The organism is Streptomyces sp. NPDC057950 (genome assembly GCF_042887295.1).
GTDB classification, from domain to species: Bacteria; Actinomycetota; Actinomycetes; order Streptomycetales; family Streptomycetaceae; genus Streptomyces; species Streptomyces kaempferi.
Map to the genome: position 1 here is coordinate 1 of NZ_JBHVPP010000019.1, position 57,016 is coordinate 57,016.

A 57,016-nucleotide genomic window follows, 5' to 3' on the forward strand; every position below is an offset into this window, starting at 1 on the left:
GCGACTCGGGGGGCGGGGGTGGGGTGCGCCCCTGGTCTCTTCTTGGGCCGGGGTGGCCGGGTGGGGGGGCGGGTGGGGGCCCCGCTCCGGGCGCCCCCGCCCCCAACACCCGGGGGCTGCCCCTCGCGGGCTCAGGGCCGGGGGACGCGCACCGAGGTGTCGACGCCCGCCCACGAACACCGGACGCCGGCGCTCCGTACGGAACTCCCGCCGTCCGCGGCGCACACGCCGTCCACGGCCACCAGGGGCCTGTCCGACGCCCAGCGCCGCCCGGAACGCGTCAGCGCTTCGCGACGAACACGTGGGACGCGACGTCCGACTCCAGCTCCGCCGCCTCACCACCGCTGCCGACGAGCACGCCGCCCGCCGACTCCGTCACGCTCACCACGGAGCCGGGCTGCACACCGGCCCGGCGCAGGGTGTACATCAGCTGCGCGTCCGTCTGGATGGGCTCGCCGATCCGGCGTACGACGACGGTCTTGCCGTCCAGGCCCGGGTCGAGCTCGGCCAGCGAGACCATGCCCTCGTCCAGGAAAGGATCGGCGCCGTCCTTCTCGCCGAGCTCCTCCAGACCGGGGATCGGGTTCCCGTACGGAGACTCGGTCGGGTGGCGCAGCAGCTCCAGGACACGCCGCTCGACGGCCTCGCTCATCACGTGCTCCCAGCGGCAGGCCTCGGCGTGCACCTGCTCCCACTCCAGGCCGATCACGTCGACGAGCAGGCACTCGGCCAGACGGTGCTTGCGCATCACCCGGGTGGCCAGGCGGCGGCCCTCGTCGGTGAGCTCCAGGTGCCGGTCGCTGGCGACCGCGACCAGACCGTCGCGCTCCATGCGCGCCACCGTCTGGCTGACCGTCGGGCCGCTCTGGTCGAGCCGCTCGGCGATCCGGGCGCGCATGGGGACCACGCCTTCCTCCTCCAGCTCGAGGATGGTGCGGAGATACATCTCCGTGGTGTCGATCAGTCCGGACATACGTGCCCCTCGATTAGCTCTGCCGGAGGCTCGGTGGCTCACCGGCTTGTGCGCTGGCCCTGAACTCAATTCTGACGCATACCACTGACAACCGTGCCTCGCCGGGGAAACCGCACAATGACGACTGTCTCCCCTTCCTCCCCTTCCTCCGCTTCCTCCGCTTCCTCCCGCGGCGATGCGGGTTCCTCCGCGGCGATGCGGGCCGAGGCCCGGCCGGATCGGACACGACCGGCGTCCGGGCGGCCGTCCGGGGCCCGGCGCCGTCCCCAGGTGTGCGGCGCCGCCGCGGGCGGCCGGTGCCCGCGGCCGGGCGGCTCGGCCTTCGGGCCGCGCGTCGGCGGCCCTGTGCCCAGTGTCGCCCCCGCGGGCCGTATTGACACGGCAGTGGTCCAGACCGCAACGTGATCCGCGACACGACGGGAGCAAGGCTGTGCCGGGCCGCCGGTTCAACCGCTCGCCGGCCCTGTGCGGACGCGACTTCTAAGGGGCTTCGCCGATGAGCGACAGCAAGCTGGCCGGGCAGTTCTTCGACGCCGCGATCCGCCTGCTGCAGCGGGTGCGGGACGAGTGCGCCGAGGACGTCGAGGCGGCCGGCGCCCTCATCGCCGACACCGTCACGGAAGGCGGCCGCCTGTTCGCCTTCGGCGCCGGGCACTCCTCGCTCGCCGCGCAGGACGTCGTCTACCGCGCGGGCGGTCTCGCCCTGATGAACCTGCTCACGGTGCCGGGCGTGGTCGGCGTCGACGTCATGCCGGCGACGCTGGGCTCCGCCCTGGAACGGGTCGACGGCCTCGCGAGCGCGGTCCTCGACTGCAGCCCGCTCCGCGCCGGCGACCTGCTCGTGATCATCTCCCTGTCGGGCCGCAACGCGCTCCCCGTCGAGATGGCCATGAACGCCCGCGCGCTGGGCGTGAAGGTCATCGGGGTCACCTCGGTCGCCTACGCCTCGGAGACGACGTCCCGGCACGTCTCGGGGACGTATCTGAAGGACCACTGCGACGTCGTCCTCGACTCGAAGATCGCGGTCGGGGACGCGGAACTGACCCTGGACGCCATCGAGGCGCCCTTCGCCCCCGCCTCCACGGTCGTCACGTCGGCCCTGCTCCAGGCCGTCATGGCCACGGCCGCGGGCGCGCTGGCCGGCCGCGGTCTCGAGCCGCCGCTGCTGCGCTCGGGCAACGTGGACGGCGGCCACGAGTGGAACGGCCGTGTGATGACGGAGTACGGGGACCGGATCTTCTACCGGCGCTGAACCCGCCGGCCCGGCGCTGAACCCTCCGGCCCGGCACCGGTGCCGGGCCGACCCACCGGCCCGGGACTCACCGCCGTGACCATCGCGCCCCGAGCGGTCCCGGAGCCCCCCGCGGTCCCGGAGGTCCGGGAGGTCCGGGAGGTCCGGGAGGTCCGGGAGGTCCGGGAGGTCCGGGAGGTCCGGGAGCACACCCCCGAGGACGTCGCGCCGCGCCTACGGCCGCTCCACCAGACCCTGCAGGTCCAGCGCCATGGCGATCCGCACCGCCACGTCCTCCGCGTACGTGGCGTCCGTGCGCTCGAACTGGCTGCGCCCCGCCCCGCGCAGAAACGTCACGACGCCCAGCGTCCGCCCCCGGCTGCGCAGCACCGCGCACAGGGCGTGCACCGAGTCCGCCGGCCACTGGCGGGCCGCCGCCCACTCCCGCGTCCGTTCGGGCGTGCTCTCGCCGGAGCCGGCCCGCACCGAGCCGGACCGCTCCACGCACTGCAGCGCGGGGTGCCCCTCGGCGTAGCGCACGGGCAGCCCGGCCTGTCCGGTGAGCAGACTCGGACCCGGCGCCCCGGCCGGCGTGGCGGTGACCCGTACGAGCCGCACGGGCCCTTCGCCGTCGGCCACCGGGCCGCCCGCCACACGGTCGATCAGCGCGTGGTCGGCGAATCCGGCGAGCGAGAAGTCCAGGTGGACGGTGGCCGCCTCGCCCGGGTCCTCGCACTCGGCCGCGGCCCGCGCCGCCCGGTGCAGCTGATTGGCCCGGAACCGCAGCAGCGCCGCCTCCTGCTCGGTCTGCCTGGCCTCCGTCACGTCCTGGAAGAGCCACCCGACACCGAGCGGGACCGGTTCCTCCGTGAGCGGCGAGGCGAGCCGCACGAAGCCGCTGCGCCAGCACCGCCTCTTCTCGCCGTCCGTCGAGCGCACGCTCACCCACATCTCGGCGGGCGCGGGCGGCGCGCCCTCGGCGAGCACATGGGTGAGCGCGCTCTCCAGCTCCTCGACACCCTGCGACAGCAGCTCTCCCAGGGGCCGCCCGAGCACCGCCGTGCGACCCGTCCCGAGGGCTCGGGCCGCGTGGGCGTTGACCACGGCGGGCCGCAGGTCCGCGTCGACCAGCACCACGCCCCAGCTGGCGTCCTCGAACAGCGCCTCGCTCAGGGCGATGGACCGTTCGAGGTCGATCTGCGCGTGCACCTCGCTGAAGGCGCAGTACACCCCCGCGGGCTTGCCGTCGGGCCCGCGCACGGCGGCGGACTGGGTCCGGACGAGCACCCGGCCGCCGTCCTTGGTCAGCAGCGCGAACTCGTTCACCTGCCGGCCCGGGGCCTCCATGGCGGACATCAGCCGCCCCTCGACCGACTCGGCGTCCGCGGTCCGTACCGCCCACCCGGCGAATCCTCGCCGCCCCACGGCCTCGGCCGCGGTCCAGCCGAGGATCCGCTCCGCCTCCCGGTTCCAATGGGTGACGACCCCGTCGGCGTCGAACGCGCACAGGGCCGCGTCCATCCCGTCCAGCAGCGCGGCAAGCAGATCCGAACCATCCGGCTCGGGCTCGTCCGGCCCCAGCTCATCGGTGGTCCCACTACGCCGGGAAGCACTCACCTGGACCCCCTGCAGGCTGCGTCCGCACGTACGGCGAGACAGTTCACTCACTGGCATTCATTCAACTCGAACGTGACCCAGCCCACACCTGATTCCCCGAAGATTGGACGAAAACGTTGCGCGCCGGGAATTCCGCCCCACCTGCCCCAGGAACAGCGGGCCGGTCGAAAAAACAGTTGAGCGGTTCGGGATCCGTTCCTAAGGTGTGGTGCACACGAGAGAGGAGGTGGTTCGGCAGATGTATGCAAACCGGACGCGTGAGGTGGCTGCGGGCTAGCGGCCCGTCACCCCATTCAGTGCGGTGCCGGACCCGCGCGTGAGACAGCGCGCAGCCGGCCCGATCTCCAGCAGTCACCCGACCCGCGAGTTCGCCGGTACGTCCGGCCGGCTCCTCCGCCGCGAGGCGGAGGGACCCGAACTCGCGGGTCGCCTGCGTTGTGCGGGACATGTGAGGTGGGACACATACGTTTGTGGGGCTCCGCAGTACTCTTACGCCATGCTTCCGATGCTCGTTCGACGCCGGCACGTGGACTACGTGCGTGTCACGAGCATGGGCTGTCGGCCCAGCGCCTGACCTCGCCCTCACTTTCTCTCCCCCGGCACCCGTGGCCCCCGCCCCACCCCCGGCGGCCCTCACGGGCACCCCGTACACCCCGCGGACGCACCCCATGACGACGTACCCGTCCTCCTCGCCGTACCAGCAGCTCCCGATCATCGACCTCTCGGCGGCCGACCGCGGCCCCCAGGCCCGCGCCCTGCTGCACGCGCAGCTGCACAGCGCCGCCCACGACGTGGGCTTCTTCCAGCTCGTCGGACACGGGGTGAGCGCGTCCGAGACCAGCGCCCTGCTCGACGCCATGCACCGCTTCTTCGCTCTGCCCGAGGCCGACCGGGTCGCCCTCGACAACGTCGGCTCGCCGCACTTCCGCGGTTACACGCGCACCGGCGACGAGCGGACGGGCGGCAGCCAGGACTGGCGGGACCAGCTGGACATAGGCGCCGAGCGGCCCGCGCGGACACCCGGCGCGGGTGAGCCCGCCTACTGGTGGCTGCAGGGCCCGAACCAGTGGCCGGCCGCGCTGCCGGAGCTGCGCACCGCCGCCCTGACCTGGATCGACCGCCTCGGCTCGGTCGCCGCACGGCTGCTGCGCGAGCTGCTCACCGCCATCGGGGCGCCCGCCGACTTCTACGAGCCGGTCTTCGGGGAGCGGGCCCATCCGCATCTGAAGCTCGTGCGGTATCCGGGGAGCGCGGGGGACGGCGCCGGTCAGGGCGTGGGCGCGCACAAGGACTACGGATTCCTGACCCTGCTGCTCCAGGACGCCGTGGGCGGGCTCCAGGTGCAGCGGGCGGACGGGCTCTTCCACGACGTGCCGCCGATGCCGGGAGCGTTCGTGGTCAACCTGGGCGAGCTGCTTGAGGTCGCCACCAACGGCTACCTGCTCGCCACGAACCACCGGGTCGTCAGTCCGCCCGGGGCCACCGAGCGGTTCTCCGTGCCCTTCTTCTACAACCCGCGCCTCGACGCCCGTGTCGAGCCGCTGGTCTTCCCGCACGCCTCCGCCGCGCCCGGGATCACCGACGACCCGACGAACCCGCTCTTCGCCGAGTACGGGTTCAACGAGCTGAAGGGCAAGCTGCGGGCCCATCCGCTGGTCGCCGCCCGTCATCACGCGGACCTGCTCACGCCCGCGTGACGACCGGCGCGCCCCGAGTCGGGCCCCGGAAGCGGGCTCAGTGCGCGATGCGCTCGTAACCCTTGATCTCCTGGGGGCCGCGCGGGCCGGGGCCCACATAGTGCGCGGACGGCCGTACGAGCCGTCCCGTGCGCTTCTGCTCCAGGATGTGCGCCGACCAGCCGGCCGTGCGGGCGCAGGTGAACATCGAGGTGAACATGTGCGCCGGGACCTCGGCGAAGTCGAGGACGATGGCGGCCCAGAACTCGACGTTCGTCGCCAGGACCCGGTCCGGACGGCGGGCGTGCAGCTCCGCCAGGGCGGCCTTCTCCAGCGCCTCGGCCACCTCGAAACGAGGGGCGCCCAGGTCGCGGGCGGTGCGGCGCAGGACCCGCGCGCGGGGGTCCTCGGCGCGGTAGACGCGGTGTCCGAAGCCCATCAGGCGTTCGCCCTGGTCGAGCGCCTGCCGGACGTACGCCTCGGCGTCCCCGGTGCGCTCGATCTCCTCGATCATGCCGAGGACGCGGGAGGGGGCACCGCCGTGCAGCGGGCCCGACATCGCGCCCACGGCTCCGGAGAGCGCCGCCGCCACGTCCGCGCCCGTCGACGCGATGACGCGGGCGGTGAAGGTGGAGGCGTTCATGCCGTGTTCGGCGGCGGACGTCCAGTAGGCGTCCACGGCGGCCACGTGCTTGGGGTCCGGCTCGCCGCGCCAGCGGATCATGAAGCGTTCGGCGATCGAGTGCGCCTTGTCGATCTCGCTCTGCGGGACCATGGGGCGGCCCTGCCCGCGGGCGGACTGGGCGACGTACGAGAGGGCCATGACAGCGGCGCGGGCGAGGTCCTCGCGGGCCTGCGACTCGTCGATGTCGAGGAGGGGCTTGAGGCCCCAGACGGGCGCGAGCATGGCGAGCGCGGACTGGACGTCGACGCGGATGTCACCCGAGTGGACGGGGATCGGGAACGGCTCGGCCGGCGGCAGGCCGGGGTTGAACGCGCCGTCGACGAGGAGTCCCCAGACGTTTCCGAAGGAGACGTGACCGACCAGATCCTCGATGTCGACGCCCCGGTACCGGAGTGCGCCGCCCTCCTTGTCCGGTTCGGCGATCTCCGTCTCGAACGCGACGACTCCTTCGAGTCCGGGTACGAAGTCGGACATCAGGCGGCTCCTCATGATGTGTGCGACAGGGGGTCTGCGGGCGGGTGGTGCGATGGACCGTGCCGTGGGAAACCGTGCGCCGGTGACGGGTGGTCGACGTCCGGTTCCACGGTCGGCTCGTGGACTCGTGGTCCGGTACGTATCCCGGTGATGCCCCGTGCGGCCGGCGGTCACCCCACCGGAGCGGCAGCAGCACGATATCCCCGAGTGTCACCTTTGGGGAGAGCACGCGGCACTCAGTGCCACGCAGTGATGAACCCCACTCCCGCCGAGTGGGGGTCGAAGTACGGCAAGATGACCGCGTGAACGACCGTTACCCGGATGAATCCGCCGAGCCCCTCGTCCAGCGCGCGGCCGAGGCCGCCGCCGAAGAACAGGCCGGGGAAGGAGCCGCGCCGGAACTCGGCACCGACCCCGCCGCGATGCGCGCCCACTACCGCGCCGAGGGACTCGTGGAGTCCGATCTCGCCCCGCGCCCCATGGACCAGTTCGCCCACTGGTTCAGACAGGCCGCGCAGGCCGCCGTGCGGGGTGTCGTGTACGAGCCGAACGCGATGGTCGTGTGCACGGCCGACGCCGACGGGCGGCCCAGTTCCCGCACGGTGCTGCTCAAGCAGTACGACGAGCAGGGCTTCGTCTTCTACACCAACTACGACTCCCGCAAGGCCCGGGAACTGGCCGCCAACCCGTACGTGTCGCTGCTCTTCCCCTGGCATCCGATGGCCCGTCAGGTCATCGTCACCGGGACGGCCCGCCGCACCGGCCGCGACGAGACGGCCGCGTACTTCCGTACCCGCCCGCACGGCTCCCAGCTCGGCGCCTGGGCCAGCGCCCAGTCCTCGGTCGTCCCCTCCCGCACCGCACTCGACTCCGCCTACGCGGAGCTGAGCGCCCGCTACCCCGAGGGGGAGCAGGTCCCGGTCCCCCCGAACTGGGGCGGCTTCCGCGTCGCCCCGCGGACGGTCGAGTTCTGGCAGGGCCGCGAGAACCGCCTCCACGACCGGATGCGGTACACGGCGCAGCCGGACGGCGGCTGGCAGGTGGAGCGGCTCAGCCCCTGACGGCGGCCCCGCTCAGTCCAGCACCCCGTTCAGGATCTCGCCCCACTGGGTGACCACCCGCTCCCGGCGGGCCGCGTCGTCCGTGAGGAGGTTGGCGAGACCCAGGCCGCGGGACATGTCGAGGAAACCCTGGACGGTCTCCCGTACGCCCGTGCGGGACTCGTCCGCGGCCAGCAGGTCCACGGCGATCCGGTGGGTCTCGCGGCCGACGCGGGCCTCCAGTTCGGTGACCCTGAGGCGGAGCTGCTCCTCGTTGGAGGCGGCGACCCACAGGTGCAGCGCGGCGCGGAAGAGCGGGCCGGTGAAGAGGTCGACGAGGGCCGTGACGACGGCGCGCCGGTCGGCGGCACCCTCCGGGAAGAGGGCGCGCAGGGCCGTGGAGCGCTCCTCGGCGACGTACTCCACCGCCGCCGTGAACAGGTCCTCGCGGGTCGGGAAGTGGTGCTGGGCGGCGCCCCGGGAGACACCGGCGCGTTCCGCGACGACGGCGACCGTGGAGCCCGCCCAGCCGTGCTCGGCGAGGCAGGCCACGGCGGCCGCAAGCAGCCGTTGCCGGGTGGCCCGGCTGCGGTCCTGCTTCGGGACATGCGGAGGGCGGGAGCCGCGCGAGCCCTGGGCCGCGGCACGGCCGGTGCGGTTCGCGTCCCCCGCGTCCCCCGTACGTTCCGTGGGCTCCGGATCCGCCGGATCCGCCGCTTGCGTCGCGTCGTCGGAGGCTTCCGCCGTGTTCACACCACCCATGCGGGATCCCGTCGTTCGAGGAAGGCCGTCATCCCCTCGCGGGCCTGTACGGAGGAGAACAGCTCGGCCGAGAGCGCCGTCAGGGCGACGGCGTCCCGGTCGAAGGCCTCCAGCACCTTAGCCGTGAGCAGCCGTTTCGTCTCGGCGAGGCCCTGCGGGGAGGACCGGCGCAGGCCGTCCAGGACGGGGGCGAGGATCACCTCGACGTCTGCGCCCGTCGCGGTCAGCAGTCCCGTCCGTACGGCCTCGGCCGCGTCGAAGCGTTCGCCGGTGAGGTAGTAGCGGGCGAGGGCTCGGGGGTCCGTGCGGGACAGCAGGGGCAGGGAGATGACGGCGGGCGCGACGCCGATGCGGACCTCCGTGAAGGCGAACGTGGCCTCGGCGGAGGAGACGGCGATGTCGCAGGCGCCCAGCAGACCGAGACCGCCCGCCCGGACGTGCCCGGTCACCCGGGCCACCACCGGCTTGGGCAGCTCGACGATCTGCCGCAGCAGACCGACGAGCGCGTCCGGGTGCGGCGGGTCACGCAGGTCGGCGCCCGCGCAGAACGTGTTGCCGGTGTGGGTGAGGACGACCGCGCGGACGTCGTCGTCCTCACCGCAGCGCGTGAGCTCCTGGGCCAGTTCGCCCACGAGCGCGGACGACAGGGCGTTGCGGTTGGCGGGCGAGTCGAGGGTGAGGGTGGCGACGGCGCGGTCCTGGTCCGCGCGCACGACGGTCATGACCGGTCCCGCAGTTCCCGCCGCAGGATCTTCCCGGAGGCCGCCCGCGGCACCACGTCCACGAAGGTGACACCCCTGACCCGTTTGTACGGGGCGACGCGTTCGGCGACGTACATCATGACGTCGCCCTCGGACAGCTCGGTGGCGGACCGCTGACGCACCACGTGGGCGTGCGGGACCTCGTTGTTGTCCTCGTTGTAGACCCCGACGACGGCGGCGTCCGCGATGCCCGGGTGGGTGAGCAGGAGTGCCTCCAGTTCGGCCGGCGCGACCTGGAAGCCCTTGTACTTGATGAGTTCCTTGACCCGGTCGACGACGAACAGCCAGCCCTCCGCGTCCGCGTACCCGACGTCCCCGGTGTGCAGCCAGCCGTCCGGGTCGATCATCTCGGCGGTGGCGTCGGGACGCCCCAGATAGCCCTTCATCACCTGGGGGCCGCGGATGACGATCTCCCCGGCCTCGCCGACGCCCAGTTCCTCGTCGGGGTCGTCGAGGGAGACGATCCGCATCTCGGTGCCCGCGACGAGCCTGCCCACCGTTCCCGGGGGCGCGTCTGCGGCGTCCAGCGGGACCAGGTGGGTGCAGGGGGAGAGTTCCGTCATGCCGTAGCCCTGACCGATGGGCGGGAGGCCGAGCCGCTCGGCGCAGGCCGCGGCGAGCTGGGCGTCCAGGGGCGCGGCGGAGGAGATGACGTACTTCAGGGACGACAGGTCGTAGCCCGCGACGGCCGGGTGCTTGGCGAGCGCGAGCACGATCGGCGGGGCCACGAACAGGCCCGTGATGCGGTGCCGTTCGATGGCCGTGAGGAACGTGTCGAGGTCGAAGCGGGGCAGCACGACGACGGTGGCGCCCTGCCGCAGGGGCGCGTTCATCAGGGCCGTCAGCCCGTAGATGTGGAAGAAGGGCAGCACCGCGAGGATGCGCTCCCCCTCGTCCATCGGCACCGAGCGCGCCAGCTGCGCCAGGTTGGTGGCGATGGACCGGTGGGTGAGCATCACGCCCTTGGGTATGCCGGTGGTGCCGGAGGAGTACGGGAGGGCCGCGACGTCCGTCACGGGGTCGAAGTCGATCCGCGGCTCGGGGGCGGCCGAGCCGAGCAGGTCGATCAGCGACCGGTGCCCCGGCGCGCTGTCGCAGACGAATATCTCCCGTACCCCGCCCGCGAGTCGCGCGGCCTGCCGGGCCGTCTCCAGCAGGGGTGAGACGGTCACGATCCAGCTCGTGGCGCTGTCCCGCAGCTGCTTGGCGAACTCCTCGGCCGTGGCCAGCGGGTGCACGGTCGTGACCGAGGCCCCCGCGCGGGTGGCGCCGTAGAACACCGTCGGGAACGCGATGGTGTTCGGGCTGTGCAGGGCGAGCACGTCGCCCTTGCGGAGGCCCGCGTCGGCGAACGCGGCGGCCAGCCGGCGGTGGAACCGGTCGAGTTGGCCGTAGCTGAGCGTGGTGCCGTCGACGCCGTCGACCAGCGCGGGCGTGTCTCCGCGCTCGGCGGCCCGGCCGAGGACGGCCTCGTGGATGGGTTCCTCGACGGCCGGGACATCGGCGTACACACTGCGGAACACGGGTCCTCCTGGAGCGGCTCGCTGGTAGGACTGGCCGGTGGGTCCTTCGGTGGGAGGACCCACCGGAGCACTCGGGCGGTGCGGGCGGCCGGTGGGCCTCTCCGGTGGGAGGACCGGCCGGTGGTCTTCTTCGGTGCGGTCCCTCGGCGCGCCCCTCAGTACGACTTGGGCAGTCCCAGGGTCTGGTGGGAGACGTAGTTGAGGATCATCTCCCTGCTCACCGGGGCGATACGGGCCACCCGTGAGGCCGTGATCAGCGAGGCGAGGCCGAACTCGCGGGTGAGTCCGTTGCCGCCGAGGGTGTGCACGGCCTGGTCGACCGCCTTCACACAGGCCTCGCCGGCGGCGTACTTGGCCATGTTGGCGGCCTCCCCGGCGGCGACGTCGTCCCCGGAGTCGTACAGGTGGGCCGCCTTCTGCATCATCAGACGGGCGAGTTCGAGCTCTATGTGGGCCTGGGCGAGCGGGTGGGCGACGGCCTGGTGGGCGCCGATGGGGGCCTTCCAGACGGTGCGCTCGCGGGCGTACTCGACGGCCCGGGAGAGCGCGAAGCGGCCCATGCCGATCGCGAACGCGGCCGTCATCACCCGCTCCGGGTTGAGCCCGGCGAAGAGCTGGAGCAGACCCGCGTCCTCGTCGCCGACGAGCGCCTCGGCGGGCAGCCGCACGTCGTCGAGGGTCAGCTCGAACTGCTTCTCCGCGCTCTGGAGTTCCATGTCGATCTGCCGTCGGCCGAAGCCCTCCGCGTCACGCGGGACGATGAACAGACAGGGCTTGAGGCTGCCGGTGCGGGCGTCCTCCGTACGGCCGACGATCAGGGTGGCGTCGGCGATGTCGACGCCGGAGATGAACACCTTGCGGCCGCTCAGCAGCCAGTCCGCGCCGTCCCGGCGGGCCGTGGTGGTGATCCGGTGCGAGTTGGAGCCGGCGTCGGGTTCGGTGATGCCGAAGGCCATGGTGCGGGTGCCGTCGGCGAGGCCGGGCAGCCAGGCGCGCTTCTGCTCCTCGGTGCCGAAGCGGGCGATGACGGTCCCGCAGATCGCGGGGGACACGACCATCATCAGCAGCGGACAGCCGGCGGCGCCCAGTTCCTCCAGGACGAGGGAGAGTTCGGCTATGCCGCCGCCTCCGCCGCCGTACGCCTCCGGCAGGTTCACGCCCAGGTAGCCGAGCTTGCCCGCCTCGGCCCACAGTTCGGTGGGGTGGCGGTCCTCGCGAATGGCGCCGGTCAGGTAGTCGCGGCCGTAACGCCTGCCGAGGGCGGCGACGGCGGCACGGAGGGCTTGGTGCTCTTCGGTCTCTGCTACGGGGCTCATCGGGCCTCCTGAGTACGGAAGGTGCGGGTCTTTCGTGGCGGAGCGCGCGGTCACCCGCGGCCCTTATCCGGGCACGTCGTCGTCCACGACCGCCAGCAGCGCCCCCATCTCCACCTGCTGGCCGGGGATCACGCGCAGGGCGGTGAGGGTGCCGTCGGCCGGGGCGGAGATCCTGTGCTCCATCTTCATCGCCTCCAGCCACAGCAGGGGCTGGCCGGCTTCCACCCGGACTCCTACGGCGAGGCCCTCGGCCACCCGGACCACCGTGCCGGGCATCGGCGCGAGCAGCGAGCCGGGGGCGTGGTCGGCGGTGGGTTCGGGGAAGCGGGGCAGCGCGGTGAGGGCCGTGGAGTTCACGTACACCTGGTCGCCGTGGCGTGCGACCCGGAACCGCTTCCGCACACCGTCCGCCTCGAGGACGACGAGACCGGCGGCGGCGCTCACGACGCGCACCCCCTCGGCGGTCAGCCCCTCCCGGGTGTGCCGGTAGCGGACCTCGTGTTCCTGTCCCGCCATGAGGTAACGCCTGATCTGCGGCTGGGAGGGCAGATTGCGCCAGCCGCCGAACCGGGAACGGCCGGGCGCGTCGGCGAGGGCGGCGGCCAGCGGCGCGTACGGGTCGGCGGCGGGCGGCGTGAGAGCGGCGAGGTGACGGTCGTAGAACCCGGTGTCCATGCGGCCCTCGGCGAACTCCGGGTGCCGCAAGGACCGTACGAGCAGATCCCTGTTGGTGACCGGGCCGTGGACGTCCGCCCGCTCCAGAGCACCCGACAGGGTGCGCAGGGCCTGCGCGCGCGTCGGGGCGTGGGCGACGGCCTTGGCGAGCATCGGGTCGTAGTGCACACCGATCCGGTCGCCGTCGCCGTAGCCGGTGTCCAGGCGTACCCCGTCCGGGACGGCGAGGCGGTACAGGGTGCCGGTCTGCGGGGCCCAGGCGGCCGCCGGGTCCTCCGCGTACAGACGGGCCTCGACCGCGTGCCCGCGCGCGGGGGGCGGGGCGTCGTCGAGCGCGGCGCCCTCGGCGACCTGGATCTGCAGCGCGACCAGGTCGATCCCGAACACCGCCTCGGTGACGGGGTGTTCGACCTGGAGGCGGGTGTTCATCTCCAGGAAGTGGGCGGTGCCGTCCGCGATCAGGAACTCGACGGTCCCGGCGCCCACGTAGTCGACGGCGCGGGCGGCGCGTACGGACAGGTCGTACAGCGTGTCGGTGAGCGGCTGTCCGAGCCCGGGGGCCGGGGCCTCCTCGATCACCTTCTGATGGCGCCGCTGGAGCGAGCAGTCGCGCGTGCCGAGCGCCCAGACCGTGCCGTGCGTGTCGGCGAGGATCTGGACCTCGACGTGCCGGCCGCCCTCCACGTACGGCTCGACGAAGACCTCGCCGTCGCCGAAGGCGCTGAGTGCCTCGGCCCGCGCCGCCTCCAGTTCCGTTTCCAGGGCGGCCAGTTCGCGCACGATCCGCATACCGCGCCCGCCGCCGCCCGCGGCCGCCTTGACCAGCACCGGAAGGTCGTCCGCGGTGACCTCCACCAGTGGGGCGAGACCCATCAGCTTCTTGGCGCGGGTCTTGGACGCCATCGCCTCGATCGCCTCGGGCGGCGGCCCGATCCAGACCAGGCCGGCGTCGAGGACGGCCCGCGCGAAGTCCGCGTTCTCGGAGAGGAAGCCGTATCCGGGGTGCACGGCGTCCGCTCCGGCGTCGAGGGCCGCTTTCACGACCAGGTCGCCGCGGAGGTACGTCTGCGCGGGTGTCGCGCCCGGCAGCCGCACCGCCGCGTCGGCCTCCCGTACGTGCAGGGCGTTCTCGTCGGCGTCCGAGTGCACGGCGACGGTCCGGATCCCGGCCTCCCGGCAGGTGCGGAAGACTCGGCAGGCGATCTCGCCCCGGTTGGCCACAAGGATGGAACTGATCATGGGGAGGGACCTCACATCCGGAAGACGCCGAAGCCGCCGCGCGCGCCCTCGTAGGGCGCGGTGTGGATCGCGGACAGGCACAGGCCGAGGACGGTGCGGGTGTCACGGGGGTCGATCACCCCGTCGTCGTACAGCCGCCCGGACAGGAACATCGGGAGGGACTCCGACTCGATCTGCTGCTCCACCATGGCGCGCAGGGCGGCGTCGGCCTCGTCGTCGTACGGACGGCCCTTGGCCGCCGCCGACTGCCGAGCGACGATGGACAGGACGCCGGCGAGCTGCTGGGGGCCCATGACGGCGGACTTGGCACTGGGCCAGGAGAACAGGAAGCGCGGGTCGTAGGCGCGTCCGCACATGCCGTAGTGGCCGGCTCCGTAGGAGGCGCCCATCAGGACGGACAGGTGCGGGACACGACTGTTGCTCACCGCGTTGATCATCATCGCGCCGTGCTTGATGATGCCGCCCTGCTCGTACTCCCTGCCGACCATGTAGCCGGTGGTGTTGTGCAGGAAGAGGAGCGGGATGTCGCGCTGGTTGGCGAGCTGGATGAACTGGGCGGCCTTCTGCGACTCGGCGCTGAACAGCACGCCCTGGGCGTTGGCCAGCACCCCGACCGGATAGCCGTGCAGCGACGCCCAGCCCGTCGTGAGGCTGGTCCCGTAGAGGGGCTTGAACTCGTCGAAGTCCGAGCCGTCGACGATCCGGGCGATGACCTCGCGCGGGTCGAAGGGGTGCCTGAGGTCGCCGGGAACGATCCCCAGCAGCTCCTCCTCGTCGTACTTGGGCGGGGCCGCGGGTCCCGGGTCCGGGTACGCCTTGCGGTGGTTGAGCCGGGCGACGACGCGCCGGGCCTGCCTGAGGGCGTCCCGCTCGTCGACGGCGAAGTAGTCCGCGAGACCCGACACCCGCGCGTGCATCTCGGCGCCGCCCAGGGACTCGTCGTCGCTCTCCTCGCCGGTGGCCATCTTCACCAGCGGCGGACCGCCCAGGAAGACCTTCGCCCGCTCCTTCACCATGATCACGTGGTCGGACATGCCGGGGACGTACGCGCCGCCGGCGGTGGAGTTCCCGAAGACGACGGCCACGGTCGGGATGCCCGCCGCCGACAGCCGGGTCAGGTCGCGGAAGATCGCGCCCCCGGGGATGAAGATCTCCTTCTGGGACGGCAGGTCGGCGCCGCCCGACTCGACGAGGCTGATGCAGGGCAGCCGGTTGGCGAGGGCGATGTCGTTGGCCCGCAGCGCCTTCTTCAGGCTCCACGGGTTGCTGGCACCGCCGCGCACCGTCGGGTCGTTGGCGGTGATCAGGCACTCCACGCCCTCGACGACCCCGATGCCGGTGACGAGCGAGGCTCCCACCGTGTACGCGGGGGCGTCGCTCCCCCAGGCCGCCAGCGGCGACAGCTCCAGGAAGGGTGTGTCGGGGTCGAGCAGCAGCTCGATGCGCTCGCGGGCGAGCAGTTTGCCGCGCTCCCGGTGCCGGGCGACGTACTTCTCACCGCCGCCCGCGAGCGCCTTGGCGTGCTCGGCGTCCAGCGCGGCGAGCTTGGCGAGCATGACGTCGCGGTGGGCGGTGTGTTCGGGGCTGTGGGCGTCCAGGGCGGACGCGAGGACGGTCACAGGAGTGCCTCCGGTATGTCCAGGTGGCGGGAGCGGAGCCATTCGCCCAGGCCCTTGGCCTGGGGGTCGAAGCGGTGCTGGGCGGCGACCCCCTCGCCGAGGATTCCTCCGACGACGAAGTTGAGGGCGCGGAGGTTGGGCAGCACATGGCGGACGACGTCGAGACGGCCGCTCTCGGGGATCAGGCTCCGGAACCGGTCGACGGTCAGCTCGTGGGCGAGCCAGCGCCACGCGGCGTCCGAGCGGACCCAGACACCGACGTTGGCGTCGCCGCCCTTGTCGCCGCTGCGGGCACCGGCCACCAGACCGAGGGGGGCGCGGCGCGTCGGTCCGGCGGGCGGCGGCTCGGGCAGTGCGGGCCGCGGCGCCGGTTCCAGGGCCAGGGTGTCGCGGGCCGGGTCCACCGGCATCCGGCGCCCGTCCGGGAGGACCGCGACCTGCTCCACGGCGTCCTGGGGGACGCGGGAGTCCTCGAACACCCCGTACGGCGAGCCCTTTCCGGGCGGCGCCAGGACGTGGAAGCCCGGGTAGCTCGCCAGGGCCAGTTCGACGGCCGCCCCGCCCAGCGTGCGGCCGACCGCGTCCTGGTCGGGGTCCCGTACGACGAGACGGAGCAGGGCGCTCGCGGTCTCCTCGGTGGGAGCGTCGGGCCGGTCCGTGCGGGCCAGCTCCCAACGGATCTCCCCCGGGCGGGACTTGGCGGCGTCGAACGCGGTCTCCATCTGGTCCCGTACGAGCGCGGCCTTCGCCTCGATGTCCAGCCCGGTCAGGACGAAGACGACCTCGTTGCGGAAGCCGCCGAGACGGTTGAGGCCGACCTTGAGGGTGGGCGGCGGCGCCTCGCCCCGCACGCCCGAGATCCGGACCCGGTCGGGACCCTCCTGGGTGAGCGTCACCGAGTCGAGGCGGGCGGTGACGTCGGGGCCCGCGTAGCGGGCGCCGGACGTCTCGTACAGGAGCTGCGCGGTGACCGTGCCGACGTCCACGACGCCGCCCGTGCCGTCGTGCTTGGTGATGACGCTCGTGCCGTCCTCGTGGAGTTCGGCGAGCGGGAAGCCGGGACGGCGCAGCCGCTCCGCCGGATGGTCGCCGAAGAAGGCGTAGTTGCCGCCGGTCGCCTGTGTGCCGCACTCCAGGACGTGCCCGGCGACGACGGCGCCCGCGAGGCGGTCGTACGCGTCCGGGGCCCAGCCGAAGTGGGCGACGGCAGGACCGGTGACCAGTGCGGCGTCCGTGACCCGGCCGGTCACGACGATGTCCGCGCCCTCGCGCAGACAGGCGGCGATCCCGGCACCCCCGAGGTAGGCGTGCGCGGCGATCGTGCCGGGGTGGGCGCGGGTGAGGTCGTCCCCCTCGACATGGGCGACGCGTACGGGGATGCCCAGCCGTCCGGCCAGCTCCCGCACGGCGCCGGCGAGTCCGGCGGGGTTGAGGCCGCCCGCGTTCGCCACGACACGGACACCCCGCTCGTGCGCGAGGCCGAGGCACTCCTCCAACTGCCGCAGGAAGGTGCGCGCATAGCCGCCCGCCGGGTTCTTCAGACGGTCGCGGCCGAGGATGAGCATCGTCAGTTCGGCGAGGTAGTCGCCGGTGAGGACGTCCAGGGGACCGCCGGTGAGCATCTCGCGCATCGCGTCGAAACGGTCGCCGTAGAAGCCGGAGGCGTTGCCTATGCGCAGGGGACGCGGGGAGGGGAGGGAGCCGCTCACCGGCCCGGCTCCGCGGTCCGCGCCTCCTTCGGCCGCCGCCCGTCCCCCGGCGGCCCCGCGAAGGCCTGGGCGATGTCCAGCCAGCGGTCGGCGTCGGGGCCCTGTGCCCGTACGGCGAGGTCGGCGCGGTGGGCGCGCTGGGTGACCAGGAGACAGAAGTCGAGGGCGGGACCGGTGACCCGCTGGGGAGCGTCCTCGGGTCCGTACGTCCACAGCTCGCCGGTGGCGCTCACGAGTTCGACGCGGAACTCCCCGTCCGGCGGGGTGAGCCCGCGTACCCCGAAGGCGAAGTCCCGTGCCCGGACACCGATCCGCACCACGTGCCGGAGCCGGTCCGTGGGGGTGCGCGTCACCCCCAGCGCGTCCGCCACGTCCTGGCCGTGGGCCCAGGTCTCCATCAGCCGGCCGGTGGCCACGGAGGCGACCGACATGGGCGGGCCGTACCAGGGGAAGCGGGTTCCGGCGGGGGCCGCGCGCAGGGAGTCCTCCAGCGCCCCGCGTCCCGAACGCCAGCCGGCGAGCAGCGCGGCGGGCGGCCGGGCCGCGCCCTCCTCGGCGCCCTCGTCCACGAATCCGCCGGGTGAGGCGATCGCCTTCTCGACCTCCTTCGCGAAGGCATCGGCGTCGGTCACGGCGAGCAGCGCGGAGCGGTCCGTCCAGGCCAGGTGAGCGATCTGATGGGCGACGGTCCAGCCCGGGGCCGGGGTGGCGAGCCGCCAGCCCTCCTCACCCAACCCGCCTACCAGCAGGTCGAGTTCCTCGCTCTCCCGATGCAGATCGTCGAGCACGGACGACAGGTCGGACACGATGGCGCTCCCTCGGGGCACGACGGTGTGCGGGGTCTTGCGCGGTGCGTCCTGGAGCATGGCAGCGGGCGGAGAAACAAGCAAGCGTGCTTGCATTGATTCGAGGGCGGGACGTCCAGGGCGGGTGCGGACGCGCTCCTGCCTCCAGTCCCCTCGCCAGGGGCGCCGCGCCCCCTGGACCCCCGCATCGCCCGAAGGCCTCGCCCTCGAACGCCGGACGGGCTGGATATGCGGGCCCGCGCTGGATGGTTCCGGACGGGGGCATGTCTTTCAGCCCGTCCGGCGCTTGAGGACGAGGCACTCAAGGCCGGAGCGGGGGTCCGGGGGCGGCAGCCCCCGGAGAGGGGGCGCGCCGGAGTGCGAGCGGCCAACAGCCACGCCCAGCTCCGTTCCTGGTCACCCCGCGGACGCGGCTACGCGGAGCTCGCCCGTCCCCGCCCCACCTGGGTCCGTACCGCGCCCATGCTCGCCGCGATGACGAGGGCGATCGCGAGGGCCTCGGTGGCGGAGAGCGCCTGATGCAGGACGAGGAAGCCGGCGGTCGCGGCGACGGCCGGTTCCAGGCTCATCAGGATGGCGAAGGTGGAGGCGGGAAGGCGGCGCAGAGCGAGGAGTTCGAGGGTGTAGGGGAGGACGGAGGACAGGACGGCGACCGCGGCCCCGAGCGCCACGGTCGTCGGGTCGAGCAGCCGCGTCCCGGACTCGGCGATCCCCAGCGGCAGGAACGCCACCGCCGCGACCACCATGGCGAGCGCCAGCCCGTCGGCTTGCGGGAAGCGCCGGCCCGTACGGGCGCTGAAGACGATGTACGCCGCCCACATCGCGCCGGCCGACAGCGCGAAGGCGACGCCCGCCGCGTCGAGGCTGCCGAAGCCCCCGCCGCCGAGCAGGAAGACCCCGCCGAGGGCGAGGCCGGCCCAGAGCAGGTTCAGGGCGCGGCGGGAGGCGACCACCGAGAGCACCAGCGGGCCCAGCACCTCGAGCGTGACGGCGGGGCCCAGCGGGATGCGGGCGACCGACTGGTAGAAGAGGCCGTTCATCGCGGCCATGGTCAGCCCGAAGAGGAGGACCGTGGTCCAGTCGGCCCGGGAGTGTCCGCGCACCTTCGGCCGGCAGATCACCATCAGCACGATCGCGGCCACCAGCAGCCGCAGGGTCACCACTCCGAGCGCCCCGGTGCGCGGCATCAGGGTCACCGCCAGCGCGCCGCCGAACTGCACGGAGATGCCTCCGGCGAGGACCAGGCCGACGGGCCCGAGGCCGCCGCGCCGGGCCGGGGAACCGCCGCCCGTACCGGGCAGGGGTGCCATCACCGGGGCGACCGGGGTCGCGGACGCCGGGGAGGACGGGACGGCGCTGGGGGTGTTCACGGTGCCTTCCAGGGGCTCGACTCGAGGTGCGTGCAGCACGCTGCACTTTCCGGTCCAGAGTAATGGACTCGGTCAGGCGCGTGAACCCTGGACGACCCTGTCTCGTTGCTCACAGCGGCCCTCCCGGTCCGCGTGGGCGCACAGGTCTCAGCGGCGGGCCATGTACAGGTCGAGGGCCCGGTGGAGCACACGGTTGAGGGGGAAGTCCCACTCGCCGAGGTACTCGACGGCCTCGCCGCCCGCGCCAGCCTTGAAGCGGAGCAGGCCGAGGAGGTGGTTGGACTCCTCGAGGGTGTCCGTGATGCCGCGGAAGTCGTACACGGCGGCGCCCAGTTCGTGGGCGTCGGTCATCATGCGCCACTGGATGGCGTTGTTGGGCTGGACCTCGCGCCTGCGGCTGGTGGAGGCGCCGTAGGAGTACCAGACGTGGGTGCCGACCGTCAGCATCGTGGCCGCGGCGAGAACCTCGCCGTCGTGGTGCGCGAGGTAGAGCCGCATACGGTCCGGGTCCTCGGCGGTCAGGGCGGTCCACATGCGCTGGAAGTAGGGCAGCGGGCGGGGGATGAAGCGGTCGCGCCCGGCGGTCTCCGCGTAGAGCTCGTAGAACGCGGGCAGGTCGTCGTGACCGCCGCGCACGACCTTCACGCCGGCCTTCTCGGCCTTCTTGATGTTGCGCCGCCACTGCTGGTTGAAACCACGCTGGATCTCCTCCAGCGGCCTGCCGCCGAAGGGGACCTGGAAGACGTAGCGCGGCTGCCCGGCCGCGAACCCGTCCTCGGCGCCCGCCTCGGCCTGCCGCCACCCGCGGTTGCGCAGCCGCTCGGCAACACCAGCGGCGGCCGGGTCGTACGTCGTCGCCTCCGTGTCCCCGAGCCGGCGCGCGGCCGGGTCGGCGATCGCCGCCTTGACGGCGTCGGCGCTCCACCGGCGTACGACGACGGGCGGCCCCATCTTCACCGAGAAGGCGCCCCGCCCCTTCAGATACGCGAGCATCGGGTCGAGCCAGCGCTCCACGAGATCGGCCGCGTACCAGTCGACGACCGGCCCCTCCGGGAGATAGGCGAGGTACCGCCGCACCTTCGGCAGCGGCCGCAGCAGCACAAGACCGGCCCCGACGAGCCGGTCCTCCCCGTCGAACCACCCGAGGCTCTCCGCCCGCCAGTCCGGCTTCACCTCACCCCAGGACGGCACCTGCATATGGCTGACCGAGGCCCGTGTCGCGACGAACGCCAGATGCTCTTCACGGGTGATGGCCTGCAGGCGGAGCCTCATGCGCGGCACTCCTCGGTGAGGGGGATGGCTGGGAACGGCAGGGTGGTCAGCACATGTCGCCATTCTCGTGCCCACGCCCGTGGCCCGCCCGTCGGCCGGGGTCGTCGAGTGCCTCCGCCAGCACCTCCGCCAGGTGCCTCCCGCCGCGGCCCGTCAGCTGCTCCAGCTGCGTACGGCAGGAATAGCCGTCCGCGAGGAGCACCGCGTCGTCGCCGGCCGCCGCCACCGCCGGGAGGAGCCGTTCCTCCGCGCACGCCACCGACACGTCGTAGTGGCCCTTCCCGAAGCCGAAGTCGCCCGCGAGGCCGCAGCAGCCGCCCGCGAGCGAGCCGGTCAGACCCGCCGCCGCGCGCAGTCGGCGGTCGGCCGCGTCGCCGAGGACGGCGTGCTGGTGACAGTGGGTCTGGCCGACGACGGGGCGGTCCAGCGACGGCGGCGACCAGTGGGGCGCCAGCCGTTCCAGCGCCTCGGCGAACGTCAGCACCGCCGAGGCCAGGCGCGCCGCGCGCGGGTCGTCGTGGAGGAGCTCCGGGAGGTCCGTGCGCAGCGCGGCGGCACAACTCGGTTCCAGGACGACGACGGACGGGGGCCGCGGGTGGACGTCCGGATCCAGGAAGGCACCCATCAGGTCGAGCGTGCGGCGCATCACCGCGCGGGCGAGGTCGAGCTGGCCCGTGGAGACGTACGTCAGCCCGCAGCAGACCCGCCCCGCGCGGCCCACCGCCCACGGGGCCGGCCCGTCCGGCGTGCGGCCCGCGCTCGGCACCCCGGCCGTCGCCCCCGTCGCTCCCGTCGCCCTCTTCTTGGCGCCCTTCACCTTCTTGTTCTTGTTCCCGCCGCTCCTTCCCGGGCCCGCCAGCTTCCTCATCGCCACCGTCGGCGTAAGCATCACGTCCACGCCGGCCGCCTCCAGCACCCGCACGGCCGCCCGGCCCACCGAGGGCGAGAGGTGCTCCGTGAAGGTGTCCGGCCACAGGAGGGCCACCTCCGCCGGGGCGTCGGCGCCGTTCCCGTCGACGCCGTTCCCGTCCGCGCCGTCGGTGCCGTACCCGTCGGTCCCGTTCCCGGCGGCCCCCGGCACCCCCTCGCGCATCATCCGCCGCACCCGCTCCTTGAAACGCCGCTGCCACCACCGGCTGAACGTCTCGGGCGCCAGCCGCGGGATCTGCCGCTCCGGTGCGATCCCGGCCAGCCGCTTGGCCACCGCGGCCGGCGGGCGCAGCGAGGACAGCGCGTTGAGCGGCCCGGCGGTCCTGGTCCGGGCGACCAGCGCGAGCCACTCGGGCAGCCGCCCGAGGGCGTAGTGCGCGGCGGGGCGGCGCCGGCCCGCGTAGTGGTGGTGCAGGAACTCCGCCTTGTACGTGGCCATGTCGACGCCGACCGGGCAGTCGGAGCGGCACCCCTTGCAGGACAGGCACAGGTCGAGCGCGTCACGGACCTCCGTCGACCGCCAGCCGTCGGTGACCACCTCGCCCGCGAGCATCTCGTGCAGCAGCCGCGCGCGTCCCCGGGTGGAATGCTCCTCCTCGCCCGTCACCCGGAACGACGGGCACATGACACCCGCGTCGGCGGGCGTCGTCGTGCGGCACTTGGCGACCCCCACGCATCGGCGCACGGCCGCGGAGAAGTCCCCGCCGTCCGCCGGATATCCGAACGTCACGTCCACCGGCTCAGGCGGCAGCACGGCGAACCGCAGGTTCTCGTCCAGCCGGTGCGGGCGCACCAGCATTCCGGGGTTGAGCAGGCCGTCCGGGTCCCAGAGGTCCTTCGCCCGCTCGAAGAGGCCGACCAGTTCGGGACCGTACATGAGGGGCAGCAGCTCGGCCCTGGCCTGCCCGTCGCCGTGCTCGCCGGACAGTGAGCCCCCGTGCGAGACCACCAGTTCCGCCAGTTCCCGCGAGAAGCCGCGGAAGCGCGCGATCCCCTCGCTCGTCAGCAGGTCGAAGTCGATACGGACGTGGATGCAGCCGTCCCCGAAGTGCCCGTACGGCGTCCCGCGCAGCCCGTGGGCCGCCAACAGGCCCCGGAAGTCCCGCAGATACGCGCCGAGCCGGGCCGGCGGCACCGCGCAGTCCTCCCAGCCGGGCCACGCCTCTCCCCCGTCGCCCGGCATCCGGGTCGCCGTGCCGCTCGCGTCCTCGCGCAGCCGCCACAGGGCACGCTGCCCGGCCGGGTCGGTGACCACGGCGGCGTCGAGGACGTCGGCGGCGCGCAGGACCGCCTCGGCACGCGCGCGGGCCTCCCCCGCGTCGGCGCCGCCCGTCTCGACGAACAGCCAGGCTCCGCCCCGCGGCAGCCCCGCGCCGGGCGGTACGAGGTCCGCGGCCATCCCCTCCACCGTGAGCGGCCCGAGCGGCAGCAGGCCGGCGGCCGCCTCCGCCGCCGCGCCCTCGTCGGCGTACCCGAGCACGGCCAGCGCCGTCGCCCGCGGTGCCTCGACCAGTCCCACGACCGCTTCGGTCAGGATGCCCAGCGTGCCCTCGGATCCGCAGAAGGAGCGGGCGACGTCCGCGCCCCTCTCGGGGAGCAGGGCGTCCAGCGCGTAGCCGGAGATACGGCGCGGCAGATCAGGGAAGCCGGTGCGCAGGCGCGCCAACTCGCCCTCCACCAGGGCGCGGAGGCCGGGCGGGGCGCCCTGCCAGTCCCGGCCGAGCCTGCGGGCCTGGGCCCGGCCGGTGAGCACGGACAGCTCGCGCACGTTGTCCGCGGTCGTGCCCCACGCCACGGAGTGCGACCCGCACGCGTTGTTCCCGATCATTCCGCCGAGGGTGCAGCGACCGTGGGTGGAGGGGTCGGGGCCGAAGCGCAGGCCGTGCGGGGCGGCGGCCTCCTGGAGGCGGTCCAGGACGACGCCGGGCTGTACGACGGCGGTGCGCGCCCCGGGGTCAAGCGCAACGATCCGGTTCATGTGCCGGGTGAAGTCGAGGACGACGCCGGTGCCGGTCGCCTGGCCGGCGATCGAGGTGCCGCCGCCGCGCGCGACGACCGGCACCGCGAACGCGCGGCACACGGACAGCACGGCCGCCACGTCGTCGCTGTCGCGCGGGGCCACCACACCGATGGGAACGCGCCGGTAGTTGGACGCGTCCATGCTGGTCAGCGCGCGTGCGGTGGCGTCGAAGGAGACCTCGCCGCGCACCTCCGCGGCGAACCGTTCGCGCAGTGCGTCCCGCAGTTCCCGAAACTCCGCCGGTCCCCGATCGCCAAGATCCGTCATGCCTCCAGGATGGCCCCGGACGGCGGCTCCGGGCGGTATCCGGGGCGTCCGAATCGCGGTCCGATGACGGGACCGGATGCTGAACCTTCCCAATGCGATCACGAACTCTCATATAGTGACGGCGAATTGAGTATCAGGTGTCGCCTCTCGCCCAGGAAACGACCGAGGACACGGACCGAGGACAGGACTCATGACCGCGCCCAGCCCCTCCGGCGAACGACCCACCCTTCGCGCCACAGCGCCCGCACCCCTGCTCACCGCCGCCCTCGCGGCGCTCGCGGTGGTCGGCGCGGTGGCGACCGCGCCGAACTCCGCCCGGGTGCCTGTCGCCTGGGTCACCGGGACGGCCGCCGTGCTGCTCTGCGCGGCCGTCGCGATCGCCACCCGCGCCGTACGGACCGCGCAACTGGCACGCCGCCGCCTCGACACCGTGAGCCAGGACGTCGGGCGGCTCCTGCAGGAACGGGCCCGCCAGGCCGAGGAGTTCCACCAGGAACGGACCCGGTTCGCGGAGGAGTCCGCCCGTGACCGGACCCGGACCGCCGACGCCGAGGCCCGCGAACGCGCGCGCCTCACCGCCGACTTCGAGGCCGAACGGCAGCGGCTCGGCGCCGACATCGCCGAGGAGCAGCGGAGGTCCGCCGAACTCGCCGCGCAGAAGACGCACCTGGCCCAGCAGGTCCGGCAGGCCACGAGCGACCGCGCCGCCGCGATCTCGGCGACCGCCAACGCGGCCGGCCGCATGCAGGCCCTCTCCACGGCCATGCTCGCCGACCTGCGCGCCATGGAGGAGAAGCACTCCGACGAGGAGGTCCTCGCCGACCTCCTGCACCTCGACCACCGCACCGCGCAGGCCGGCCGTCTCGCCGACTCCGTCGCCGTCCTCGCGGGCGCCCGCTCCGGCCGCCGCTGGGCACGGCCCATCGTCATGGAGTCGATCCTGCGCGGCGCCATGGGGCGCATCGGCGGCTACCAGCGGGTGCGCCTGCACTCCTCCAGCGACGCCGCCGTCGCCGGACACGCCGCCGAGGGCGTGATGCACGCGCTCGCCGAACTCCTCGACAACGCTGCCAACTTCTCGCCGCCGACCGCCGAGGTCCATGTGTACGTCGAGGAGGTCCCGGCCGGTGTCATCGTCTCCGTCGAGGACAGCGGCCTCGTCATGGGCGACGTCCAGCTGCGCCGCGCCGAGCGCGCCGTCTCCGGTGACGGCGCCGAACTGGGCGGCCTCACCGGCACCCGGCTCGGCCTCGCGGTGGTCGGCCGGCTCGCCCGCAAGCACGGCCTGAAGGTCTCCTTCCGGCCTTCCGCCCGCGGCGGCACCGGCGTCCTGGTGCTCATCCCCCAGGACCTGCTGTCCCTGCCGTCCGCGCCGACGGCTCCCCAGGCCGCGCCCGCCGAGACACCGGCCCCCGCCGGACCCCCCGCCCCCGTACCCGCCGAGGACCGCACCGCCGCGGCCGGGGACCACTCCGCGGCCGAACCGGCGCGCCCGGTGTCGTACGCCGCCGCCCGGTCCACCGAGGACCTCGACCCGGACCCGGTCCCCACCCACGACTCCCCCCGGCACGAGGACGCCGATCCCGCCGCCGGCAGCCTGCCCAAGCGCCGCCGCGGCCGCACCCTCGCGCACGCCGAGCGCAGCCGCGCCCGCCTCGCGGACCAGGCCCCCGAACCCGAACCCCGCGTCACCGACTCCAAGGTCACCGCCGCCCGGTTCAGCAGTTTCCGCCAGGCCGTCCGCGGCACGGCACCGGACCAGGCCGCGGTGCAGGGGACCGTGCCCGAAGACTCCGTACGCGCCCCGGCGTACACCCCCGAGAACGCCGTACGCGACGAAGCAGCCGTACGGGACACCCACCCCCCGCACCCGGAAGGCGACACCACTTCATGACCGGCACCACCACCGCCGACGAGAAGCTCTCCTGGCTCATCGAGGGCCTCCTCGAGCGCACCCCTGGCGCCCGGCACGCCCTCGTGCTCTCCCGCGACGGCCTGAAGCTGTGCCGCACCCCGGAGCTCACCGTCGACCGGGCCGACCAGCTCGCCGCGATCGCCGCGGGCATCCAGTCGCTGTCCCACGGCGCGTCCGTGGAGTTCGGCGACGGCAGCGGCGGCGTGCGGTCGGCGATGACCGAGTTCTACGGCGGGGTCCTGTTCATCGTGGAGGCCGGTGACGGCGCCCACCTCGCCGTGGTCACCGCCGAGGACGCGGACGCCGGCCTGGTCGGGCACAACATGAGCGAGCTGGTGGAGCAACTCGGCGAACACCTGAGCGCGCAGCCCCGGACGTCATGAGCCGTCCGGGCAGGGACGACGCGCCCGACCGGCTGTACACCCTCACCGGGGGACGCAGCCGTTCCGGGCCGGACACCCCGTTCGACCTCGTGACGCTCGTGGTCGCCGAGTGCGACCCGGTCCTGGGCATGCAGTCGGAGCACGCCGCGATCCTGCGGCTGTGCGAGCGGCCGACGGCGGTCGTGGAGATCGCCGCCGTGCTGAAGCTGCCGGTGTCCATCACCCGGGTCCTGCTCTCCGATCTGCTCGCCGCGGGCCGGGTCAGCGCCCGCCACCCGCAGAAGGCAGCACTACCCGATCCCGACATCCTGGAGCAGGTGCTCGTTGGACTACGCAACCTCTGACGCGAGGACCCCGCTGGGCGCCACCGCCGACAACGGTCTGAAGATCGTGGTCGTCGGCGGTTTCGGCGTCGGCAAGACGACCCTGGTCCGCTCCGTGAGCGAGATCCGTCCCCTCAACACCGAGGAGACGATGACCCGGGCCGGTGAGGCGATCGACGACATCAGCGAGGTCCGCGGCAAGTCCGCGACCACCGTCGCCTTCGACTTCGGCCGCATCACTCTCGACGCCCGCAACGTGCTGTACCTGTTCGGCGCGCCCGGCCAGGAACGCTTCTGGTTCCTGTGGGACCGCCTCTTCTCCGGCACCCTCGGCGCGGTCGTCCTCGTCGACACCCGCCGCATCGACGACTCCTGGTACGCGATCGACCGCCTGGAGCACCACGGCACGCCGTTCATCGTCGCCTGCAACGACTTCGGCGGCCCGGGACACACCCCCGCCGAGATCCGCGAGGCCCTCGACCTCGACCCGCACGTCCCGCTCATCGACTGCGACGCCCGCTCGCGGGAGTCCAGCAAGCGGGTGCTGATCACCCTGGTCGAACACCTGAAGACCGTGTACGCCGCCGCGGCCCAGACCACCGCCCCGGCCACCCCGGCCACCGAAGAAGTCTCCAAGTCCCCGGAGTTGGCCCTGTGACCTCCGCCCCCGTGCCCCTCAGCGGGCCCCGGTTCCAGACCGAACCGGCCGAGCTGTACCGGGAGATGCGGCGCGACCACGGTTCGGTGGCGTCCGTCGTGCTGGACGGCGACATACCGGCGTGGCTGGTGCTCGGCTACCGCGAACTCCACCAGGTCACCGGCGACCCCGTGCTGTTCAGCCGGGACTCCGACCTGTGGAACCAGTGGGACCGCATCCCCGACGACTGGCCGCTGCTGCCGATGATCGGCCGCAAGCAGCCCTCCATCCTCTACACGGTCGGCGAACGCCACCGTGAGCGCGCCGCGATGATCAGCGAGGCGCTGGAGGCCGTCGACCCCTTCGAACTGCGCACCCACGCCGAGCGGTTCGCCGACGGACTCATCGACGCGGCCTGCGCCAAGGGCGAGATCGACCTCGTCGGGGACTACGCGGCACTGCTGCCCGTACGGGTCCTCGCGACGCTCTACGGCTTCTCCGAGGAACAGGGCCCCGGCCTGGTCACCGCCCTCAACGACATGATCAACGGGCGGGAGGGGGCACTCGCGGGACAGCAGCACCTCGCCGGTTCCATGGCGCGGCTGCTGGCCGACCGCAAGGCCGACCCCGCGAGCGACGTCGTCTCCCGGATGCTCGCCGACACCTCCGGCTTCACCGACGAGGAGATCATCCAGGACCTGATGGTCATGATGGCCGCGGGCCACCAGCCCACCGCGGACTGGATCGGCAACTCGCTGCGTCTGATGCTCACGGACGACCGCTTCGCCGCCTCCCTCTTCGGCGGCCGCAACAGCGTCGCGGAGGCCATGAACGAGGTCCTCTGGGAGGACACCCCCACCCAGAACGTCGCCGGCCGCTGGGCCTCCCGCGACACCCAGCTCGGCGGCCACCGCGTCCGCGCCGGCGACCTGCTGCTGCTCGGCCTCCAGGGCGCCAACTCCGACCCGCAGGTCCGCACCGACGGCTCCGCCCTCACCGGCGGCAACAACGCCCACTTCTCCTTCGGCCACGGCGAGCACCGCTGCCCGTTCCCGGCCCAGGAGGTCGCCGAGGTCATCGCGCGCACGGGCATCGAGGTCGTACTGGACCGGCTGCCCGACATCGACCTGACGGTACCCGCCGACTCCCTCACCCGCCGGCCCTCACCCTGGCTGCGCGGCCTCACCGAACTCCCGGTGCGCTTCACCCCCGTACCCGCACTGTGAGACTCCACCGCGCCCGGCCGGCCCGCGTGTCCGGCCGGGGTCCGCGGGGGCCTCGGCGGCATGCGCCGTCGCCACGGCCCCCGCGACGACGCGGCAACCCCACCCCGGCTCCTGGAGGCATCCCCGCATGACCGCACGTATCGCCCTCGACCCGTTCGTGTCCGACCTCGACGGCGAGAGCGCCCGGCTGCGCGAAGCCGGTCCGCTGGCCGCCGTGGAACTGCCCGGCGGCGTACCCGTCTGGGCGGTCACCCGCCACGCGGAGGCCCGCGCGCTGCTCACGGACCCCCGGCTGGTGAAGGACATCAACGTGTGGGGCGCCTGGCAGCGCGGCGAGATAGCCCCCGACTGGCCGCTGATCGGCCTCGCCAACCCCGGCCGCTCCATGCTGACGGTCGACGGCGCGGACCACCGCAGGATGCGCACACTGGTGGCCCAGGCGCTGACGCCCCGCCGGGTGGAGCAGATGCGGGAGCGGATCACCAAGCTGACGCAGGGGCTGCTCGACCAGCTCCCCGCGGACGCCGGCGTCGTCGATCTGAAGGCCGACTTCGCCTATCCGCTGCCCATGTACGTCGTCGCCGACCTCATGGGCATCGAGGAGTCCCGGCTGCCCCGTCTCAAGGAACTGTTCGAGAAGTTCTTCTCGACGCAGACCCCGCCGGCCGAGGTCCTCGCCACCCTCACCGAGCTGGCCGGGATCATGGCCGACACCGTCGCGGCCAAACGCGCCGAACCCGGCGACGACCTGACCAGCGCCCTGATCCTCGCCTCCGAGAACGGCGACCACCTCACCGACGAGGAGATCGTCTCCACCCTCCAGCTGATGGTGGCGGCGGGACACGAGACCACGATCTCCCTCATCGTCAACGCGGTGGTCAACCTGTCCGCCCATCCGGAGCAGCGCGCGCTCGTCCTTTCCGGTGAGGCGGACTGGTCGGCGGTGGTGGAGGAGACGCTGCGCCATTCCACCCCCACCTCGCACGTCCTGATCCGCTTCGCGACGGAGGACGTGCCGGTCGGCGACAAGGTCATCCCCGCGGGTGACGCGCTGATCGTGTCGTACGGCGCGATCGGGCGGGACGAGAACGCCCACGGCCCGACGGCCGGGGACTTCGACATCTCCCGCACCACGGAGAACCGCCACATCTCGTTCGGCCACGGTCCGCACGTCTGCCCGGGTGCGGCCCTGTCCCGGCTGGAGGCGGGCGTCGCGCTGCCGGCGCTGTACGAACGCTTCCCCGCCCTCGACCTGGCGGTCCCCGTCACGGAGTTGCGCAACAAGCCCGTGGTGACCCAGAACGACCTGTTCGAACTGCCGGTCCGGCTGGCCCCGTAGCTCTCCCGCGGCCCTCCTCGTGGCTCTCCACGGGGGCGGGCTCGGCGCCGTGATCCCCCAGCAGCCACGGGCCGGCCGGGTCGTCTCATCGAACGGACACGCTTCCGTCCGGTTTCACCGAAGAGATACCCTCCGGCTCGTGGCTGACATCCAGATCCCCGCTGACATCAAGCCCGCCGACGGACGCTTCGGCGCCGGCCCCTCCAAGGTGCGGACGGAGGCACTGGACGCGCTGGCGGCGACCGGCAGTTCTCTGCTCGGTACGTCCCACCGCCAGGCGCCGGTCAAGAACCTGGTCGGGAGGGTCCGGGAGGGTGTGCGCGAACTGTTCTCGCTGCCCGACGGGTACGAGGTCGTCCTCGGCAACGGCGGCTCCACCGCGTTCTGGGACGTGGCGACCCACGGCCTGATCGAGAACAAGTCGCAGCACCTCAACTTCGGTGAGTTCAGCTCCAAGTTCGCCAAGGCCGCCAAGCTCGCCCCGTGGCTCGCCGAACCCACCGTGATCGTGTCCGACCCGGGCACCCACCCCGAGCCCTCGGCCGAGGCCGGCGTGGACGTGTACGCCTTCACCCACAACGAGACCTCCACCGGTGTCGCCGCCCCCGTCAGGCGGGTCGCGGGCGCCGACGAGGGCTCCCTCGTCCTCGTGGACGCCACCTCCGGCGCCGGCGGCCTGCCGGTCGACATCGCCGAGACGGACGTCTACTACTTCGCCCCGCAGAAGTCCTTCGCCTCCGACGGCGGCCTGTGGATCGGGGTCTTCTCCCCCGCCGCCATCGAGCGCGCCGAGCGCGTCCACGCGTCGGGCCGCCATGTGCCGGAGTTCTTCTCGCTCCCCACGGCGATCGACAACTCCCGCAAGAACCAGACGTACAACACCCCGGCCCTCGCCACCCTCTTCCTGCTCAACGAGCAGCTGGAGTGGATCAACGGCCAGGGCGGCCTGGCCTGGTCCACGGCCCGCACCAAGGACTCCTCGACCCGGCTGTACACCTGGGCCGAGGACTCCAAGTACGCCACCCCGTTCGTCACCGACGCGGCCAAGCGCTCGCAGGTCATCGGCACGATCGACTTCGACGACGAGATCGACGCCGCCGCCGTCGCCAAGGTCCTGCGCGCCAACGGCATCGTCGACACCGAGCCCTACCGCAAGCTCGGCCGCAACCAGCTGCGCGTCGCGATGTTCCCGGCCATCGACCCGGCGGACGTCGAGGCGCTGACGAAGTGCGTCGACCACGTCATCGAGAAGCTCTGACCTCGGTCGTACACGGAAGGGGCGCCCGGCACTCGCCGGGCGCCCCTTCCTCCATGTCGTCTCCCGACGCCGTGCGGGTCACCACCGGCGCTCCCCCGGACCTGAGGCCCGCACGGCTCCCGGCTCCCGGCTCGCTCCCTAGGACCTGCGCCGCAGCCGCCTCACCCCGAGGACCACCACCAGCACGGCACCCACCGCCAGCGCCCCCTTGGCGCCGGAACCCAGGCCACCGCCCCCGTCACCGCCCGCCGACGACGACGAACCACCGCTCTTCGAAGGGGACTTGGAGTCGGAGCCGCCCCCGGGAACCGAACCGGGCTGCACCGGGCTGTCCTTGCCCTCGCTCCCGTACATCAGCTCGGACCCGTCGGGCGTGTACGTGACGGACTCGCCCTGTCCCTGCAGCGGAACGTTCAGCCGCCCCTGCCGCTTGGGCCTCCCGTCGTTCCAGGTGTACACGATCCCGCCGAAGTACCCGCGCAGCGCCAGCTGTTCGCCGTTCGGCGAGAAGGCGCCGTCGGTGACCCAGAGGTCGATGGTGGCGACCCTGCGGAACACGTTCGTGCCGGAGGGGGAGAGCTGTGCGGGGCCCTCGTACAGGTGGCCGCCGTCCTCGTTCTTGTCGGCGATGTAGACCCGCCCGGTCTTCGGATGCACCATCAGCGCCTCCGCGTTGCGGGGCCCGTCCGCGTACTTCACGACGTACTGGGTGGCCCGGATCGTCTGGTCCTTGAGGACCTTCGGCTCGGGCAGCTTGTAGATCCAGACGTGGTTCCAGGTGCCGCCGAGGTTGTCACCGATGTCACCGACGTAGAGATCGCCGTCCGGGCCCAGCGAGATGGCCTCGACGTCGCGAGGGGCGCCGACCCCGCTCATCGTGACGGTGGCGACCGTCTCGCCGGTCCTGCTGTCGACGGCGTAGAGGTACGGGCCGTCGTCGCTGTCGTTGTGCGTCCAGTAGATACCCGGATGCAGGTGCGAGGCGGCGAGTCCGCTGGACTCGGTGATCCGGGGGTCCTTGATCGTGAATCCGCCGTCCCCGCCGTCGGCGACGGCGGGCGCCGACAGCGCGACGACGAGAGCGGCTCCGGCGGCCACCCGGGCGGCGGCTGCGGCAAGGTACGAGGGCGATCGGCGCATGGCCCAAGCCTGCCATCTCGAACGGACTTTCAGTTCGATCTGCGCCACCGGCCGGCCCCGCACCGCGTCCGCGGGGCGTGTCCAGCCTCACACCCCCGGCGGTCATGCCCCCCGGACCGATCGTCCATGATGAGCGGATGCTCAGGTTCATGCCCGTCGGCGACTCCCAGACGATCGGGAGCGCGGGGGAACACACGTGGCGTTACCGGATGTGGCAGCACCTGCGCGCGACGTACGGGGGCCCGTTCCGGATCGTCGGCCCGCGCGAGACGCTGTACGACAAGGCGACCGAGTCCCCCGACTCGTACGAGTACGCGGAGCCGGACTTCCCGCAGGCCCATCTCGCCGGCTGGGGCGAGGGCTGGATCCACATGGTCCCGCTGATCCGGGACGCGGTCCGCGCGCACCGCGCCGACGTGCTCCTGGTCTCCCTCGGCCTGATCGACCTGGGCTTCTACACGAACGCGGAGCAGACGGCCGGGAACGTCCGCGCCTTCGTCGCCGAGGCCCGCGCCGCGAACCCGCGGATCCGGATGGCCGTCCTGCCGGTGATACCGAACGTCCGCGCGCAGTCCGACGCGCCCTTCGCCGCCGCGCTGGCCTCCTTCAACGACTTCCTCGCGAAGGCGGTCGCCGACCTCGACGAGCCCCGCTCCCCCCTGCTGCTCGTCTCCCCGCCCCCCGGGTACGACATCCACCTCGACACCTACGACGGCACCCACCCGAACGAGAGCGGCGAACACCGGATCACGGAGGCCTTCGCGGAGGCCATGTACCAGGCGTGGGACCTCGGGGAACCGTACGCGGCCGAGAGAGCCTGACCGAATCCCGGCGCACCCGGATCACCGTACCCACGTCGAACCGCTGGGCCGCGCTGGGCCGCATGAGCCGCGCTCGACCGGGTCGCGGCCGGGAGAAGTGCCACGATGACCGTCCTCGAGGACAGGACCGGTGCCGCGGCCCCAGGTGCTGTCCCCGCGTGCGTCCCACTCTTGCCTAGAGCGCACTCCACGCCGTTGGGTGGGGAGTCATGAAGTACACGCAGCTCGGACGCACGGGACTCAAGGTCAGCCGGCTCGTCCTCGGCACCATGAACTTCGGTCCGCAGACCGACGAGGCCGACAGTCACGCGATCATGGACGCGGCACTGGCCTCAGGGATCAACTACTTCGACACGGCGAACGTGTACGGCTGGGGCGAGAACAAGGGCCGTACCGAGGAGATCATCGGGAACTGGTTCGCCCAGGGCGGCGAGCGGCGCGACAAGGTCGTGCTCGCCACCAAGGTGTACGGCAACATGGCCGCCGAAGGCGACGCCTGGCCCAACCACGACAAGCTGTCCGCGGTCAACATCCGGCGGGCGGTCGACGCCAGCCTCAAGCGGCTCCGGACCGACTACATCGACGTCTACCAGTTCCACCACGTCGACCGCAGCACCCCCTTCGAGGAGATCTGGCAGGCGATCGACGTCCTGGTCCAGCAGGGCAAGATCCTCTACGTCGGCTCCAGCAACTTCCCCGGCTACAAGATCGCCCAGGCCAACGAGATCGCCGCCCGCCGCGGCGGCACCATCGGCCTCGTCAGCGAGCAGTGCCTCTACAACCTGGCCGAGCGACGCGCCGAGATGGAGGTCATCCCGGCCGCTCAGGAGTACGGGCTCGGGGTCATCCCCTGGTCCCCGCTGCACGGCGGACTGCTCGGCGGGGTCATCCGGAAGGAGGCGGAGGGCGGCCGCAGGGCGGGCGGCCGGGCCGCCGAGTCGCTGGCCAACACCGCCATCCGCGCGCAGATCCAGTCGTACGAGGACCTGCTCGACAAGCACGGGATCGAACCCGGCGAGGCGGCACTGGCCTGGCTGCTGACCCGCCCCGGCGTCACCGGCCCCATCGTCGGCCCGCGCACCGCGCAGCAGCTCGACTCCGCCCTGCGCGCCGTCGAACTGGAGCTGTCGCAGGAGCTCCTCTCCGCGCTGGACGAGATCTTCCCGGGCCCGGGTCCCTCCCCGGAGGCCTTCGCCTGGTAGCACGCCCGCGCAGGGCGTCGTCAGGGGTGCGGGAACCACGCGGCCGGTCCCACGCGGACAGGGCCCGCGGTTCCCGCGCCGTCCGGCGGGGCCGGGCCGTCCGCGACGCTCCCGGAGGCTCGCGGCTCTTCCCGCGGCTCCCCGGCTCGCCCGGCGCCTCCGCGGCGCGGGGCGCGCCGAGCGCGGGCGACCGCCGCTACTTGACCGCCGCCGCCAGCGCCACCACGACGAACATCAGCACGAGCACACCGGCCATGATTTGGTTTCGGGTCTTGGGATTCACGCCATTGAGGTTAACCGGCGGCCCCCGGCCCTCTTCAGCCGCCCGCCCCGGCCAGAGCCCAGCGCGCCACCGTCTCGTAGCGCGGCTGCTCCCCCGGGACCCCCGACCTCGGCAGATTGCTGCGTACGAGACACAGCTCGCCCGCCGTCCAGGGGCGCCCGGCGAAGTCGTCCAGGGCGGTGACGTACGCCGTGAAATCCGCGGCCTGCCTGCTGCGGGCCACCGTCAGATGCGGGCGGTAGCGGCGGTGCTCCCCCATCGGGACGCCCGCTCTGCGCGCCGCCGCCTCCGCGCGGTCGGCGAGCAGACGCAGGGTGGTGACGTCTCCCGACACCCCCGCCCACAGGGCCCGGCCGCCGAAGTGGCCGCCGCCCCGGAGGGCGAGCGGGACGGGGGGCGTACGCCGGGCGGCCCGGGACAGCCGGTCCGCGAGGGGACCGGTGAGCTCCTCCTCGACCTCGCCGTAGAAGGCGAGTGTGAAGTGCCACCCCGGGCGGCCCGTCCACCTCAGGTCGTCCGCGCCCGGCAGCCGGTGCAACCCGTCCACCGCCGCGCCGAGTTCACGTACCGCTTCCTCGGGTGGCAGCACGGCCGCGAAGAGTCTCATGACGCCACTCTCCCAGGGTCGGGGGCATGGTTGCCGCTCAGGTCGCGGCCGCCGCCCGTTCCCTGGGGACGAAGCGCACCCGCGGACGGCCGCGGTGCCAGCCGACCCACAGGCGCAGGCCGCCCACGCGGGCCAGGACCAGGCCGACGGCCGTCGCGGCGGCGGCCGAGACCAGACCGCCGAGAGCGAAGCCGACGCGCGGACCGTAGGCGTCGGTGACCCAGCCGACCAGTGGCGCCCCCAGCGGCGTACCGCCCACGAAGACCATCATGAACAGCGCCATGACGCGGCCGCGCATGACGGGGTCGGTGGCCATCTGGACCGTGGTGTTCGCCGTGACGTTGACCGTCAGCCCGAAGACCCCGATCGGGACCATGAGCAGCGAGAACAGCCACAGCGACGGCACCACGGCCGCCACCGCCTCCAGCAGGCCGAAGGCCAGCGCCGCCGCGATCAGTACGCGCAGCCGGGCCGTGCCGCGGCGGGCGGCGAGCAGCGCGCCGGCCACCGAGCCGACCGCCATCAGCGTGTTGAAGAGGCTGTACGCGCCGGCGCCCGCGTCGAAGACGTCGTCCGCGTAGGCGGAGAGCCAGACCGGGAAGTTGAAGCCGAAGGTGCCGATGAAGCCGACGAGCACGATCGGCCAGACCAGGTCGGGGCGGCCGGCGACATAGCGGAGACCTTCGCGGAGCTGGCCCTTGCCGCGGGGCGCCCGCTCGACCATGTGCAGGTCGCGGGCGCGCATCAGCAGCAGACCCGCGATCGGGGCCACGAAGGACATCCCGTTGAACAGGAACGCCCAGCCGGTGCCCACACCGGTGATCAGCACGCCCGCGACGGCGGGGCCGACGAGGCGGGCCGACTGGAAGTTGGCGGAGTTGAGGCTGACCGCGTTCTGCAGCTGGCCGGGACCGACCATCTCGGAGACGAAGGACTGACGGGCCGGGTTGTCGACGACCGTGGCGAGGCCGACGGCGAAGGCCGCCAGGTAGACGTGCCAGACCTGCACGTGACCGGAGAGGGTCAGGAAGGCGAGCGCGAGCCCGGTGAGGCCCATGGCCGTCTGGGTCGCCAGCAGGGTGGGCCGCTTGGGGAGACGGTCGACCAGGACGCCGCCGTACAGCCCGAAGAGCAGCATCGGCAGGAACTGCAGCGCGGTGGTGATACCGACCGCGGCGGAGGAGCCGGTGAGGCTGAGCACCAGCCAGTCCTGGGCGATGCGCTGCATCCAGGTGCCGGTGTTGGAGACGACCTGTCCGAGGAAGAACAGCCGGTAGTTCCGGATCCTCAGGGAGCTGAACATCGAGGACGACGACACCGCCGAGGGCGACGGGCGTACTGAGGGCGCCGAGTGCGGCGGAGGTGCCGAGGGCGCGGCGGCCACCGGGGCCGAAGGGGTCCGGGAAGCGGAGGTGCGGGACGGGCGGGTGGCGCCGTCAGGGGCTGGCGGGGAGTCGTGGGTGGCTGGTGCGGGGGCGGAGTCTGCTCCGGGTCCCGAACTCAAAAGGGCTCGCCTCCTTGGGGGCACGGACGGCGGTGTCCGGGGTGAGGGCGTGCCGGCCGGACGTCGGTCGGCACGCCGGGCGGGGCATCAGATCTGCGCGAGCTTCTCCAGGACGGGAGCGGCCTCGCGGAGCTTCGCCCACTCGTCCTCGTCCAGGGCCTCGACCAGGCCGGCCAGCCACGCGTTCCGCCTGCGGCGGCTCTCTTCGAGCATCGCCTCGGCCTTGTCGGTCTGCGTGACGACCTTCTGTCGCCGGTCCTCGGAGTGAGGCTCGAGCCTGACCAGGCCCTTGGCTTCCAGCAGCGCGACGATGCGGGTCATCGAGGGCGGCTGCACATGCTCCTTGCGGGCGAGTTCACCCGGTGTGGCGGAACCACAGCGGGCCAGGGTGCCGAGCACCGACATCTCGGTGGGGCTCAGCGACTCGTCGACCCGCTGGTGCTTGAGTCGACGTGACAGCCGCATCACTGCGGAGCGCAAGGCGTTCACGGCGGCAGCGTCGTCGCCATGGGTGAGGTCAGGCATGTATTTAGCTTAACTCATTACTCTCGCTAAAGAGCATCGGGGGTGCCCGTGACACGGACCACTGAATCCTTACGTCACTCATACGAGTGAGTCCCGTGCGGAAAGTGACCCGCTCGGCGCCGAAGTCCGGCGACCCTCGACTCCATGGGGACCAGTGTGCTCAGCCTGCGGATAGACGGGGAGCTGCTCGACCGGCTCCGAGACCATGCCGCCAAACGCGGAATGAGCGTCCAGGACTATGTCGTCCGGACGCTCATTCGCGATGACTTCGACGAGCGGTTCCAGACCGCCGTCGACGAGACGGAGAAGTTCTACGGGGTCACGTGAGCCCGGGAGGCCGCGGGAGCCTCTGGAGTCCCGGAAGCCCCCGGCGTCCCCGAAGGACGGGGACGCGTGACCCCACCCGTCAGGTGAGGCCGAGGGCCGGCATCAGGTAGTAGAAACCGAACACGGCGGATACGACATACATCGCGACCGGGATCTCCCGGGCGCGGCCGGCCGCCAGGCGCAGCACCACGAAGGTGATGAAGCCCATGCCGATGCCGTTCGTGATCGAGTAGGTGAACGGCATCATCACCATCGTCACGAAGGCCGGGATCGCGATCGTGTGGTCGGCCCAGTCGATCTCGCGCACGGAGCCGGACAGGATCAGGAAGCCGACCGCGAGCAGCGCGGGGGTGGCGGCCTGGGACGGGACCATCGTGGCGACGGGGGTCAGGAAGAGCGCCACGGCGAAGAGCGCGCCGGTGACGACGTTCGCGAAACCGGTGCGCGCACCCTCGCCGACGCCCGCCGTGGACTCCACGAAGCAGGTGGTGGCCGAGGAGGAGCTGGCGCCGCCCGCGGCGACCGCGATGCCGTCGACGAAGAGGACCTTGTTGATGCCGGGCATGTTGCCCTGCGCGTCGGTCAGCTTCGCCTCGTCACTGACGCCCATGATCGTGCCCATCGCGTCGAAGAAGCACGACAGCAGCACGGTGAAGACGAAGAGGATGCCGGTCAGCACGCCGACCTTGCCGAAGCCGCCGAAGAGGCTCACCTTGCCGACGAGCCCGAAGTCCGGGGGGGCGACCGGGTTGCCCGGCCACTTCGGGGTGGTCAGGCCCCAGGACGGGATCTTGGCGACGGCGTTGACGATCACCGCGAGCACCGTCATGGTGACGATCGAGATGAGGATCGCGCCCGGCACCTTGCGCACGATCAGCGCGAGGGTGAGCAGCGTGCCGAGGACGAAGACCAGTACCGGCCAGCCGTTGAGGTGACCGTCGGAGCCGAGCTGCAGCGGCACGGTGGTCTGGGCGACGTCCGGGATGCGGGAGACGAAGCCGGAGTCGACCAGGCCGATCAGCATGATGAACAGGCCGATACCGATCGAGATGCCCTTGCGCAGCCCCAGCGGCACGGCGTTCATGACGCGCTCGCGCAGCCCGGTGGCGACCAGCAGCATCACGATGAAGCCGGCCAGCACGACCATGCCCATGGCGTCCGGCCAGGACATCCGCGGGGCGAGCTGGAGCGCGACGACGGTGTTCACACCGAGGCCGGCCGCCAGCGCGATCGGCACGTTGCCGATGACACCCATGAGGAGCGTCGTGAAGGCCGCGGTCAGGGCGGTCGCGGTGACCAGCTGACCGTTGTCCAGGTGGTGCCCGTACATGTCCTTCGCGCTGCCCAGGATGATCGGGTTCAGCACGATGATGTAGGCCATCGCGAAGAAGGTGGCGAGACCGCCGCGGATCTCGCGCGGGATGCTCGAGCCGCGCTCGGAGATCTTGAAGTAGCGGTCGAGGGCGCTCCGCGCGGACCGGGACTCCGGCTCCTGCGGGGCGGGGGCCTTGGTGGCGGCCGAGGTGGACATGCGGGTCCTCAAGCGTGCGGGGGGACGGGGAACATGATCGAGTCCGGTCGGCAGTCGATCGCCAACAGGATTTCCCCGGTCCCTGTTGGTGTTTCCTACGAATACAACTGGCCAGACTCGGACTGTTTCAGTATGAACATATGAAACAGAAATGGCTATCTCCGCGCGTAGACCGTTGGTGTGCGCCGGGAACACGGGTGCGAGCGCCGGCCGGTCCGCGGCCTCGTAAGCTGTGCCCATGGCGAAGTGGACCCCCAAGCACGAGGCGCCGGAGCCCCTGGAGGGGCCCGTCGTCGCCACCATCACGGGCGGCACGATCCTCTGGTTCGTCCTCTTCCTGGTGCAGCTGCCGTTCTACGGCTGGTACGACGACCACGGGCACACCTGGTGGGTGTGGACCTGTCTGGCCGGCGCGGGTCTCGGACTCATCGGCATCTGGTACGTCCGCGGGCGCGCCGCCGCGATCAAACGGGCCGCGGCGGCGGACACCGCGCCGTCGTCCGCCACCGCGGAGTAATTCGGCTCCCCCAACCGACCCGCTGCCTCCTGCCTCCTGCCTCCTGCCTCCAACCAGGGCATCACAACCCGCCGCCCCCGGTCCTCCCTTGGTCGGATCTTCGGGGCACTCGGCAGGTGAAGCACCCTTTCCGCACGTACCGTCGAATGCATGACGCACATCGACGCGGGCGCGGAACTGGATCCGGTGCACCCCGTGCCCCTCCCCGCCTCCGGTCGGGCCAAGGGGCTGTCCGCCGCCGAAGTCGCCGAAAGGGTGGCGCGCGGCGAGGTGAACGACGTCCCGGTGCGCAGCAGCCGCTCGCTGGGCGAGATCGTCCGCGCGAACGTCTTCACCCGGTTCAACGCGATCATCGGTGTGCTCTGGCTGATCATGCTGTCCGTGGCTCCGTTCCAGGACAGCCTGTTCGGGTACGTGATCATCGCCAACACCGGGATCGGCATCATCCAGGAGTGGCGGGCCAAGAAGACCCTGGACTCGCTCGCGGTGATCGGCGAGGCGAAGCCGACGGTACGCAGGGACGGGGTCGCCGCCGAGGTCAGCACCTCGCGGATCGTGCTCGGGGACGTGATCGAGATCGGCCCCGGCGACAAGATCGTCGTCGACGGCGCCTGTGTGGAGGCCGACGGCCTGGAGATCGACGAGTCGCTGCTCACGGGCGAGGCAGACCCGGTGGTCAAACGCCGGGGCGACGAGGTGATGTCGGGCAGCTTCGTGGTCGCGGGCGGTGGCGCGTTCACCGCGACGAAGGTGGGCCGGGAGGCGTACGCGGCCCAGCTCGCCGAGGAGGCGTCGCGGTTCACGCTCGTCCACTCCGAGCTGCGCAGCGGTATCTCCACGATCCTCAAGTACGTGACCTGGATGATGGTCCCGACCGCGATCGGTCTGGTCATCAGCCAGCTCGTGGTCAAGCAGCACGGCTTCAAGGACTCCGTCGCGCGGACGGTCGGCGGGATCGTGCCGATGGTCCCCGAGGGTCTCGTCCTCCTCACCTCCGTCGCCTTCGCGATCGGCGTCATCCGGCTTGGCCGGAAACAGTGCCTCGTGCAGGAGCTTCCGGCCATCGAGGGCCTCGCCCGCATCGACACCGTCTGCCTCGACAAGACCGGCACCCTCACCGAGGGCGGTATGGACGTCACCGAGCTGCGGCCGCTGGGCGGTGCCGACGAGTCGTACGTACGCAAGGTCCTCGGGGCGCTCGGCGAGTCCGACCCGCGGCCGAACCCCTCCCTCCAGGCGATCATCGACGCCTACCCGGACAACGAGGACTGGCGCTGCGTCGAGTCGCTGCCCTTCTCGTCGGCCCGCAAGTACAGCGGGGCGACCTTCAATGAAGGCAATGGCGAGTCCGGTACATGGCTGCTCGGCGCCCCCGACGTACTGCTGACCGCCGGCGATCCGGCGCTCGCCGAGACCGATCGGCTGAACGAGGAGGGGCTGCGGGTCCTGCTCCTCGCCCGCGCCACCGGGGACCTCGACGATCCCAACGTGAAGAAGGGCGCCCGGCCGACCGCGCTGGTCGTACTGGAGCAGCGGCTGCGCCCGGACGCGGCGGACATCCTGCGCTACTTCGCCGAGCAGGACGTCCGGGCGAAGGTCCTCTCGGGCGACAACGCGGTCTCGGTCGGCGCGGTGGCCGGGAAACTCGGTCTGAGCGGCGCGGTCGTGGACGCGCGCCGGCTTCCCGACGAGCGGGAGGAGATGGCGAAGTCACTGGACAAGGGCACGGTGTTCGGGCGGGTCACCCCGCGGCAGAAGCGCGACATGGTGGGCGCGCTTCAGTCGCGCGGGCACACGGTGGCGATGACGGGCGACGGTGTGAACGACGTCCTGGCCCTCAAGGACGCCGACATCGGCGTCTCCATGGGGTCGGGTTCGGAGGCGACCCGGGCGGTCGCCCAGATCGTGCTCCTCAACAACAGTTTCTCGACGCTGCCCTCGGTGGTGGCGGAGGGCCGCCGGGTCATCGGCAACATCACCCGGGTCGCGACCCTGTTCCTGGTGAAGACCGTCTATTCGGTGCTGCTGGCGGTGCTGGTGGTGTGCTGGCGGGTCGAATACCCCTTCCTGCCCCGGCATCTGACCCTGCTGTCCACCCTGACGATCGGCATCCCGGCGTTCTTCCTCGCGCTCGCCCCCAACACCGAGCGGGCGAGACCGCACTTCGTACGGCGGGTCATGCGCTACTCGATCCCCGGCGGTGTCATCGCGGCGATCGCCACCTTCGTGACCTATCTGGTGGCCCGTCACCACTACGCCGGGCCCGATCAGTTGAACGCGGAGACCAGCGCCGCGACGCTGACGCTGTTCCTGATCTCCATGTGGGTGCTGGCGATCATCGCCCGCCCGTACACCTGGTGGCGGGTCGCCCTGGTGGCCTCGATGGGCCTGGCGTTCGTCGTCGTACTGGTGGTGCCGTGGCTCCAGCACTTCTTCGCCCTGAAGCTGGTGGGCGTGGAGATGCCGTGGATCGCGGTGGGCATCTCGGTGGTGGCGGCGGCCGTCCTGGAGGTCCTGTGGAGGTGGGTGGACCGGCGCATCCCCGCGTGAACCACGCGGTCCCCGCACCCCTGGCGGGGGCGCGGGGACCACGTGGTGCGGAGTACGGCGGGGCGGTTACTTCACGTCGACGTAGTCGCCCGCGGCCTTGACGGCCGGGGTGGTCGAGGTGCCCGCGAAGCTGTAGCGGTAGTAACCGTCGACGGAGGCCTTGGCGGTCGTCTTCAGATTGCCGTAGCCGTCGGTCTTGACCGTCTTGACGGTGGTGTACGTGGTGCTGTTCTTCTTGCGGAACTGCAGCTGCACGGACTGGCCGGTGTAGCCCGCGTACTTGTTCGTCTCCCAGTTGGCGCGGGACAGCTTGCCCGTGACCGTGAGGGTCTTGCCCTTCTTCACCGGCTCCGGGGAGGCGTTGACCGTCAGCTTCGAGTAACGCTGCACGTTGGGAGAAGTGAAGCCGCCCTGGTCGGCGATACCGACCTTGGTGATGTCGAAGCTGGAGCTCCCCGGGTTCTGGCCGTTGAGCGCGATGGCCAGGCCCGCGGCCTTCCAGGCACCCGCGTCCGAGTTGAGGAGGTAGCCCTCGGCCGGGTAGATGTCGATGTTGCCCTTGCAGGACGCGGTGGTCGCCGAGGTGACGGTGCACTTCGCCGCGTCGTCACCGAAGAGCTCGTTGGCCGGGTCGCCGAAGGTGCCCTTGTAGAGGTAGGGGCCGGTCTGGAAGTCGGCAGCAGTGATCTTGACGTCGGTGCCGTGGGTCAGGGTGTACGTGACCGGGACGGCGACGTGGTTGGTGGTGCCGACCGGGATGGCCTTGCCGCTGTTCACCTTGATGTTGGAGAAGGTGACGTCGAGGGCGTACGGCGCGTCGTCGTCGGCGGTGGTGGCGGTGAAGGCGGTCTTGCCGGACGCGGAGTGCGCCGCTTCCAGGACCTTGGCGACGTCCGCACGGTAGGAAGAGGCGGAGTCGGCGGCGTGCGCGGCGGGCACGACGAACGCGGAGAGGGCCAGGGCGCCGGTAGCGGCAGCCACAGTGGCTCGAATGCGCATGCGATCCCCAAGTGGAGAAAGGGGCCCCTACGGTGGTCGTTCCTCACGGCTCGTCGTCACTCGGGGCCCAAGTGATGTGGAGTCTCTTGACTCGGATGATCAGATGAATGACGGAAGCGAATGGTTGTACGGGCGGTGAAATCTTTGTGTACACGTGACCGGGACCGCCGTCCGCGCTGACGCCGGACGCGAAGGCCGGTGCCGCCCTGGCTGGGCGGCACCGGCCCGCGTCGTACCGGTCCGCGTGCTACTTCACGTCGAGGTAGTCACCGGTGGCGCTGACCGCCGGGGTGGTCGTCGTGCCCGCGAAGGAGTAACGGAAGGTGCCGTCGACCGACGCCTTGACCGTCGTCTTCAGCGCACCGCCACTGGTCGACTTGACCGTCTTGACCGTGGTGTAGGCGCTGGCGCCCTTCTTCTTGAACTGCAGCTTCACCGACTGACCGGTGTAACCCAGGTACTTGCCCGAGTTCCAGCTCGCGCGCGTCAGGGCACCGGTGACCGTGATGGTCTTGCCCTTCTTCACCGGCTCCGGGGACGCGTTGACCGTCAGCTTGGAGGCCCGCTGGAGCTTGGTGGTGCCGAGCCCGCCCTGCCACTTGAGGACGCCGCCGGACGTGACCGCGACACCGCCCACGTTCCAGGATCCGGCGTCGGCGTCCGCGATGTCGTAGTCGGCCGCGGGACGGAAGTACATGGTCGCCGTGCAGTTGGCCACGGTCGTCGAAGCGGCCTTGCAGGTGCCCGGTTCGTCACTGCCGAAGGCCGCGGTCTGCTCGGTCAGCGAGGAGCCGCGGTAGAGGATCGGGCCGGTGCCGAGCTTGTCGGGGGCGATGCTGACATTGGCGGGGTGCGTGAGGGTGTAGGTGACCGTGACACCGGTCTTCGCGGTGCCGACGACGATCGCCTTGGCCTTGTTCACCTTCACGTTGGAGAAGGTGACGTTGGGCGCCGCGGCGGCGTGAGCGGCCGGGACGGCGAAGGCGGAAAGGGCCAGGGCGCCGGAGACGGCGGCCACGGTGGCGCGTATGCGCATGTGCGTTCCCCAGAGGGAGAAGTGATGGAGGAGTCTGTTGACTCACGTGTTCAGATCCGTGGCGGGTGGGGCGGGTTGTACGCGGTGACGCAGATTTTGCCCGCACGTGAACGAGGCTTGGGCTCCGCACGCACCCCGACGCCAGGATCCCGCACGACGCGAGGAACGAAGGCACCGGACGCGAAGGCCGGTGCCGCCCTGGTTGGGCGGCACCGGCCCGCGTCGTACCGGTCCGCGTGCTACTTCACGTCGACGTAGTCACCGGTGGCGCTGACCGCCGGGGTGGTCGTCGTGCCCGCGAAGGAGTAACGGAAGGTGCCGTCGACCGACGCCTTGACCGTCGTCTTCAGCGCACCGCCACTGGTCGACTTGACCGTCTTGACCGTGGTGTAGGCGCTGGCGCCCTTCTTCTTGAACTGCAGCTTCACCGACTGACCGGTGTAACCCAGGTACTTGCCCGAGTTCCAGCTCGCGCGCGTCAGGGCACCGGTGACCGTGATGGTCTTGCCCTTCTTCACCGGCTCCGGGGACGCGTTGACCGTCAGCTTGGAGGCCCGCTGGATCCGGAAGCCCTTGACGTTGTCCTTCTGGACGTAGTTTCCGTCGGTGCCCTGGGCGATCGCCCAGACCTTCCAGCCGCCGGCCAGGCTGTCGATGAGGTCGACGTCCGCCTTGACCGTGAAGGCCGACTTGCAGTTCGACGTGGTGGCGTTGACCTTGGTGCAGGTGGCGCGGCCGTCGGACGAGTCGGCCACGGCGCCGCCGTCCAGGTGGTCGAAGTCCGGGCCGTGCCACAGGATCGCCTGTGCCCACTCGACACCGGAGTTGTCCTTCACGGTGAAGGAGACGGTGAGGGTCTTCTTCGTGGTGGTGCCGAGAACGATGTCCTTGCCGCCGTTCACCACGACGTTCGAGATCGCGGTGTCGCCGCGCGATTCGTCGGCGGGAGTCTTCACCGCGTCGGCCACGACGGAGCGGGCGACCGAGGTGGCGCCGGGCCCCTCGGCGGCCTGCGCCGCCGGTACGGCCAGGGCTGAGAGGGCCAGCGCGCCGGTAGCGGCGGCCACGGTGACTCGAATGCGCATGCAGTCCCCAAATGGGAAAGGGGCCCCGACGCCGGTCGTCCGCACGGCTCGTCGTCACTCGGAGCCCAAGTGATGTGGAGTCTCTTGACTCAGGTGATCAGATCCGTGACGGGGGCGAATGGTTGTACGGCGGGTGAGGATTTTGTGCGTACATGACCAAGGCCACCTGGAGCGGCCCCGCCGGGCCGGTACGGACGGTCGCCGCGCGCCGTCCGTACCGGCCGCCCACCTCAGTCGAACCAGCGGTCCCGGGCCAGTTCCTCCGTGCGGGACGGGTCCTCCAGCAGGGCCGCGACCTCGAAGCGGCGCGGCCACTGTCCGGCCGCCCAGGCGAGTCCGGCCGCCACGCCCTCCAGGGTGGACGCGTGCAGCACCCCGTCCCGGGTCCGGCGCCAGTCCAGTTCGGTGCCGTCGACGACGAGTTCCTCGTGTTCGACGTACGAGGAGGGGGCCGAGGGTCCCAGCAGGATCCGTACGGACTCGGGTACGTCGTGTTCGGCGCCCTCCGAGGTCACCTCGCCGGTCACCGACTCGCTGAGGCGCCGTACCTGGAACAGTTCGGCGAGCTCGGCGGCGCGGGACGGGCGGACGGGGAGCAGAGGCATGCCGGTGGTGAAGGGCAGCAGGTCGGGCGAGTCGACGACCACGGCGTCGGCGGCGTCCACGACGGTCACCCGTCCGTCCAGTACGGCGCGCAGCTCGTCCGGCAGGGTCACGCGCTCGGGCTCCAGATCGGCCAGCGCGCCGTACAGGGCGTGCAGTTGGGCGCCGGAGACCTCGCGGTCGGGGTCGGCGAGCCGTTCCAGGAGCTCGGCGGCGCCCCCGGGCTCGTCCAGCAGGGCGGCGACGGAAGTGCGGACCCCCAGCGCCCGCAGCACCTGCTCGTCGTCGAAGCCGGTCGCGTCGGCCTCGTCGTACAGCCCGCGCAGGAGCGGGTCCCCGCCCGCGGCGAGCAATCCGGCCGGGTGACGCCCGTCCAGGACGGGGTGGCCGCGCAGCCACCAGGCGGAGTACGGCCGGACGATCTCGTGGGTGCCGTCCGGGAGCAGAACACGCACCGGCTGGGTCAGCGCGTCGCGCAGCGGCGGCCGGGACAGCAGCGCGAGCGCCTGCGGCCACCGCTCGTCGTCCACCAGGTCCAGGTCCCGTACCGCGACGATCTCGGTGGCGACGGGCGGTACGGGGGTGTCGGGCAGCCGGTCGAGGACGTCCTCGCACCACACGTCGACGGCGTCCAGCAGTCCCGCGTCGTCGGGTTCGGCGAAGTCGGAGTCGCGGGGCTCCAGTTCGTCCGGGTCGAGGACGACGTCGGTGGCCCGCACCAGGGTGAAGTTGGCCAGCACACCACAGGCGGCGAGCGGCTGCTCACCCCATCGGTCGGCCAACTCCGTGTCTACGAAGGCGAGTTCGTCCTCGCGCATGACCTGGGCGAACGGGCTGCCGGGCAGCACCAGTTCACCGGCGGGGGCGAGTTCGCCCTCCTCGTCCGGCAGGGCGAGGGCGCCGAGCCAGGGCTCGTCGCCGGGTTCGAGCGCGGCGTCGCGGACCAGGGCGAGGACCAGCTCCGCCACCTCCTCGGCGTCCGGCGCCTCCTGGTCCCAGCCGGCCCCTTCGTCGTCGAGCGAGGCGGCGACGGCCGCGCGCACCTGCGGGGTGGTGAGGACCGCGCGGGGAGTGGCCGGGAGGGCGCCCAGCTTCTCCAGCAGCGGGTGGGCGGCGTCCGGGTGGGCGACCTTGAGGCCGAGACGGGCGAGGGTGTCGGGGGCGGCGGCCCGCATGTCGTCGGAGCCGGGCAGCAGGATCTGCCGGGGCCCCACCGCCGTCCGGCCGTCGGCGAGCGGCACCGGCAGCCCGGACAGCCGGTCCGGGTCCACCCCGGCCAGGCTCTCGTACAGCCGCCACCACCAGCCCGGGTCCTTCTCCAGCCCGGCCAGCCGGTCCACGGCCTCGGCGAGCGGTACGCGGGCGACGCCCAGCGTCCGGAGCTCCGCCCGGCGCTCCAGGCCGGCGGGCAGCAGGCTGGGCAGCACCTCGGCGAGTACCCGGACGGTCTCGGCGCCGGCGCCCTCGACGACCTCGGCGTCACGGGGCCGCAGGGCGGCCGGGTGTTCCGCGGCGCTGCTCTCGGGCCAGTCGGCTGCGGTGTCCGGGCCGCCGTTCTCCGGCGGCGGGGCGGCCGGCGGCAGGAAGGCGGTGCGCGGCAGCCGGTCGAGGATCGCGCGGCGCAGGACGCCGTCCAGCTCGCCCTTGCCGAGCGGGCCCGGCACCAGGTCGATGATCCCGGCGTCCACCGGGCTCCAGGCGGCGAGCAGCTCCGCGTACGCGTCCGCCGCGCGCTCCACCAGGAAGTCGGTGAGGGGACCCGGGGCGGCGTGCCGCCGGCTGGTGTCCAGCGGCAGGGAGGCGATGAGCAGGGCGGGGACGCCGAGGGGCTCGTCGCTGGGGGTCGGCGCGTGCACGACCGGGCCGGTGCGGGGGCGGCCCGGGGTGCCGTCGGTGTCGACCGGGACGGCCCAGGTCACCGACCAGTGCGGGCGCAGCCGCTCCTCGACCGGGCGGTCGGCCAGCAGGGCCGGGTCCAGGGGGCCGTGGTGGGAGACCGTGCGCCAGCGGGTGGCACCGTCCCGGGAGTCCTCCAGGGTGACGCCGTGCTCCTCGGCCCTGCGGCGCAGGGTGCGCACCTCGCCGCCCGTGCCGCCCTCTCCGATCTCGACGACCACTTCCTCCAGGCCCGGCAGGGCGAGCAGCAGCGCGTCGTCGAGCCCGCGCAGCAGCCGCTCGGCGAGATCCTCGGCGGCGGTGTCCCGCAGCGGGAGGATGACGGCCGTGTCGTACGGGTCCGGGGCGGTGCCCTCGGCCGCGAACGGCAGCCGCAGCAGTGGCACATGGCCGTCGCGGCGGCGGATCTCGTCGCCCAGACCCGGGCTGTGGCGGGCGGTGTCGGCCGCCAGTTCGCGGGCCTCGGCGAGGGACCAGCGGATACCGCCGTGCCGGCCGACCACGGCGGGCTCGTCGGTGACCGCGACGACCGCGGCGAAGCCGACGCCGAAGCGGCCGACGGCGGTGTCGTGCGCGTCGCGCTTGGCGGAGGCGCGGAGGGTGGACAGGGACTCGACGCCGGCCGCGTCGAGGGGGGCGCCGGTGTTGGCCGCGACCAGGACCCCGTCGCGGAGGGTGAGCCGCAGGCGGCCTGGGACGCCGGCCCGGGCGGCCGCGTCGGCGGCGTTCTGGGCGAGTTCGACGAGGAGGCGGTCGCGGTATCCGCCGAGGACCAGGTCCTCCTCGGCGTTGGCGTCCTCGCGGAACCGGGCCGGGCTGGTGGCCCAGGCGTCCAGCACGCCGCGGCGCAGGCGGGCCGTGCCGAACGGGTCCGCGCCCTCGGGTGCCGGTTGCACGAACTTGCTCACGGTTCACTCTCCCTCTGGCTTCGCGCGACCGCGAGCGCTGGGCTCGGCCGCGGCACGAAGGTACCGTGCGGGGCGGTGGGGGTTGAGCGCGACGTTCCTCCCGGGGGCGGGCCGGGGCGTGTGATTCGGCCGCGGGTCGTGGGGGCTGGGCGCGTCCCTTCGCGGGGCGTTCAGGGGGGGCATCCCGGGGCGGTGCCCCGTCCCTCCCGGGGCTGCGGGATGTTTTCGGCCGCGGGCCGTGGGGGCTGGGCGCGTCCCCTCGCGGGACGTTCAGCGGGGGGCATCCCGGGGCGGTGCCCCGTCCCTCCCGGGGCTGCGGGATGTTTTCGGCCGCGGGCCGTGGGGGCTGGGCGCGCAGTTCCTCGCGCCCCTTCGCGTGGCGTCCAGCGCAGGGTCTTCCGCGGTGGTGGCCGGCGTCTCCCCGGGCTGCGGGAGGTTTTCGGCCGCACGCCGTGGGGGCTGGGCGCGCAGTTCCCCGCGCCCCTTCGCGGGGCGTCCAGCACGGGGTCTTCCGCGGTGGTACCCGGCGCCTCCCCGGGCTGCGGCATGTTTTCGACCGCGGGCCGTGGGGGCCGGGTGCGCAGTTCCCCGCGCCCCTTCGCGGGGCGTCCCACGGCGGTGCCGCGCCTCTCGGAGGGCGTTCGTCGGGGTGGGCGGGGGTTTCAGCCCGTCCGGCGTTTGAGGACGAGGCCGTTCAGGCCGAAGCGGGGGTCCGGGGGCGGCAGCCCCCGGAGACGGGACACCGGGGTCACGAGTGGCCCAGTTCGGACGACGGCTCGTCCGGGGTGATCGAGACCGAACCGGAATCCGGCGAGGGCCGGAGCGGGAAGGGATCGACCCGGGTCTCGTCGATCACCGGCGGCGCCGGCCGCGGCGGCGCCGGCATGACCGCGGCCTCGGAGTGCCCCCCGCACCCGTACGAGAGCGCCACGACCCGCCCGTCCGCCGGCGAGAACTCATTCGCACAGACACCGAACGCCTGCCCGAGCGAGCCCCCGATCGGATTCAGGAAGCCGCAGCTGACGCACGACGCGGGCGCCGCCTGCGCCATCGCCGTCTTGGGCCCGTACGACTCCTCCCACCGGTCGGCCGCGACATGCAGCCCGTACCGGGAGAGCACCCGCGCCCGGCGCAGTCCGAGCTCCTCCGCCACCGCCGCGATCGAACCGCGGCGCGGCGCGAACGGAAGGTGCGCGGGCACGCCCGCCGTCACCTCCGCGTCCTCCGCCTCCACCAGCTCGGCCATGTCCTGCGAGACGGCGGAGTTCGGCGCGGGCTCGTCCTCACCGGAGAAACCGGGCTCGAGCCGCAGATCCTCGGCGTCCGTGGGCAGCAGGTCACCGGGGCCCATGTCACCGGGCCGCAGCCGCTCGCTCCACGGCACCCACTCGGGCGCGAGAAGGGCGTCCGAGCCGGGCAGCAGCACCGTCTCGTCCAGGGTGACGATCTTCGCCCGGGAGGCACGGGCGACCGTCACCGCCCAGCGCCAGCCCCGGTAGCCGAACTCCTTGCACTCGAAGTAGTGCGTGACGACACGGTCCCCCTCGGAGACCACCCCCACATGTTCACCGACGACGCCGGGGGCGGCTGCCTCCTCGGCGGCGGTGCGCGCGAGGTCGACGGCCTCGGCGCACAGACGGTCGGGGGTGCGGCTTCGCGTGGTCGCTGCGCTCACAGGTATCGCTTCTCTCCTACGCCGTCTCACGGGTGCGCCCTTCCTCGGCGGCGGTGCGGACGGAGCGGACCGGTGGGCCGCGTCGACGTCCGCGCCCGATCGCGCTCGGGCGCACCTACGTCATCCATTCTGCGGGATGACCGAGAGGCGCGCGGCCGAGAACAACCGCCGCAGGCGCGTTACGCACGCTACCTTCTCCTGAGCCCTGGGCCCACACCGGCGGGGCGCTTCCGCACTCCGAGCCGGTGTTCTTCGTCGCCGCGAGGAGGCGTTTTCCCACCGTCCGCCCCTTCTCGGCCGGACCGGAAGGGGCCCCACCGCGTCGCTCCCGGTCGGCCGAAAAACGCCCACGGCCCCTTCACGGCGGACCGGCGGGGGCCCGCACCGGCGCCACTCGGCCCCTATACGCGTGGTAACCGCACTACCCACGCCCTTCTCGGGGCACTATTGCGGAGTGGCAGCCGCGAGGTCGTCCCAGGGAACCGCCGGAATCGGCGGCGCCAAGGGGAGCATCCGAAGGGGCGGGCCGGGCCGGATGAGCGGGTCCGTCCGCGCGGTCGGCCGTGCCCTGCACTTCCCGTTCACCGGCACGGCCCGCGGAATCCGCAAGGCGACGCACGCCCACGGGGCGGGTGAGTCCGGCCTCGGCAAACTGATCGAACTCCACGCGGTCAACGGCGCCGGCGACGTCATGATCACCATCGCCCTCGCCTCCACCGTCTTCTTCTCCGTGCCCACCGACGAGGCCCGCGGCCGCGTCGCCCTCTACCTCGCCATCACCATGGCGCCCTTCACCCTCCTCGCCCCGGTGATCGGCCCCCTCCTGGACCGCCTGCCGCACGGCCGCCGGGCCGCGATGGCCGGCGCGATGCTCGCCCGCGCGATGCTCGCCCTGCTGCTGTCGGGCGCGGTCGCCAGCGGCAGCCTCGAGCTGTATCCCGCCGCGCTCGGGGTGCTCGTCGCGTCCAAGGCGTACGGGGTGGTGCGCAGCGCCGTCGTACCCCGGCTGCTCCCGCCCGGCTTCTCCCTGGTGAAGGCCAATTCGCGGGTCACCCTGGGCGGACTGCTCGCCACCGGCGTCGCCGCGCCCGTCGGAGCGGGGCTGCAGGCCCTCGGTCCGCGCTATCCCCTCTACGGCGCCTTCGCGATCTTCGTCGCGGGGACGTTCCTGTCGTTCACCCTGCCGCCGAAGGTCGACTCGGCCAAGGGCGAGGACCGGGCGCTGCTGGCCGCGGACGAGGAACACGTGCGCGGGCCGCGACGGGAGAGGACACCGCGACCCGGGCTGCGCACCGTCGGTACGGCGGTCACCCACGCCCTCGCCGCCAACGCCGCCCTGCGCTGCCTCTCCGGCTTCCTGATCTTCTTCCTCGCCTTCCTGCTGCGCGAGCACCCGCTCACCGGCGAGAGCGCGGCCGTCTCGCTCGGGATCGTCGGCGTGTCGGCCGGCGCGGGCAACGCGCTCGGCACCGCGGTCGGCGCCTGGCTGAAATCCCGCGCCCCCGAGATCATCATCGTGACCGTCGTGGCGTGCGTACTGGGCGCCGCGATCACCGCCGCCGTCTTCTTCGGGGCCGTCCTGGTGGCCTGCCTGACGGCGGTCGCCGGGTTCTCGCAGGCGCTCGCCAAACTGTCCCTGGACGCGCTGATCCAGCGGGACGTGCCCGAACTCGTACGGACCTCCGCCTTCGCGCGCTCCGAGACGCTGCTGCAGGTGGCCTGGGTGTTCGGCGGCGCGATCGGCATCGTGCTGCCCCTCAACGGCACGCTGGGCCTCGCCGTGGCCGCCGCGATCGTCGCCGTCGGGTGGCTCACCACCGTCCGGGGGCTGATCGGCGCGGCCCGGCACGGAGGCACGGCGCGGCCACGCGTGGCATGACTGCGGCACGCCGTACCCCACGTGGGGAGAGCGGTGGACGTGCCCGATAGCCTTCGGCCATGACCTCCCTGCCCCGCGGCAGAGCCGCCAATGGACATCACCGTCGCGCCGTTGCCGCTCTCGGCGCCGTTTCCGCCGGACTTCTCGTCCTGTCCGCCTGTGACAAGCCGACGCCGCTGGCCACGATCACGGTCGGCAAGAGCTCGGTGAGCTCCGAGACCGACTGCTACAACGACGGCAAGGCGGTGAGCAGCGCGGACCTGGCCAAGTGCCTCAAGGCCAAGGACATCAAGTCCATCAAGGTCGACCCCGACGACACCGTGCGGTTCGGCGTGGACCCGAAGATCGCGGACAACGGCTGGACGATCCTGATGAACGGTCAGCCGCTGACCGACTCCAGCAAGAAGACCTACCGGACGATTCCGGGAAGCGTGTTCTTCAACGCCCAGTACGGAGCCAGCGGCAACTCCACGCTCGTCTCCATCAAGGAGGGCGACAAGACGGTGACCGGACTGTGGTCGTTCAAGCTCAAGAAGGACGCCTGATCGCTGCCGCAGGGCCGAAGGTGCTGGTGGCCGCCGCGGTTCCGGTCGAACGGGACGCGGTGGCCGGGGCGTTCACGGGCCCGCACCATGAGGTGCGGCTCCCCGGGGTGACCCTGCACCGGCTGCGCCTCGCCTCCGCCGTCCCGCCGCCCGGCGCCGGTCCCGCCGACGGGCCGACCCTCGATCTGCTGGCCGCGGGTGTCGGACCCGCCCTCGCCGCCGCCTCCGTCGCCGCCGCGCTCACCGCGGGCGCCCTCGAAGGCGCCCCCTACGACCTGGTCGTCTCCACCGGGATCGGCGGCGGTTTCCAGCCGGACGCGCCCGTCGGATCGCTCGTCCTCGCCGACGAGATCACCGCCGCGGACCTGGGTGCCGAGACCCCGGACGGGTTCCTCCCGGTGACGGAACTCGGCTTCGGCACCGTCACTCACCGTCCGCCCGAAGCACTCGTACGGGAGCTCGTGGCCGTCACCGGCGCACGCGCCGGGACCGTACTGACCGTGTCCACCGTGACCGGCACCGCCGAACGCGCCGCCGCACTGCGCGCCCGGCACCCCCGCGCCCTCGCCGAGGCCATGGAGGGATTCGGCGTGGGTGAAGCCGCCGCCGCCCACGGCGTGCCCGTACTGGAGCTGCGCGCGGTGTCGAACGCCGTCGGCCCGCGCGACCGCGCCACCTGGCGCATCGGCGAGGCTCTCGCGGCCCTCACCGAGGGTTTCGGGAAGCTCCCGCCCGTCCTGGAGAGTTGGAACCCACATGAGCCCTGAGAAACTGCCCGAGCCGCTGCGGATCGCGTACTCGCCCTGCCCGAACGACACCTTCGTCTTCGACGCCTGGGCCCACGGCCGCGTCCCCGGCGCGCCCGCCCTCGACGTGACGTTCGCGGACATCGACATCACCAACGGCATGGCCGAGCGCGGCGAGTCCGACGTACTGAAGGTGTCGTACGCCGTGCTGCCGTACGTCCTCGACGAGTACGCGCTGCTGCCCTGCGGCGGCGCGCTGGGCCGGGGCTGCGGCCCGCTGGTGCTGACCCGGGAGGCGGGGGCCGACCTGGCGGGCCGTACGGTCGCCGTGCCCAGCGAGACGTCGACGGCGTACCTGCTCTTCCGTCTGTGGGCGGCGGACACGGTACCGGGCGGCGTGGGCGAGATCGTCGTGATGCCGTTCCACGAGATCATGCCCGCCGTGCGGGACGGGAAGGTGGACGCCGGACTCGTCATCCACGAAGCCCGTTTCACGTACCAGAACTACGGGCTGCACAAGCTCGCCGACCTGGGCGAGCACTGGGAGCTGACGACCGGGCTGCCCATCCCGCTCGGCGCGATCATCGCCAGGCGCTCGCTGGGACAGGAGCGCCTGACCGAGCTCGCCACCGCGACCCGCGCCTCCGTCCGTGCCGCCTGGGACGACCCCGAGGCCTCCCGCCCGTACGTCCTCGCGCACGCCCAGGAGATGGACCCCGCAGTCGCCGACCAGCACATCGGCCTGTACGTCAACGAGTTCACCGCCGACCTCGGAGAGGACGGCTACGCGGCGGTCCGCGGCCTGCTCACGCGCGCCGCGGCCGAGGGACTGGTGCCGCCCCTCGGCCCGGACGCGCTGCGATTCCCGTAGCCCGGCGTTCGAGCCGCCGGGAGCCTCCCGTGGCCGGGGGGCTACACGTCGAGTTGGTCGGCGACCGCCCGCAGCAGGCCCGCGATCTTCTTCCCGGAGGTCTTCTCCGGGTAACGGCCCCGCTCCAGCATCGGTGTGATGTTCTCGAGGAGGGTCGTCAGGTCCTGCACGATGGAGGCCAGTTCGTCCGGCTTGCGGCGCTGGGCGGCCGCGACGGAGGGGGTGGGGTCCAGGATGGTCACCGAGAGCGCCTGGTCGCCGCGCTGACCGGCGACGACGCCGAACTCCACACGCTGGCCCGGCTTGAGAGCATCGACTCCGGCGGGCAGGACCGAGGAGTGGACGAAGACGTCGCCGCCGTCGTCGCGGGAGAGAAAGCCGAAGCCCTTCTCACTGTTGAACCACTTGACCTGGCCGGTAGGCACGTCTGTCCTCGTCCTCGTACTCGTCGGGAACCGCTCTGAAAACTGCTCGGGCACTTACGTCGGAAGTTGCTCCGGCAACTTCGGGCAACCATCGGGAAACCGCTCCGGACAGCACTGCGGCGGGCCGTCCGACCCGCCGGTACCAAGGCTAATGGTCCGGGGGCCACTGACAAGACGTCGCCTGACTGTTCCTTCGCGCTGGGAACTACCCTGGTCCGGTGCGTGACAAAACCCAACCGAATTCCGCGGAACCGGGTGACCGGCTGATCCGCGCCGGTGCTCTCGTGTTCTTTGCCGGTGCCGTGGCCACACTCGTCACCGTGACCCCACTGCTTCTCGACACCAAACCCTTTCCGACTTACATGTTCGGCCTGAGCATGCTCATGGGCGTCGGTTTTCTGATCGCCGGAGCCGGGGTGTTCCGGTCGGTCGCGGCCGGCCGCCGCCGGGCCCGCGCGGTTCAGGCGGGCGCGGCCTCGCGGTAGCCGCCCAGCCACGCCGGGAACTGCGTCAGGTCGGTGAGGACGACGTCCGCGCCCGCCGCGCGCAGCTGCGCCGCGTCGCACGGCCCCGTGGCCACGGCGACGGAGTACGCGTCCGCGGTGCGCGCGCCGCGGACGTCGCCGGTGTGGTCACCGACGTACACGCTCGCGCCGTGCTCGCGCAGGGCCTCCGCCTTCCGCTCGGCCCACAGGTTGCCGACGACCGCGTCCGCGCCGATCCCCAGGTGCTTGAGGTGCAGCTTGGCGTTGGGCTCCCACTTCGCCGTGACGACGACGGCACGGCCGCCCGCCGCCCGCACCGCCTCGACGGCCTCATGGGCACCCGGCATGGCGAGCGTGCCGGTGATGGCGTAGGCGGGATACAGCTCGCGGTAGAGGTCGGCGACGGCCGGGACCCGCTCCGCCGGGAACCAGTTGACGAGTTCCTCCTCGAGCGGCGGCCCGAGCCGGGTGACGACGAGGTCGCAGTCGATGTACGTGTCCGTGCGTGCCGAGAGCGCCTGGTAGCAGGCGTGGATGCCGGGGCGGGAGTCGATCAGGGTCATGTCGAGGTCGAAGCCGACGGTCAGCCCGCGCGAGGGCATCGGTGCGATATGCATATGGACCATTGTGCCCAGGGCGGGCACGGGGCGGTCCGGGCCGGGGTCCGGGGTCCGTCAGCGGCGGCGCTGGGAGCGCCACACCAGGTACAGCGCCGAGGCGACCGCCGCGCCGCGCACCACCCACGGCCAGGTGTCCGCGAGCGCCTCGTTCATGTGGCCCTCGGCGATCGGCTCGCCCCAGCGGCCGTCCGTACGGCCCCACAGCCAGACGATGCCCGCCACGGCCACCAGACCCGGCATGCCGAGGACGGCCCACTTCGACTCGTGCGGGCTCAGCCGGCGGGACGCGTACGCGATGAGCCAGCCGAGCCCGAGCGCGAACCAGTTGCCGAGGGCGGCACCCGCGACGAGGAGGACCGCGGCGAGCAGGAGCAGCGGGTTGCTCCACGTACGCGCGCGGGGGAGCCGCACCCGGGGCGTTCGGCCCTCGTCCCCGGTGCCGGGGACGGCCTTCCCGGCTTTGGGCCCGCTCGTCGTCCGCACCGGTTTCGCCCGTCCTCTCCACCGGCGCCACGACGGGGCCGGTTTCGGTGCGGGGGACGCCTCTTCACCGGAATCGGCGTCCGCTTCGACGCCGGCATCGGCTTCGGCATCGGTGCCGGGATCGGCTTTCCGGGGCCTGGGCAGTGGCCGGAGCAGTCCGGGGATCTCCACACCGCCGACGAAACCCGGCACGTCGTCCCCGAGTCCGAGCGGGTCGCCGTCCACCCGCCACCAGTCCGCCGGGGCGGAGGCGTCGCCCGGTTCGTAGGAGCCGGCGTGGTGGGGCGGCGCGAGGTGGTCGCCGGTGGCGGCCTCAAGACCGTCCTCGTCGGAGGTGCGACGCGGCCTCGGGACGCCCCTGCGCAGACCCTTGGGGCGGGCCTGCGGCCCACCGTCGCGCTGGGTGGGCACGGCGGCCGGGGTGTCCGCGCCCGGCTCGGACGCGCCCTGACGGGCCGACGTGACGATCTCGTCCGGTGTGCCCAGGCGGGAGAGGATGCGGCGGACGGCGGCCGGGTTGTCGACGGGCGCCTTCGACCGGCGGCGGTCGATCTCGTTGCGCAGCTCCGAGACGAGTCGCATACGGGTGGCCGAGGGCAGCTGGCGCTGCTGGGCCAGGTCGCCGACGCGGCTCAGATAGTCGAATACGAGCTGGTCGCTCTCAATCCCCACGAAGTCCCCTCCGGGGCGCGTGCGTTGAATACCCC

At 72.6% G+C, this 57,016-nt stretch carries 47 protein-coding genes; 20 read left to right on the forward strand and 27 right to left on the reverse strand.

All coding sequences use genetic code 11. From position 1 onward, the window contains the following. Window positions 1-280: 280 nt before the first annotated feature. Window positions 281-973: a metal-dependent transcriptional regulator gene (locus tag ACFVTC_RS28365; protein ID WP_148008965.1), complete on the reverse strand. Its 693-nt coding sequence runs from the start codon at window positions 971-973 to the stop codon at window positions 281-283. Window positions 974-1,469: 496 nt separating this feature from the next. Between ACFVTC_RS28365 and ACFVTC_RS28370 the strand changes: the two genes are divergently transcribed. After that, entirely contained in the window at window positions 1,470-2,225 is a 756-nt protein-coding gene (locus ACFVTC_RS28370) for an SIS domain-containing protein (RefSeq protein WP_390131350.1), read from the forward strand. 213 nt (window positions 2,226-2,438) lie between these two features. Here the strand turns inward: ACFVTC_RS28370 and ACFVTC_RS28375 are convergent, their stop codons facing one another. Beyond that, window positions 2,439-3,821: a PAS domain-containing protein gene (locus ACFVTC_RS28375; RefSeq protein ID WP_390131351.1), complete on the reverse strand. Its 1,383-nt coding sequence runs from the start codon at window positions 3,819-3,821 to the stop codon at window positions 2,439-2,441. A gap of 668 nt (window positions 3,822-4,489) precedes the next feature. Here ACFVTC_RS28375 and ACFVTC_RS28380 point away from each other — a divergent pair. Continuing rightward, window positions 4,490-5,518 carry an isopenicillin N synthase family dioxygenase gene (locus ACFVTC_RS28380; RefSeq protein ID WP_390131352.1) on the forward strand — a complete coding sequence of 343 codons (1,029 nt, stop codon included), beginning with the start codon at window positions 4,490-4,492 and terminating at the stop codon, window positions 5,516-5,518. Between the two features lie 37 nt (window positions 5,519-5,555). Here the strand turns inward: ACFVTC_RS28380 and ACFVTC_RS28385 are convergent, their stop codons facing one another. Next, on the reverse strand, window positions 5,556-6,656 hold the full coding sequence (locus ACFVTC_RS28385; RefSeq protein WP_168528679.1) for a citrate synthase 2: 1,101 nt from the start codon (window positions 6,654-6,656) through the stop codon (window positions 5,556-5,558). 422 nt (window positions 6,657-7,078) lie between these two features. Between ACFVTC_RS28385 and pdxH the strand changes: the two genes are divergently transcribed. After that, the gene (pdxH, locus tag ACFVTC_RS28390; RefSeq protein WP_390131513.1) at window positions 7,079-7,717 is read left to right on the forward strand and encodes a pyridoxamine 5'-phosphate oxidase; all 639 of its coding nucleotides are present in this window, start codon (window positions 7,079-7,081) and stop codon (window positions 7,715-7,717) included. A gap of 12 nt (window positions 7,718-7,729) precedes the next feature. Here pdxH and ACFVTC_RS28395 read toward each other — a convergent pair whose 3' ends face one another. The 11 genes from ACFVTC_RS28395 to ACFVTC_RS28445 all read right to left on the reverse strand — a co-directional run bounded on the left by ACFVTC_RS28395 (window position 7,730) and on the right by ACFVTC_RS28445 (window position 23,965). Beyond that, window positions 7,730-8,458, reverse strand: coding sequence for a TetR/AcrR family transcriptional regulator (locus ACFVTC_RS28395; protein WP_390131353.1), 729 nt, complete (start codon window positions 8,456-8,458; stop codon window positions 7,730-7,732). Next, the gene (locus tag ACFVTC_RS28400; protein WP_390131354.1) at window positions 8,446-9,180 is read right to left on the reverse strand and encodes an enoyl-CoA hydratase family protein; all 735 of its coding nucleotides are present in this window, start codon (window positions 9,178-9,180) and stop codon (window positions 8,446-8,448) included. The genes ACFVTC_RS28395 and ACFVTC_RS28400 overlap by 13 nt, the downstream gene beginning before the upstream one ends. Beyond that, on the reverse strand, window positions 9,177-10,742 hold the full coding sequence (locus ACFVTC_RS28405) for a 4-coumarate--CoA ligase family protein (protein WP_390131355.1): 1,566 nt from the start codon (window positions 10,740-10,742) through the stop codon (window positions 9,177-9,179). Before ACFVTC_RS28405 ends, ACFVTC_RS28400 begins: the two co-directional genes overlap by 4 nt. A gap of 155 nt (window positions 10,743-10,897) precedes the next feature. After that, window positions 10,898-12,058 (reverse strand): acyl-CoA dehydrogenase family protein, encoded by a 1,161-nt coding sequence (locus tag ACFVTC_RS28410; protein WP_390131356.1) that lies wholly within the window; start codon window positions 12,056-12,058, stop codon window positions 10,898-10,900. A gap of 63 nt (window positions 12,059-12,121) precedes the next feature. After that, window positions 12,122-13,972, reverse strand: a complete 1,851-nt coding sequence (locus ACFVTC_RS28415) for a biotin carboxylase N-terminal domain-containing protein (protein WP_390131357.1) — start codon at window positions 13,970-13,972, stop codon at window positions 12,122-12,124. 11 nt (window positions 13,973-13,983) lie between these two features. Continuing rightward, complete coding sequence (locus ACFVTC_RS28420) at window positions 13,984-15,591, reverse strand: acyl-CoA carboxylase subunit beta (protein ID WP_390131358.1); 1,608 nt, start codon at window positions 15,589-15,591, stop codon at window positions 13,984-13,986. Further along, on the reverse strand, window positions 15,588-17,300 hold the full coding sequence (locus ACFVTC_RS28425; RefSeq protein WP_390131359.1) for an acyclic terpene utilization AtuA family protein: 1,713 nt from the start codon (window positions 17,298-17,300) through the stop codon (window positions 15,588-15,590). Before ACFVTC_RS28425 ends, ACFVTC_RS28420 begins: the two co-directional genes overlap by 4 nt. Then, complete coding sequence (locus tag ACFVTC_RS28430) at window positions 17,297-18,106, reverse strand: TIGR03084 family metal-binding protein (protein WP_390131360.1); 810 nt, start codon at window positions 18,104-18,106, stop codon at window positions 17,297-17,299. Before ACFVTC_RS28430 ends, ACFVTC_RS28425 begins: the two co-directional genes overlap by 4 nt. Window positions 18,107-18,519: 413 nt before the next feature. Continuing rightward, a complete protein-coding gene (locus tag ACFVTC_RS28435) occupies window positions 18,520-19,476 on the reverse strand; it encodes a DMT family transporter (RefSeq protein ID WP_390131361.1) in 957 nt (318 codons plus the stop codon). 147 nt (window positions 19,477-19,623) lie between these two features. After that, window positions 19,624-20,748: a lipid II:glycine glycyltransferase FemX gene (locus ACFVTC_RS28440; protein WP_390131362.1), complete on the reverse strand. Its 1,125-nt coding sequence runs from the start codon at window positions 20,746-20,748 to the stop codon at window positions 19,624-19,626. 46 nt (window positions 20,749-20,794) lie between these two features. Then, window positions 20,795-23,965, reverse strand: a complete 3,171-nt coding sequence (locus ACFVTC_RS28445) for an FAD-binding and (Fe-S)-binding domain-containing protein (protein ID WP_390131363.1) — start codon at window positions 23,963-23,965, stop codon at window positions 20,795-20,797. A 190-nt stretch (window positions 23,966-24,155) separates the two neighbouring features. Between ACFVTC_RS28445 and ACFVTC_RS28450 the strand changes: the two genes are divergently transcribed. The 7 genes from ACFVTC_RS28450 (at window position 24,156) to serC (ending at window position 31,046) form a co-directional block, all read left to right on the forward strand. Beyond that, on the forward strand, window positions 24,156-25,859 hold the full coding sequence (locus ACFVTC_RS28450) for an ATP-binding protein (protein ID WP_390131364.1): 1,704 nt from the start codon (window positions 24,156-24,158) through the stop codon (window positions 25,857-25,859). Next, window positions 25,856-26,263 (forward strand): roadblock/LC7 domain-containing protein, encoded by a 408-nt coding sequence (locus ACFVTC_RS28455; protein ID WP_148008979.1) that lies wholly within the window; start codon window positions 25,856-25,858, stop codon window positions 26,261-26,263. The genes ACFVTC_RS28450 and ACFVTC_RS28455 overlap by 4 nt, the downstream gene beginning before the upstream one ends. Then, window positions 26,260-26,607 carry a DUF742 domain-containing protein gene (locus ACFVTC_RS28460; protein WP_148008980.1) on the forward strand — a complete coding sequence of 116 codons (348 nt, stop codon included), beginning with the start codon at window positions 26,260-26,262 and terminating at the stop codon, window positions 26,605-26,607. The genes ACFVTC_RS28455 and ACFVTC_RS28460 overlap by 4 nt, the downstream gene beginning before the upstream one ends. After that, complete coding sequence (locus ACFVTC_RS28465) at window positions 26,588-27,244, forward strand: ATP/GTP-binding protein (protein ID WP_390131365.1); 657 nt, start codon at window positions 26,588-26,590, stop codon at window positions 27,242-27,244. Before ACFVTC_RS28460 ends, ACFVTC_RS28465 begins: the two co-directional genes overlap by 20 nt. Continuing rightward, window positions 27,241-28,449, forward strand: coding sequence for a cytochrome P450 (locus ACFVTC_RS28470; protein ID WP_390131366.1), 1,209 nt, complete (start codon window positions 27,241-27,243; stop codon window positions 28,447-28,449). Before ACFVTC_RS28465 ends, ACFVTC_RS28470 begins: the two co-directional genes overlap by 4 nt. A 127-nt stretch (window positions 28,450-28,576) precedes the next feature. Further along, complete coding sequence (locus tag ACFVTC_RS28475) at window positions 28,577-29,788, forward strand: cytochrome P450 (protein WP_390131367.1); 1,212 nt, start codon at window positions 28,577-28,579, stop codon at window positions 29,786-29,788. Window positions 29,789-29,927: 139 nt separating this feature from the next. Further along, a complete protein-coding gene (gene serC, locus ACFVTC_RS28480; RefSeq protein WP_168528689.1) occupies window positions 29,928-31,046 on the forward strand; it encodes a phosphoserine transaminase in 1,119 nt (372 codons plus the stop codon). Window positions 31,047-31,184: 138 nt separating this feature from the next. Here the strand turns inward: serC and ACFVTC_RS28485 are convergent, their stop codons facing one another. Next, window positions 31,185-32,186, reverse strand: coding sequence for a WD40 repeat domain-containing protein (locus tag ACFVTC_RS28485; RefSeq protein ID WP_390131368.1), 1,002 nt, complete (start codon window positions 32,184-32,186; stop codon window positions 31,185-31,187). A 137-nt stretch (window positions 32,187-32,323) separates the two neighbouring features. Here ACFVTC_RS28485 and ACFVTC_RS28490 point away from each other — a divergent pair, with 137 nt between their 5' ends. Both ACFVTC_RS28490 and ACFVTC_RS28495 read left to right on the forward strand, forming a co-directional pair. Beyond that, the gene (locus ACFVTC_RS28490; RefSeq protein ID WP_390131369.1) at window positions 32,324-33,007 is read left to right on the forward strand and encodes an SGNH/GDSL hydrolase family protein; all 684 of its coding nucleotides are present in this window, start codon (window positions 32,324-32,326) and stop codon (window positions 33,005-33,007) included. Between the two features lie 209 nt (window positions 33,008-33,216). Beyond that, entirely contained in the window at window positions 33,217-34,209 is a 993-nt protein-coding gene (locus ACFVTC_RS28495; protein ID WP_390131370.1) for an aldo/keto reductase, read from the forward strand. A 317-nt stretch (window positions 34,210-34,526) separates the two neighbouring features. Here the strand turns inward: ACFVTC_RS28495 and thpR are convergent, their stop codons facing one another. The 3 genes from thpR to ACFVTC_RS28510 all read right to left on the reverse strand — a co-directional run bounded on the left by thpR (window position 34,527) and on the right by ACFVTC_RS28510 (window position 37,128). After that, window positions 34,527-35,099, reverse strand: a complete 573-nt coding sequence (gene thpR / locus ACFVTC_RS28500; protein WP_390131371.1) for an RNA 2',3'-cyclic phosphodiesterase — start codon at window positions 35,097-35,099, stop codon at window positions 34,527-34,529. A gap of 37 nt (window positions 35,100-35,136) precedes the next feature. Then, window positions 35,137-36,402, reverse strand: coding sequence for an MFS transporter (locus ACFVTC_RS28505; RefSeq protein WP_390131372.1), 1,266 nt, complete (start codon window positions 36,400-36,402; stop codon window positions 35,137-35,139). 288 nt (window positions 36,403-36,690) lie between these two features. Beyond that, window positions 36,691-37,128, reverse strand: coding sequence for a MarR family winged helix-turn-helix transcriptional regulator (locus ACFVTC_RS28510; RefSeq protein ID WP_168528694.1), 438 nt, complete (start codon window positions 37,126-37,128; stop codon window positions 36,691-36,693). 144 nt (window positions 37,129-37,272) lie between these two features. Between ACFVTC_RS28510 and ACFVTC_RS28515 the strand changes: the two genes are divergently transcribed. Next, the gene (locus tag ACFVTC_RS28515; RefSeq protein WP_148008990.1) at window positions 37,273-37,455 is read left to right on the forward strand and encodes a ribbon-helix-helix protein, CopG family; all 183 of its coding nucleotides are present in this window, start codon (window positions 37,273-37,275) and stop codon (window positions 37,453-37,455) included. 79 nt (window positions 37,456-37,534) lie between these two features. Here ACFVTC_RS28515 and ACFVTC_RS28520 read toward each other — a convergent pair whose 3' ends face one another. Next, the gene (locus tag ACFVTC_RS28520; RefSeq protein WP_390131373.1) at window positions 37,535-38,986 is read right to left on the reverse strand and encodes an NCS2 family permease; all 1,452 of its coding nucleotides are present in this window, start codon (window positions 38,984-38,986) and stop codon (window positions 37,535-37,537) included. 238 nt (window positions 38,987-39,224) lie between these two features. Between ACFVTC_RS28520 and ACFVTC_RS28525 the strand changes: the two genes are divergently transcribed. After that, window positions 39,225-39,503, forward strand: coding sequence for a DUF2530 domain-containing protein (locus ACFVTC_RS28525; RefSeq protein WP_390131374.1), 279 nt, complete (start codon window positions 39,225-39,227; stop codon window positions 39,501-39,503). Between the two features lie 150 nt (window positions 39,504-39,653). After that, a complete protein-coding gene (locus ACFVTC_RS28530; protein ID WP_390131375.1) occupies window positions 39,654-42,053 on the forward strand; it encodes a cation-translocating P-type ATPase in 2,400 nt (799 codons plus the stop codon). A gap of 66 nt (window positions 42,054-42,119) precedes the next feature. Here ACFVTC_RS28530 and ACFVTC_RS28535 read toward each other — a convergent pair whose 3' ends face one another. The 5 genes from ACFVTC_RS28535 to ACFVTC_RS28555 form a co-directional block, all read right to left on the reverse strand. Then, complete coding sequence (locus ACFVTC_RS28535; RefSeq protein WP_390131376.1) at window positions 42,120-43,052, reverse strand: hypothetical protein; 933 nt, start codon at window positions 43,050-43,052, stop codon at window positions 42,120-42,122. 247 nt (window positions 43,053-43,299) lie between these two features. Continuing rightward, window positions 43,300-44,088: a hypothetical protein gene (locus tag ACFVTC_RS28540; RefSeq protein WP_390131377.1), complete on the reverse strand. Its 789-nt coding sequence runs from the start codon at window positions 44,086-44,088 to the stop codon at window positions 43,300-43,302. Between the two features lie 239 nt (window positions 44,089-44,327). Then, window positions 44,328-45,173 carry a DUF5707 domain-containing protein gene (locus ACFVTC_RS28545; RefSeq protein ID WP_390131378.1) on the reverse strand — a complete coding sequence of 282 codons (846 nt, stop codon included), beginning with the start codon at window positions 45,171-45,173 and terminating at the stop codon, window positions 44,328-44,330. A gap of 230 nt (window positions 45,174-45,403) precedes the next feature. Continuing rightward, window positions 45,404-48,580 carry a sacsin N-terminal ATP-binding-like domain-containing protein gene (locus ACFVTC_RS28550; protein ID WP_390131379.1) on the reverse strand — a complete coding sequence of 1,059 codons (3,177 nt, stop codon included), beginning with the start codon at window positions 48,578-48,580 and terminating at the stop codon, window positions 45,404-45,406. A 748-nt stretch (window positions 48,581-49,328) separates the two neighbouring features. Beyond that, entirely contained in the window at window positions 49,329-50,255 is a 927-nt protein-coding gene (locus ACFVTC_RS28555; protein ID WP_168528700.1) for a DUF3027 domain-containing protein, read from the reverse strand. A 454-nt stretch (window positions 50,256-50,709) separates the two neighbouring features. On the opposite strand from ACFVTC_RS28555, the gene ACFVTC_RS28560 reads away from it, so the two are divergent. From ACFVTC_RS28560 to ACFVTC_RS28575, 4 genes are read left to right on the forward strand one after another with little or no spacing between them, the layout of a single operon-like run. Then, window positions 50,710-52,134, forward strand: a complete 1,425-nt coding sequence (locus ACFVTC_RS28560; protein ID WP_390131380.1) for an MFS transporter — start codon at window positions 50,710-50,712, stop codon at window positions 52,132-52,134. 59 nt (window positions 52,135-52,193) lie between these two features. Continuing rightward, the gene (locus ACFVTC_RS28565; RefSeq protein WP_168528702.1) at window positions 52,194-52,679 is read left to right on the forward strand and encodes a DUF2771 domain-containing protein; all 486 of its coding nucleotides are present in this window, start codon (window positions 52,194-52,196) and stop codon (window positions 52,677-52,679) included. Window positions 52,680-52,705: 26 nt separating this feature from the next. After that, window positions 52,706-53,446: a futalosine hydrolase gene (locus tag ACFVTC_RS28570; protein ID WP_390131381.1), complete on the forward strand. Its 741-nt coding sequence runs from the start codon at window positions 52,706-52,708 to the stop codon at window positions 53,444-53,446. After that, window positions 53,436-54,296 (forward strand): 1,4-dihydroxy-6-naphthoate synthase, encoded by an 861-nt coding sequence (locus ACFVTC_RS28575; RefSeq protein ID WP_390131382.1) that lies wholly within the window; start codon window positions 53,436-53,438, stop codon window positions 54,294-54,296. Before ACFVTC_RS28570 ends, ACFVTC_RS28575 begins: the two co-directional genes overlap by 11 nt. Before the next feature lie 41 nt (window positions 54,297-54,337). Here the strand turns inward: ACFVTC_RS28575 and ACFVTC_RS28580 are convergent, their stop codons facing one another. Continuing rightward, window positions 54,338-54,721: a cold-shock protein gene (locus tag ACFVTC_RS28580; protein WP_153289949.1), complete on the reverse strand. Its 384-nt coding sequence runs from the start codon at window positions 54,719-54,721 to the stop codon at window positions 54,338-54,340. 218 nt (window positions 54,722-54,939) lie between these two features. Here ACFVTC_RS28580 and ACFVTC_RS28585 point away from each other — a divergent pair, with 218 nt between their 5' ends. Then, window positions 54,940-55,206: a hypothetical protein gene (locus ACFVTC_RS28585; RefSeq protein WP_390131383.1), complete on the forward strand. Its 267-nt coding sequence runs from the start codon at window positions 54,940-54,942 to the stop codon at window positions 55,204-55,206. On the opposite strand, the gene ACFVTC_RS28590 is transcribed toward ACFVTC_RS28585, so the two are convergent. Continuing rightward, on the reverse strand, window positions 55,182-55,808 hold the full coding sequence (locus ACFVTC_RS28590; protein ID WP_390131514.1) for an HAD family hydrolase: 627 nt from the start codon (window positions 55,806-55,808) through the stop codon (window positions 55,182-55,184). The genes ACFVTC_RS28585 and ACFVTC_RS28590 overlap by 25 nt on opposite strands. Before the next feature lie 72 nt (window positions 55,809-55,880). Beyond that, window positions 55,881-56,981, reverse strand: coding sequence for a hypothetical protein (locus ACFVTC_RS28595; RefSeq protein WP_390131384.1), 1,101 nt, complete (start codon window positions 56,979-56,981; stop codon window positions 55,881-55,883). Window positions 56,982-57,016: the final 35 nt, after the last annotated feature.

What these genes read in the sequence shown, in the direction of transcription:
- ACFVTC_RS28365 (WP_148008965.1), bottom strand. Translation starts at nt 973, where the DNA reads ATGTCCGGACTGATCGACACCACGGAGATGTATCTCCGCACCATCCTC.
- ACFVTC_RS28370 (WP_390131350.1), top strand. Translation starts at nt 1,470, where the DNA reads ATGAGCGACAGCAAGCTGGCCGGGCAGTTCTTCGACGCCGCGATCCGC.
- ACFVTC_RS28380 (WP_390131352.1), top strand. Translation starts at nt 4,490, where the DNA reads ATGACGACGTACCCGTCCTCCTCGCCGTACCAGCAGCTCCCGATCATC.
- ACFVTC_RS28385 (WP_168528679.1), bottom strand. Translation starts at nt 6,656, where the DNA reads ATGTCCGACTTCGTACCCGGACTCGAAGGAGTCGTCGCGTTCGAGACG.
- pdxH (WP_390131513.1), top strand. Translation starts at nt 7,079, where the DNA reads ATGCGCGCCCACTACCGCGCCGAGGGACTCGTGGAGTCCGATCTCGCC.
- ACFVTC_RS28395 (WP_390131353.1), bottom strand. Translation starts at nt 8,458, where the DNA reads ATGGGTGGTGTGAACACGGCGGAAGCCTCCGACGACGCGACGCAAGCG.
- ACFVTC_RS28400 (WP_390131354.1), bottom strand. Translation starts at nt 9,180, where the DNA reads ATGACCGTCGTGCGCGCGGACCAGGACCGCGCCGTCGCCACCCTCACC.
- ACFVTC_RS28410 (WP_390131356.1), bottom strand. Translation starts at nt 12,058, where the DNA reads ATGAGCCCCGTAGCAGAGACCGAAGAGCACCAAGCCCTCCGTGCCGCC.
- ACFVTC_RS28415 (WP_390131357.1), bottom strand. Translation starts at nt 13,972, where the DNA reads ATGATCAGTTCCATCCTTGTGGCCAACCGGGGCGAGATCGCCTGCCGA.
- ACFVTC_RS28440 (WP_390131362.1), bottom strand. Translation starts at nt 20,748, where the DNA reads ATGAGGCTCCGCCTGCAGGCCATCACCCGTGAAGAGCATCTGGCGTTC.
- ACFVTC_RS28445 (WP_390131363.1), bottom strand. Translation starts at nt 23,965, where the DNA reads ATGACGGATCTTGGCGATCGGGGACCGGCGGAGTTTCGGGAACTGCGG.
- ACFVTC_RS28450 (WP_390131364.1), top strand. Translation starts at nt 24,156, where the DNA reads ATGACCGCGCCCAGCCCCTCCGGCGAACGACCCACCCTTCGCGCCACA.
- ACFVTC_RS28455 (WP_148008979.1), top strand. Translation starts at nt 25,856, where the DNA reads ATGACCGGCACCACCACCGCCGACGAGAAGCTCTCCTGGCTCATCGAG.
- ACFVTC_RS28460 (WP_148008980.1), top strand. Translation starts at nt 26,260, where the DNA reads ATGAGCCGTCCGGGCAGGGACGACGCGCCCGACCGGCTGTACACCCTC.
- ACFVTC_RS28475 (WP_390131367.1), top strand. Translation starts at nt 28,577, where the DNA reads ATGACCGCACGTATCGCCCTCGACCCGTTCGTGTCCGACCTCGACGGC.
- ACFVTC_RS28485 (WP_390131368.1), bottom strand. Translation starts at nt 32,186, where the DNA reads ATGCGCCGATCGCCCTCGTACCTTGCCGCAGCCGCCGCCCGGGTGGCC.
- ACFVTC_RS28490 (WP_390131369.1), top strand. Translation starts at nt 32,324, where the DNA reads ATGCTCAGGTTCATGCCCGTCGGCGACTCCCAGACGATCGGGAGCGCG.
- ACFVTC_RS28495 (WP_390131370.1), top strand. Translation starts at nt 33,217, where the DNA reads ATGAAGTACACGCAGCTCGGACGCACGGGACTCAAGGTCAGCCGGCTC.
- thpR (WP_390131371.1), bottom strand. Translation starts at nt 35,099, where the DNA reads ATGAGACTCTTCGCGGCCGTGCTGCCACCCGAGGAAGCGGTACGTGAA.
- ACFVTC_RS28505 (WP_390131372.1), bottom strand. Translation starts at nt 36,402, where the DNA reads ATGTTCAGCTCCCTGAGGATCCGGAACTACCGGCTGTTCTTCCTCGGA.
- ACFVTC_RS28510 (WP_168528694.1), bottom strand. Translation starts at nt 37,128, where the DNA reads ATGCCTGACCTCACCCATGGCGACGACGCTGCCGCCGTGAACGCCTTG.
- ACFVTC_RS28515 (WP_148008990.1), top strand. Translation starts at nt 37,273, where the DNA reads ATGGGGACCAGTGTGCTCAGCCTGCGGATAGACGGGGAGCTGCTCGAC.
- ACFVTC_RS28520 (WP_390131373.1), bottom strand. Translation starts at nt 38,986, where the DNA reads ATGTCCACCTCGGCCGCCACCAAGGCCCCCGCCCCGCAGGAGCCGGAG.
- ACFVTC_RS28525 (WP_390131374.1), top strand. Translation starts at nt 39,225, where the DNA reads ATGGCGAAGTGGACCCCCAAGCACGAGGCGCCGGAGCCCCTGGAGGGG.
- ACFVTC_RS28530 (WP_390131375.1), top strand. Translation starts at nt 39,654, where the DNA reads ATGACGCACATCGACGCGGGCGCGGAACTGGATCCGGTGCACCCCGTG.
- ACFVTC_RS28535 (WP_390131376.1), bottom strand. Translation starts at nt 43,052, where the DNA reads ATGCGCATTCGAGCCACTGTGGCTGCCGCTACCGGCGCCCTGGCCCTC.
- ACFVTC_RS28540 (WP_390131377.1), bottom strand. Translation starts at nt 44,088, where the DNA reads ATGCGCATACGCGCCACCGTGGCCGCCGTCTCCGGCGCCCTGGCCCTT.
- ACFVTC_RS28545 (WP_390131378.1), bottom strand. Translation starts at nt 45,173, where the DNA reads ATGCGCATTCGAGTCACCGTGGCCGCCGCTACCGGCGCGCTGGCCCTC.
- ACFVTC_RS28565 (WP_168528702.1), top strand. Translation starts at nt 52,194, where the DNA reads ATGACCTCCCTGCCCCGCGGCAGAGCCGCCAATGGACATCACCGTCGC.
- ACFVTC_RS28575 (WP_390131382.1), top strand. Translation starts at nt 53,436, where the DNA reads ATGAGCCCTGAGAAACTGCCCGAGCCGCTGCGGATCGCGTACTCGCCC.
- ACFVTC_RS28590 (WP_390131514.1), bottom strand. Translation starts at nt 55,808, where the DNA reads ATGCCCTCGCGCGGGCTGACCGTCGGCTTCGACCTCGACATGACCCTG.